At 63.1% G+C, this 56922-nt stretch carries 52 protein-coding genes (2 of these 52 cut by a window edge); 24 read left to right on the top strand and 28 right to left on the bottom strand.

Annotation, left to right across the window (positions count from 1 at the left end; genetic code table 11):
* Positions 1–264, bottom strand: the 5' portion of a protein-coding gene (locus tag CK501_RS04380) for a DUF4124 domain-containing protein (RefSeq protein WP_095616479.1). 408 nt of this gene lie to the left of the window's left edge; the window shows 264 of its 672 coding nt (coding positions 1–264); it begins with the start codon at positions 262–264; its stop codon lies off the left edge, out of view.
* Positions 265–288: 24 nt separating this feature from the next.
* Positions 289–936, bottom strand: coding sequence for an orotate phosphoribosyltransferase (gene pyrE, locus CK501_RS04385; protein ID WP_202405495.1), 648 nt, complete (start codon positions 934–936; stop codon positions 289–291).
* 78 nt (positions 937–1014) lie between these two features.
* On the opposite strand from pyrE, the gene CK501_RS04390 reads away from it, so the two are divergent.
* Positions 1015–1791 carry an exodeoxyribonuclease III gene (locus CK501_RS04390; RefSeq protein WP_095616480.1) on the top strand — a complete coding sequence of 259 codons (777 nt, stop codon included), beginning with the start codon at positions 1015–1017 and terminating at the stop codon, positions 1789–1791.
* Here the strand turns inward: CK501_RS04390 and rph are convergent, their stop codons facing one another.
* Entirely contained in the window at positions 1792–2508 is a 717-nt protein-coding gene (gene rph / locus CK501_RS04395) for a ribonuclease PH (RefSeq protein ID WP_095616481.1), read from the bottom strand.
* 129 nt (positions 2509–2637) lie between these two features.
* On the opposite strand from rph, the gene CK501_RS04400 reads away from it, so the two are divergent.
* Positions 2638–3507, top strand: a complete 870-nt coding sequence (locus CK501_RS04400; RefSeq protein WP_233128837.1) for a YicC/YloC family endoribonuclease — start codon at positions 2638–2640, stop codon at positions 3505–3507.
* Positions 3508–3576: 69 nt separating this feature from the next.
* Here the strand turns inward: CK501_RS04400 and CK501_RS04405 are convergent, their stop codons facing one another.
* The 4 genes from CK501_RS04405 to CK501_RS04420 all read right to left on the bottom strand — a co-directional run bounded on the left by CK501_RS04405 (position 3577) and on the right by CK501_RS04420 (position 7209).
* Complete coding sequence (locus CK501_RS04405) at positions 3577–4830, bottom strand: NAD(P)/FAD-dependent oxidoreductase (RefSeq protein ID WP_095616482.1); 1254 nt, start codon at positions 4828–4830, stop codon at positions 3577–3579.
* A gap of 86 nt (positions 4831–4916) precedes the next feature.
* On the bottom strand, positions 4917–5444 hold the full coding sequence (locus CK501_RS04410; protein ID WP_143421379.1) for an FAD-dependent oxidoreductase: 528 nt from the start codon (positions 5442–5444) through the stop codon (positions 4917–4919).
* A 5-nt stretch (positions 5445–5449) separates the two neighbouring features.
* Positions 5450–6874, bottom strand: coding sequence for a cytochrome P450 (locus tag CK501_RS04415; protein ID WP_095616483.1), 1425 nt, complete (start codon positions 6872–6874; stop codon positions 5450–5452).
* A 14-nt stretch (positions 6875–6888) separates the two neighbouring features.
* The gene (locus CK501_RS04420) at positions 6889–7209 is read right to left on the bottom strand and encodes a 2Fe-2S iron-sulfur cluster-binding protein (RefSeq protein WP_095616484.1); all 321 of its coding nucleotides are present in this window, start codon (positions 7207–7209) and stop codon (positions 6889–6891) included.
* Positions 7210–7339: 130 nt separating this feature from the next.
* On the opposite strand from CK501_RS04420, the gene CK501_RS04425 reads away from it, so the two are divergent.
* The 6 genes from CK501_RS04425 to CK501_RS17200 all read left to right on the top strand — a co-directional run bounded on the left by CK501_RS04425 (position 7340) and on the right by CK501_RS17200 (position 12254).
* Positions 7340–8419 (top strand): AraC family transcriptional regulator, encoded by a 1080-nt coding sequence (locus tag CK501_RS04425; RefSeq protein WP_095616485.1) that lies wholly within the window; start codon positions 7340–7342, stop codon positions 8417–8419.
* A gap of 241 nt (positions 8420–8660) precedes the next feature.
* Positions 8661–9281, top strand: a complete 621-nt coding sequence (locus tag CK501_RS04430; protein ID WP_095616486.1) for a glutathione S-transferase family protein — start codon at positions 8661–8663, stop codon at positions 9279–9281.
* Between the two features lie 47 nt (positions 9282–9328).
* Positions 9329–9997, top strand: coding sequence for a cupin domain-containing protein (locus CK501_RS04435; protein WP_095616487.1), 669 nt, complete (start codon positions 9329–9331; stop codon positions 9995–9997).
* 138 nt (positions 9998–10135) lie between these two features.
* Positions 10136–10702, top strand: a complete 567-nt coding sequence (locus tag CK501_RS04440; RefSeq protein WP_095616488.1) for a TetR/AcrR family transcriptional regulator — start codon at positions 10136–10138, stop codon at positions 10700–10702.
* A gap of 79 nt (positions 10703–10781) precedes the next feature.
* Entirely contained in the window at positions 10782–11867 is a 1086-nt protein-coding gene (locus tag CK501_RS04445) for an aldo/keto reductase (protein ID WP_095616489.1), read from the top strand.
* 129 nt (positions 11868–11996) lie between these two features.
* Entirely contained in the window at positions 11997–12254 is a 258-nt protein-coding gene (locus CK501_RS17200; RefSeq protein ID WP_198949379.1) for a MipA/OmpV family protein, read from the top strand.
* A 191-nt stretch (positions 12255–12445) separates the two neighbouring features.
* On the opposite strand, the gene CK501_RS04455 is transcribed toward CK501_RS17200, so the two are convergent.
* The 3 genes from CK501_RS04455 to CK501_RS04465 are packed head-to-tail and all read right to left on the bottom strand — an operon-like array spanning position 12446 to position 14311.
* Positions 12446–13348, bottom strand: a complete 903-nt coding sequence (locus tag CK501_RS04455; protein WP_095616490.1) for an alpha/beta fold hydrolase — start codon at positions 13346–13348, stop codon at positions 12446–12448.
* Positions 13338–13829 carry a PaaI family thioesterase gene (locus CK501_RS04460; protein WP_095616491.1) on the bottom strand — a complete coding sequence of 164 codons (492 nt, stop codon included), beginning with the start codon at positions 13827–13829 and terminating at the stop codon, positions 13338–13340. Before CK501_RS04460 ends, CK501_RS04455 begins: the two co-directional genes overlap by 11 nt.
* Positions 13826–14311 (bottom strand): PaaI family thioesterase, encoded by a 486-nt coding sequence (locus tag CK501_RS04465; protein WP_095616620.1) that lies wholly within the window; start codon positions 14309–14311, stop codon positions 13826–13828. The genes CK501_RS04460 and CK501_RS04465 overlap by 4 nt, the downstream gene beginning before the upstream one ends.
* A 260-nt stretch (positions 14312–14571) precedes the next feature.
* On the opposite strand from CK501_RS04465, the gene CK501_RS04470 reads away from it, so the two are divergent.
* Entirely contained in the window at positions 14572–15186 is a 615-nt protein-coding gene (locus CK501_RS04470) for a TetR/AcrR family transcriptional regulator (RefSeq protein WP_095616492.1), read from the top strand.
* A 105-nt stretch (positions 15187–15291) separates the two neighbouring features.
* On the opposite strand, the gene CK501_RS04475 is transcribed toward CK501_RS04470, so the two are convergent.
* Entirely contained in the window at positions 15292–15687 is a 396-nt protein-coding gene (locus CK501_RS04475) for an ectoine synthase (protein ID WP_095616493.1), read from the bottom strand.
* A gap of 102 nt (positions 15688–15789) precedes the next feature.
* Positions 15790–15972 carry a hypothetical protein gene (locus CK501_RS16680; protein WP_143421380.1) on the bottom strand — a complete coding sequence of 61 codons (183 nt, stop codon included), beginning with the start codon at positions 15970–15972 and terminating at the stop codon, positions 15790–15792.
* Between the two features lie 354 nt (positions 15973–16326).
* Between CK501_RS16680 and gmk the strand changes: the two genes are divergently transcribed.
* From gmk to CK501_RS04495, 4 genes are all read left to right on the top strand, one after another.
* On the top strand, positions 16327–16962 hold the full coding sequence (gmk, locus tag CK501_RS04480) for a guanylate kinase (protein WP_095616494.1): 636 nt from the start codon (positions 16327–16329) through the stop codon (positions 16960–16962).
* 69 nt (positions 16963–17031) lie between these two features.
* Positions 17032–17319, top strand: a complete 288-nt coding sequence (gene rpoZ, locus CK501_RS17065) for a DNA-directed RNA polymerase subunit omega (protein WP_095616495.1) — start codon at positions 17032–17034, stop codon at positions 17317–17319.
* Between the two features lie 153 nt (positions 17320–17472).
* On the top strand, positions 17473–19599 hold the full coding sequence (locus CK501_RS04490) for a RelA/SpoT family protein (protein WP_095616496.1): 2127 nt from the start codon (positions 17473–17475) through the stop codon (positions 19597–19599).
* A 64-nt stretch (positions 19600–19663) separates the two neighbouring features.
* Positions 19664–20050, top strand: coding sequence for a RidA family protein (locus CK501_RS04495; protein ID WP_095616497.1), 387 nt, complete (start codon positions 19664–19666; stop codon positions 20048–20050).
* A gap of 2 nt (positions 20051–20052) precedes the next feature.
* On the opposite strand, the gene CK501_RS04500 is transcribed toward CK501_RS04495, so the two are convergent.
* The 5 genes from CK501_RS04500 to CK501_RS04520 form a co-directional block, all read right to left on the bottom strand.
* On the bottom strand, positions 20053–20742 hold the full coding sequence (locus CK501_RS04500) for an exonuclease domain-containing protein (RefSeq protein ID WP_095616498.1): 690 nt from the start codon (positions 20740–20742) through the stop codon (positions 20053–20055).
* Positions 20742–22601 (bottom strand): putative nucleotidyltransferase substrate binding domain-containing protein, encoded by a 1860-nt coding sequence (locus tag CK501_RS04505; protein ID WP_095616499.1) that lies wholly within the window; start codon positions 22599–22601, stop codon positions 20742–20744. The genes CK501_RS04500 and CK501_RS04505 overlap by 1 nt, the downstream gene beginning before the upstream one ends.
* Positions 22598–23095 (bottom strand): hypothetical protein, encoded by a 498-nt coding sequence (locus CK501_RS04510; protein ID WP_095616500.1) that lies wholly within the window; start codon positions 23093–23095, stop codon positions 22598–22600. The genes CK501_RS04505 and CK501_RS04510 overlap by 4 nt, the downstream gene beginning before the upstream one ends.
* A 142-nt stretch (positions 23096–23237) precedes the next feature.
* Complete coding sequence (locus CK501_RS04515) at positions 23238–24971, bottom strand: sodium:solute symporter family protein (RefSeq protein WP_095616501.1); 1734 nt, start codon at positions 24969–24971, stop codon at positions 23238–23240.
* A gap of 12 nt (positions 24972–24983) precedes the next feature.
* On the bottom strand, positions 24984–25262 hold the full coding sequence (locus CK501_RS04520) for a DUF4212 domain-containing protein (RefSeq protein ID WP_095616621.1): 279 nt from the start codon (positions 25260–25262) through the stop codon (positions 24984–24986).
* Positions 25263–25527: 265 nt separating this feature from the next.
* Between CK501_RS04520 and acs the strand changes: the two genes are divergently transcribed.
* From acs to CK501_RS04535, 3 genes are all read left to right on the top strand, one after another.
* Positions 25528–27492 (top strand): acetate--CoA ligase, encoded by a 1965-nt coding sequence (gene acs / locus CK501_RS04525; RefSeq protein WP_095616502.1) that lies wholly within the window; start codon positions 25528–25530, stop codon positions 27490–27492.
* A gap of 178 nt (positions 27493–27670) precedes the next feature.
* Positions 27671–28327 (top strand): response regulator, encoded by a 657-nt coding sequence (locus CK501_RS04530; protein WP_095616503.1) that lies wholly within the window; start codon positions 27671–27673, stop codon positions 28325–28327.
* A gap of 239 nt (positions 28328–28566) precedes the next feature.
* Positions 28567–29691 carry an alpha/beta fold hydrolase gene (locus CK501_RS04535; protein WP_158223040.1) on the top strand — a complete coding sequence of 375 codons (1125 nt, stop codon included), beginning with the start codon at positions 28567–28569 and terminating at the stop codon, positions 29689–29691.
* 18 nt (positions 29692–29709) lie between these two features.
* Here the strand turns inward: CK501_RS04535 and CK501_RS04540 are convergent, their stop codons facing one another.
* Both CK501_RS04540 and CK501_RS04545 read right to left on the bottom strand, forming a co-directional pair.
* Positions 29710–33207 (bottom strand): PAS domain-containing hybrid sensor histidine kinase/response regulator, encoded by a 3498-nt coding sequence (locus CK501_RS04540; protein ID WP_095616505.1) that lies wholly within the window; start codon positions 33205–33207, stop codon positions 29710–29712.
* Positions 33208–33239: 32 nt separating this feature from the next.
* Positions 33240–34097, bottom strand: coding sequence for an NAD(P)H-binding protein (locus CK501_RS04545; RefSeq protein WP_158223041.1), 858 nt, complete (start codon positions 34095–34097; stop codon positions 33240–33242).
* Between the two features lie 67 nt (positions 34098–34164).
* On the opposite strand from CK501_RS04545, the gene CK501_RS04550 reads away from it, so the two are divergent.
* The 3 genes from CK501_RS04550 to CK501_RS04560 all read left to right on the top strand — a co-directional run bounded on the left by CK501_RS04550 (position 34165) and on the right by CK501_RS04560 (position 38655).
* A complete protein-coding gene (locus CK501_RS04550) occupies positions 34165–35130 on the top strand; it encodes a hydrogen peroxide-inducible genes activator (RefSeq protein ID WP_095616507.1) in 966 nt (321 codons plus the stop codon).
* A 2-nt stretch (positions 35131–35132) separates the two neighbouring features.
* The gene (gene recG / locus CK501_RS04555) at positions 35133–37211 is read left to right on the top strand and encodes an ATP-dependent DNA helicase RecG (RefSeq protein ID WP_095616508.1); all 2079 of its coding nucleotides are present in this window, start codon (positions 35133–35135) and stop codon (positions 37209–37211) included.
* A gap of 76 nt (positions 37212–37287) precedes the next feature.
* Positions 37288–38655, top strand: coding sequence for an HDOD domain-containing protein (locus CK501_RS04560; protein WP_095616509.1), 1368 nt, complete (start codon positions 37288–37290; stop codon positions 38653–38655).
* Here CK501_RS04560 and CK501_RS04565 read toward each other — a convergent pair.
* The 5 genes from CK501_RS04565 to CK501_RS04585 all read right to left on the bottom strand — a co-directional run bounded on the left by CK501_RS04565 (position 38623) and on the right by CK501_RS04585 (position 46043).
* Positions 38623–40179 carry a sensor domain-containing diguanylate cyclase gene (locus CK501_RS04565; RefSeq protein WP_158223042.1) on the bottom strand — a complete coding sequence of 519 codons (1557 nt, stop codon included), beginning with the start codon at positions 40177–40179 and terminating at the stop codon, positions 38623–38625. The genes CK501_RS04560 and CK501_RS04565 overlap by 33 nt on opposite strands.
* A gap of 58 nt (positions 40180–40237) precedes the next feature.
* On the bottom strand, positions 40238–40762 hold the full coding sequence (locus CK501_RS04570; RefSeq protein ID WP_095616511.1) for a DUF2489 domain-containing protein: 525 nt from the start codon (positions 40760–40762) through the stop codon (positions 40238–40240).
* A 15-nt stretch (positions 40763–40777) separates the two neighbouring features.
* Positions 40778–41221, bottom strand: a complete 444-nt coding sequence (locus CK501_RS04575; protein WP_158223043.1) for a copper chaperone PCu(A)C — start codon at positions 41219–41221, stop codon at positions 40778–40780.
* A gap of 78 nt (positions 41222–41299) precedes the next feature.
* Positions 41300–43078 (bottom strand): EAL domain-containing response regulator, encoded by a 1779-nt coding sequence (locus CK501_RS04580; protein WP_095616513.1) that lies wholly within the window; start codon positions 43076–43078, stop codon positions 41300–41302.
* On the bottom strand, positions 43065–46043 hold the full coding sequence (locus tag CK501_RS04585) for a hybrid sensor histidine kinase/response regulator (protein WP_095616514.1): 2979 nt from the start codon (positions 46041–46043) through the stop codon (positions 43065–43067). The genes CK501_RS04580 and CK501_RS04585 overlap by 14 nt, the downstream gene beginning before the upstream one ends.
* A gap of 178 nt (positions 46044–46221) precedes the next feature.
* Here CK501_RS04585 and CK501_RS04590 point away from each other — a divergent pair, with 178 nt between their 5' ends.
* From CK501_RS04590 to CK501_RS04610, 5 genes are read left to right on the top strand one after another with little or no spacing between them, the layout of a single operon-like run.
* Complete coding sequence (locus CK501_RS04590; protein WP_095616515.1) at positions 46222–46740, top strand: GspH/FimT family pseudopilin; 519 nt, start codon at positions 46222–46224, stop codon at positions 46738–46740.
* Complete coding sequence (gene pilV / locus CK501_RS04595; protein WP_095616516.1) at positions 46737–47195, top strand: type IV pilus modification protein PilV; 459 nt, start codon at positions 46737–46739, stop codon at positions 47193–47195. Before CK501_RS04590 ends, pilV begins: the two co-directional genes overlap by 4 nt.
* A gap of 20 nt (positions 47196–47215) precedes the next feature.
* The gene (locus CK501_RS04600) at positions 47216–48295 is read left to right on the top strand and encodes a PilW family protein (RefSeq protein WP_158223044.1); all 1080 of its coding nucleotides are present in this window, start codon (positions 47216–47218) and stop codon (positions 48293–48295) included.
* Positions 48296–48298: 3 nt separating this feature from the next.
* Positions 48299–48856 (top strand): pilus assembly PilX family protein, encoded by a 558-nt coding sequence (locus CK501_RS04605; protein WP_095616517.1) that lies wholly within the window; start codon positions 48299–48301, stop codon positions 48854–48856.
* Between the two features lie 47 nt (positions 48857–48903).
* Entirely contained in the window at positions 48904–52902 is a 3999-nt protein-coding gene (locus CK501_RS04610; protein WP_095616518.1) for a pilus assembly protein, read from the top strand.
* A 3-nt stretch (positions 52903–52905) separates the two neighbouring features.
* Here CK501_RS04610 and CK501_RS04615 read toward each other — a convergent pair whose 3' ends face one another.
* The 4 genes from CK501_RS04615 to CK501_RS04630 form a co-directional block, all read right to left on the bottom strand.
* The gene (locus CK501_RS04615) at positions 52906–54027 is read right to left on the bottom strand and encodes an HD-GYP domain-containing protein (RefSeq protein WP_095616519.1); all 1122 of its coding nucleotides are present in this window, start codon (positions 54025–54027) and stop codon (positions 52906–52908) included.
* Positions 54028–54100: 73 nt separating this feature from the next.
* Positions 54101–55573 (bottom strand): PhnE/PtxC family ABC transporter permease, encoded by a 1473-nt coding sequence (locus tag CK501_RS04620; protein ID WP_095616520.1) that lies wholly within the window; start codon positions 55571–55573, stop codon positions 54101–54103.
* 1 nt (position 55574) lies between these two features.
* Positions 55575–56225 (bottom strand): phosphonate ABC transporter ATP-binding protein, encoded by a 651-nt coding sequence (locus CK501_RS04625; protein ID WP_095616521.1) that lies wholly within the window; start codon positions 56223–56225, stop codon positions 55575–55577.
* Positions 56225–56922 carry the 3' portion of a putative selenate ABC transporter substrate-binding protein gene (locus CK501_RS04630; protein ID WP_095616522.1) on the bottom strand. 160 nt of this gene lie beyond the right edge of the window, so 698 of the gene's 858 nt are visible here — the last part of the coding sequence; its start codon lies beyond the right edge, outside the window; it ends in the stop codon at positions 56225–56227. Before CK501_RS04630 ends, CK501_RS04625 begins: the two co-directional genes overlap by 1 nt.

The following is a 56922-nucleotide window of genomic DNA, read 5'->3' on the forward strand; positions in this document are numbered from 1 at the left end:
CTGTTCCTCGCGTTCCTTTTCGAGCCGTTCCTGGCGTTCGCGCTCCCGACGGCGTTCGGCCAGCTCTTCCTCGGTCGGCGGTGGCGGGACCTTTTCGATGACGCGGCCACTTTTGTTGAGCACTTCATAACCCTGTTTGAGCGCTTCCCGGGGCAGTGTGTTGCTCATGACCGTCCTGCCCTCCTCGGTCTCATACCGGTACATCTCGCCGAAGACGGGCGCGGTCAGGGTCAGGCACAGTGCAGTCAGTAACCATCGGTGCATCGGGGGGCTCTCCAGTCCGCGTGCTCACGCCACGCCGTAGGTATCCCGGTAGCGCGCCACCTCTTCAGCGTAGTCCGACATGTCGGGCAGTTCCCGCAGGTATTCCAGGATCTGGTCGAGGCTGATGATGCTCACCACCGGTATGTCGAATTCCGCCTCCACCTCCTGGATGGCGGAGCGTTCCGCCTGGCCCTTTTCCTGGCGGTCCAGAGCCACCAGGACGCCGGCCGGTGTTGCGCCTGCGGCCTGGATGCGCTCGATGGATTCACGCACGGCGGTGCCGGCGGTGATCACGTCGTCCACGATCAGTACCCGGCCTTCCAGCGGGGCGCCCACGATGTCGCCGCCCTCGCCGTGGGCCTTGTCTTCCTTGCGGTTGAAGGCCCAGGGCAGGTCCAGGCGATGGTGGGTGGCCAGTGCCGAGGCGGTGGCGGTGGCCAGGGGAATGCCCTTGTAGGCCGGGCCGAAGACCATGTCGCACTCCAGGTCACTGCGTGTCAGCGCCTGGGCATAGGCCTGGCCGAGCCGGGCCAGATCGCTGCCGCGCTGGAAAAGGCCCGTATTGAAGAAATACGGGCTGGTGCGGCCGGATTTCAGTTCGAACTCCCCGAAGCGGAGCACTTTGCGGGCAATGGCGAACTCGATGAACTCTCTCTGATAGGTTTCGATCATAGGGGCCTTCGGGGTCAGCGTATTTTGTCCATTGGCAAGCATGGGTATGATACACACAAATCGATACTGGAATCATTTATGCGGGTCGTTACAGTCAGTGTCAACGGATTGCGCGAGGCAATCAGCAAGGGGTTTTTCGAGTGGCTCGCGGAGCAGGATGCGGACGTGGTGGCGGTTCAGGATCACCGGGTGCGGGTCGCGGAGATCGAGGATGATCCGGCGCTGACTCCCGAGGGCTATCAGGCCTGGTTCGTGGATGCGGAGAATCCGGAAAGCGGCGGTGTGGGGTTCTACACCCGGCATTTCCCCAAGGCCATCATCTACGGCTTCAACTACGGGCCCGGGGATATGGAGGGCCGTTATCTGCAGGCGGACTTCCAGAAACTGAGTGTGGCGTCCGTGCTGGCGCCGGCGGCCGACGAGGCCGGTGGGGAGCAGGCCCGCGACGCCTTCATGGAGGCCTTCCTGACCCATACCGGCAAGACCGCCCGGAAGCGGCGCCAGTACATCATCTGCGCCAATCTGCGCACCGCCCACCGGGACGAGGACGCCGACTCCTTCTTCCACCGCCAGCCTGTTTCCGGATTCCTGCCCCATGAACGGGCCTGGATGGACGAGCTGTTCAACCAGCAGGGCTACCTGGATGCTTTCCGCTCACTGGAGGCGGATGACAGGGCAGCCTCCTGGTGGCCGGAGTGGGCGCGCAACTGGCGTCGGGCCGCCGGCTGGCGGACGGACTACCAGATGCTGACACCGGGCCTGCACGATGCGCTTGAGGATGGCTGGATCGACACGGACGCGGGGTTCTCCGACCACGCGCCCGTGGTGATGGATTACCGCATCTCGCCGGAGTGATTACCCGGCAAGCGCGGCCTTCTGGGCCTCGAACAGCTCGTTGATGCCCTTGCGTGCCAGACCCAGCATGGCATCCAGCTCCTGCTGCTCGAACGACTCGCCTTCCGCCGTACCCTGGATCTCGATGAAGCCGCCCCTGTCGGTCATGATCACGTTCATGTCGGTCTCCGCCGAGGAATCTTCCGGGTAGTCCAGGTCCAGAACCGGGGTGCCGTCATAGACGCCCACTGAAATCGCGCCGACCATCTGCTTGAGTGGGCTGCGGCTCAGGCGGCCGTTGGCCACCAGGGTGTTAAGGGCGTCCACCAGGGCCACGCAACCACCGGTGATCGCCGCGGTGCGGGTGCCACCATCGGCCTGGATCACGTCGCAGTCAATCACGATGCTGTGCTCGCCCAGTGCCTCCAGGTCCACGGCGGCGCGCAGTGAGCGCCCGATCAGGCGCTGGATCTCGACGGTGCGCCCGCCCTGCTTGCCACGGCTGGCCTCGCGGCCCATACGGTCGCCGGTGGAGCGGGGCAGCATGCCGTATTCGGCGGTTACCCAGCCCTGGCCCTGTCCCTTCAGGAAAGGCGGCACCTTGTTTTCAACACTGGCGGTGCAGAGCACGCGGGTGTCGCCGAACTCAGTCAGCACCGCCCCTTCGGCGTGCTTGGTGTAGTGGCGGGTCAGGCGGATATCGCGCAGTTGATCGGGATTTCGGCCGCTGGGGCGCATGCTTGCTCCTCCGGGGTTGATGGATGATCAGGGCGGGGAGTCTAGCATGGCAGGGAAGGGTGCGTGCGGGCGCGTGCCCGTCAGCGATGGTATACTGTTCGGTTCGTGCCGGATCGGAGCGAGGTGGAGATGGCCACACTGAACAGCATGACGGCATTTGTGCGGCGCCAGACGCAGGCTGAATGGGGCACCCTCACCTGCGAGTGCCGTACGGTCAACCACCGCTACCTCGACCCGTCATTGCGCCTGCCCGATGCACTTCGCCCCCGGGAAATGGCCTACCGGGAACGCCTGGGCCAATACCTTGCGCGTGGGCGGGTGGAACTTCAGTTCCGGCTTGAGGGCACCGATCAGGCACGCAGTCAGGATCCGGACCCGGTCGCCCTGCGCCAGCTTCGCCAGGCCATGGTGCGGGTGGAGCAGGAAATTGGCGACACTGCCCCGGTATCGCCGCTGGAGGTGCTCAACTGGCCGGGTGTCCTTGCCGGTGGCGAGCTGCCGGAAGAGGCCATTGTGGCCGCCGCGGACGAGCTTCTGGACGCTACTCTGGACGAAGTGGCCGAGCAGCGCCGGCGCGAGGGCGAGCGTCTGGTGCCGCTGCTTGAGGAACGCCTGGATGCCATCGAAGCCCATGTGGCCGAACTGCGCCGGAATATGCCCGAGTGGCGCGAGCAACAGCGGCAGCGGCTGGTTGAGCGCCTGGCCGAATCCGGCGCTGAACCCGGTGATGAGCGGCTGGCGCAGGAAGTCGCGATCCTGGCCCAGAAAGCGGACGTAACAGAGGAACTGGACCGGCTCGAAGCCCATGTGGCCGAAGTGCGCGCGGCATTGGAATCTGCCGGTCCTGTGGGGCGGCGCCTGGATTTCCTGATGCAGGAACTCAACCGCGAAGCGAACACGCTCAGCAGCAAGTCCACGGCGGCGGAACTGACCCGCCTGGCGGTGGAGATCAAGGTGCTGATCGAACAGATGCGCGAACAAGTACAGAATGTTGAGTAGTGTTTTGTTCTATTCTGCAAATGCTTTATTTTTGTAACTACCTGTCTTGCGCATCTATCTTCTCAGTCGTCAAGACGAAGTCTGTGGACTGCTCACCAAAGACTTCAGTTCAATATCCGGATCCTTCAGTAGTTCCGGACTGATCTTCTTGTGTTGTCGAACAAGTGCCTTACCAACCATGAAAGCGATGGGTAGGTTGATCGCGTCAACAGCAATGACACAACCCTTACGGAGATAGAACACGGCAAATGCCTTGTCCAAGGGGCTGCCGCGAATCACTCGTTGATCATGATTTTGCGACAATCCCACCATCTGCAGACGAACATCGTACTGGTTTGACCAAAACCATGGGACGCTATCGTAGGGTTTCTCTTCACCCATCAGGGTTGCTGCGGCTGTACGGGCCTGATCGACAGCATTGGCGACCGACTCAAGTCGTTGCCTATTCGTGAAGAAAAGATTTCGGTGTTGAGTGCAGTCGCCTATGGCAAGAATGGCGGGATCTTCGGTACGGGTAAACTCGTCAACAATAATGCCGTCATCACAGGGCAGGCCGGCAGCCTCAGCTAGAGCGGTTTCCGGGATAATGCCTATCGACACAAGCACGGTGTCAGCCGGTATGGTACTTCCCTCCCCCAGCGTGACGCCAGCCACATGCCCCTGATCACCCGCTTCAAAACCGGTTACCGCTGTGTTCAGACGTACGTCTACCCCGGCACTGCGGTGTTTGTCGTAAAAGAACGCTGATATTTCCGGGCCCGTAACGCGCTGCATAAGACGCTCGGCGGCTTCCAGCACCGTGACATGAACGCCTTTTTTGATAGCGCTGGCTGCCACCTCAAGGCCGATGTAACCACCACCCACGATGACCAGGCGCTTCCCCGGAACCAGTTCTTCATGCAGGGCATCCGAGTCAGCTATGTCGTGCAGATAATGAATACCCTTCAAGTCGGCTCCGGGGGCGTTCAGGCGTCGAACCTGTGACCCCGTGGCCAGGACCAGTCGATCATATTGCAATGTGCCATGGTCCGACAAAGTGATAGTCTTGTTGTCCCGGTCGATTTCTTTGGCACGCACACCGAGCCGCAACTGATGGCCTGAATTTTCGTACACCGAGCAAGGCTTCAGGTACAGCGACGCCTGATCAACCTCTCCTGCCAGGTAGTCCTTGGACAGGGGCGGCCGCTGATAGGGTGGATGTGGTTCTTCGCCCACCAGAACCACCTCCTGTTGATAGTTCTTTTGCAGCAAGGTTGTTAGAAGTGCACCTGCTGCGTGCCCGCCGCCAACGATAACTGTCGTCTCTTTCTGTTTGTTTGTCATACCTGTCTCTTTCTATTGTTTTTTGGGGTTAGGTTGATCATGAGTTAAGACCCCAACTGCTCCCGGTGATGCCCCGCACACGGTGCTCAGCCGATCGCCTCTCCGGCATCCTCAAGTATCATCGCGGCACCCTTCTCGCCGATCATGGTCGCCGGCTGGTTGGTGTTGCCGCCGACCAGCGTCGGCATGATGGAGGCATCCACCACCCGCAGGTATTGCAGGCCATGGACGCGCAGGCGTGGGTCGACCACCGCCACCGGATCGACACCCATCCTGCAGGTACAAAGGGGGTGATACGCCGATTCACCGCTGCGCCACACCCATGCGGCAAGGTTGTCGTCATTCTGTAACGCTGGCCTGGGCGACACCTCAAGCCCGTGGTGCGGGGCAAAGGCTGGTTGCGCCAGGATTCTGCGCACCAGATGTACCCCGCGTACCAGTCGCCCCACATCCGCAGAATCGGCCATGTAGGTGGAGTCGATCAGCGGCGCCGCGAACGGGTCGGCTTCGAGCAGTAGCACTGAATAACGACCGCTCTCCGACAGGCGATTGGCGACGGCACATCCGGCCGAGCCGGCGCCAACCACCACATAATCAAATTGCTCGGTTGTCATCCTGATCAGCCGGCTTCTTTACCTTTCGGTGTCAGCTTGACCATCACCTCCGAATAACCCCGCACGAAGTTGGACTGCACCCGTTTGGGCTCTTCGACGACTTCGATGTTGTCAAAACGCTTGAGTATTTCTTCCCATAGGACGCGCAGTTGCAGTTCAGCCAGGCGGTTGCCCATGCAACGGTGAATCCCATAGCCAAACGACATGTGGTTTCGTGCGTCCTTGCGGTCAATGATGAATTGATCGGGGTTGTCGAATTTGCGCTCGTCCCGGTTGCCCGAGGCGTACCACATGACAACTCGATCACCCTTCTTGATGGTCTGGCCGCCCAGCTCAACATCTTGCTTGGCGATTCGACGCATATAGGCCAGAGGCGTTTGCCAGCGGATGATCTCCGAGACCATGTTCGGAATCAATTCCGGATTTGCTTTCAGTTTTTTGAATTCTTCAGGGAATTCGTTCATGGCCACCAGGCCACCACTCATCGAGTTGCGAGTGGTATCATTGCCACCAACGATGAGCAGCGTCAGGTTGCCGATAAACTCCATCGGGCGATCGATCAGATCTTTCGTTTCATCGTTACTCTGCAGCAGGCTGATCAAATCGAAACCGGGCTCCTCGCCTGCCGCGCGGCGTGCCTCCTTGTCCCGCCAAAGCTTGGAGAAAGACCACGCCATGTCTGCCGCATCGTCAAACATAGCCTCTTCGTCGGCAAATTCCCCGCCAGTAGCCGATGCCGCACCGGCCATTCGGTCCGACCATTCAACCAGCTTGTGACGTTCCTCATAAGGGAAATCCAGAAGGGTCGCCAGCATGCGGCCGGTCAATTCCTTTGATACAGCAGGCACCCAGTTAAAGGGCTTGTCCTGAGGCAGGCTGTCAAGTACCTCGCCGGTACGCGATCGGATCAGCCCCTCCATTTCCTTCAGGTTCTTCGGTGCCACCACCCCTTGTACCGAGCTGCGCTGCACATCGTGTTTCGGTGGATCCATTGCTATGAACATTTCCACCGACAGCCCTTCTGGAGGATCACCCAGAATGATTTGCGGCTCGGCGGAAAATAGGTCATGGCTTTTATCCACGAACATGATGTCCTCAAAGCGAGTTACCGACCAGAAAGGGCCAAAAGGGCTGTTCTTCTGATAATGGACCGGCGCCTCATCGCGCAACCGTTTGAAATAGGGCCGCCACTGACCCTGCCGGTATAAAAACGGATTGCTGACATCAATGTCTTCAAGGGCCAGCGTGTTAACGTCCGGGATAGGCTTTTCAACGAATTCGGGCATTGGCCGGCGTGGGCCGAAGGCTTTCTTCTTGCCGCCTATTAAAAATTTCAATCCCTGGATTTGCCTGTGCATCGGCACCACCCTGGAGGTGGCGTTAATCAGCCGGGACTGAATGTCGTCAAATGTTCTGGATAATGTTGGCATGTGTCCTCCTGTGTTCACATCTGGAACTCGGGCAAATGCACGGTCATGCCGTCCATTTCATCAGTCAGTACCACCTGACAGCCCAGGCGCGAAGTGCTCGTCCGCTCCGGCGTCATTGACAGCATTTGCTCTTCCTCACCACCAAGCGTACCTGTCTTGCTGAACCATCCTTCCGAGACGATGACGTGGCAGGTGCCACAGGCGCATTCACCCCCGCAGTCCCCGTCAATACCGGGAATGGCGTTGTCAACGGCGATCTGCCTTACCGAGGAACCGGCTTCGAATTCTGCGACATGTACAGTTTGATCATTCTCGATAAAGGTAATCTTGCCCAATATTTTCCCCTTCTAGATCGTTCCCAGTAGTTAGATATTGGCTGTCTGTCGGTACTCCCATCAGGTCATTTCTTGACAGGGTGGGGTCATTTAAAGCCACAATAGCTGGGCTCTAGGAGGAAAACCATCAATGATCGCGGTGCAGAAGAAGACTGTGGGCAAGCAGGGGCCCCGCCCCGGTATACCAACAAATTACTCCCGGCTAATCGCGCGTGAGCTGGATCTAGCAGCGAAACAGCTGCCAAGCCTGCTGCGGGGCACTGGGCTTGGCGTGACGCAATTTTTGAGCGAGGACGACTTGCTTACTGTAGCTCAGCAGACGCGGATCCTGCGTAATGCGATGGAGCTGTCCGGCCAGCCGGAATTCGGGTTAAGGCTGGGCAGACGAATGACTCCGGCAACCCACGGAGCAATGGGGTTCGTGGCTTACAGCAGCCCCGACCTCCTCACTGCTCTACACGCGGTTCAGACATTCCTGCCCATGCGCGCAGGTTTCATCGAGCTGCATTTACAGCAAGGCGACGAGCGTCTGGAATGTATTCTGCATTACCGGGAGCCGTTGGACGATGACATACAGCGGTGCCTGTCGGAGGTGATGGTCATGGCATTTTTCGAATTCGGCGAATTCATGGTTGGCCGCCCTCTGCACGAGGCTGAAGTATGCTTCGCCCACCCGAAGCCCGGCTATCACGCAATGTATTCGGACTTTCTGTCCGGCCAGATTCACTTTGATTGCAACCAGTTAAAACTCAGCTTACCGATGGCCTTGTGTCGGGCACCAAACGCCTCTGCCAATCATGAAAACTATCGTCTGGCCATGCAACAGTGTGAAGCCATGCTTGCGCAACTTCAGGCCGATAAGCCGAGCTACCAGACCCGGTTGAAGAAGATGATGTTGTCCCGGCCGCCGGGAACGCTCAGTGAAGAGGAAGCGGCTGCCTCTCTGTTCATCAGCAAACGTACCCTGGCGCGTAAACTCAACCATGAAGGAAGCAGTTTCCGAAAAATCCGTGATGAGATTCTGTCTCAGCAGGCAGCGCTGCACCTGCGTGACAGCGAACTGTCAATCGAGGCCATTGCCGCGTTGATGAACTATCACGACAGTGCCAACTTCAGACGCGCCTTCAAACGCTGGTTTGGCCAACCGCCAGAGCAATTCAGGCTGAATGTCAGATCAAACGCCGTACGTCCACCTGATGGACAGGCATGAACCGGTGTTGCTTGCGCCTGTGTAGCCAGTGCCTACGTGTCAGGTCCCAGATGATCAGATCTCAAGAAAGAGTTACCCTCTTCTGGTAGTTCGTTAACTTGTGCATCTGCAGGAAGACTGAAGTACAGTGGCTTGCTGCCCCAGTGATGCACAGACAAAGCAGAAATGGCTGATTGCCTCTTGAGTGCCTATCTATTAGTAGGTAGTCTGGTAGAGTGTTTAATCCCAACAGAGGTGAGCAATGAATATTTACGAGACCGAAGGCTTTCCCAACCCGCTGCGCATACGTATTGCCCTTGCCGAAAAAAGTGCCACTGACAAAGTGGTTTTTGTCCCAGTGGATGTCATGGCGGGTGAGCACCGTACCAGCGCCTTCAGGGCGAAGAACCCCGACGCCACCGTACCGGTACTGGAACTTGATGATGGCACCTGCATTGCACAGTGCAACGCCATCACCGAGTATCTGGACGGTGTGTTTGACGGGCCTTCCCTGACGGGCGCCTCGCCCAAAGAGCGCGCGGTTATCGCGATGATGAATATTCGTGCTGAATCCGGCTTGATGGATGCGGTGGGCGCGTATTTCCACCACGCAACCCAGGGACTGGGGCCCGACCTCGAGACATGGCAATGCCCTGAGTGGGGCAATAAGCAGAAAGAGGTCGCTCAGTCGACGATGGCCTATCTCAACGAGGTGCTTGTGGAAAACGAGTTTCTTGCTGGTGACCATTTCACTGTTGCGGATATCACGGCTTATGCCGGGCTGGTGTTTGCAGAGTTCGCCAAGGTTGACATTCCCGATCACCTGGATCATCTCCTGGCCTGGCGTGCCCGGGTCGCGGCCCGTCCGTCAATTACCGGCTGATGCCCGGGCCTTTCGGCTTGGCAGACTGATTAACCGGAGGACAGAGCATGGAAATCAATGCAGATTTCACAAAGCCCGTGGTCATTGACACCGACCAGCTTGAGTGGCGCCCTTCACCCATGAAAGGGGTGGAGCGGAGAATGCTGGATCGTATCGGTGGCGAAGTGGCCCGTGCCACCAGTATTGTGCGGTATGCGCCAGGCAGCCGATTCTCGGCGCACACTCATGACGGTGGCGAGGAATTCATCGTACTTGACGGTGTGTTTCAGGACGAACATGGGGATTATCCGGCGGGAACCTATGTGCGGAATCCGCCAACCACCTCTCACGTGCCTGGCTCTGCCGAGGGGTGTACGATTTTTGTCAAGCTCTGGCAGTTCGATCCGGCGGACCGCACTCAGTTCAGCAAAAACATGGAAGCGGAACTGGGTGCCCCGGTGGAGGGCGTTTCCACTTCGCTCCTGCACGAGGACGAGCGTGAAACGGTCACTTACCGCAAGCTTGAGCCCGGTGCTACCCTGACATCAGACGCGACCGGTGGGATCGAGGTGTTGGTCCTGGACGGCGACGTCACGGTGAACAATAATGCGCTGGGTAGGAATGCCTGGTTGCGTTTGCCTGATGGGGAAGCGTTGTCCGCAACGGCCGGAGCCCAGGAGGCGAAAATCTGGATGAAGACAGGTCACCTTCGGTTTGTCAGAGCCCCCGGGAGGTAGTTGCCCGGAGCCGGAAGAGTCCTGTACCTGTAAAGAGATAATGGGCCTTGATCGGGGGGAATGGAGGTCAAGCTTCTTTCGATCAAGGCGTCATAATCGGCAAGCGCCTGAGTGAACCGCGTTAAACCCTGGATATTTATGACCCGTGACACCAGATCGGCCCTTCTGGACCTCGCAGAGCGCATCGCCCGATCAAGGGGATTTGACGGGTTCAGCTATGCGGATCTGGCTGAGGCCATCGGGATTCGGACGGCCTCGGTCCATTATCATTTCCCCACCAAGGCGAAGCTCTCGGAAGCCTTGATCGAGCGCTATCAGACCAGTCTGCAGAATGGTCTGGCCGAGATCGAGGCAGCCCATGCCAGCGCAGGCGAGCGCCTCAAGGCACTCATTGCCCTATACCGCGGAGCCTTGCATGATGGACAAACCGTGTGTCTGTGTGTTGCCTTTTCGACCTGTCGCGAAAGCCTGTCCGACACCGTCATTGCCAGAGTCGGCGCCGTTCGCGCAATGGTTCTGCAGTGGATTGCAGAAACGTTTGAGCTGGGGCACAGGGATGGATCCGTCTCGGCCATCGGTGATCCGAGTGATGAAGCACCGGCGACCCTGGCGATGCTGGAAGGTGCCCACCTTGCCGCGCGCACCGAAGAAGACCCCGCCGTCTTTGATGCCGCAACGCGACTGCTGCTCGCCCGCTGCCAGTAACGACTGGACAAGAATCGCGAACCGGCAGTATTGACAGTGAATCCTGCAACACCAACCGAAAAGCATGATGAGGTGCAACATGGCCACTGAGAGTTTACCGCAGTTCAATAATGACAAGCGTCCAGGTTGCAAGCCACTGGGCAACTCGGGGCTGTTCGTCTCCGAACTGTGTCTGGGCACCATGACCTTTGGCGGCGATGAAGACATCTGGGGGCTGATCGGCCAGTTGCAGCAGGAACAGGCCGACGAACTGGTAAAGATTGCCCTGGAAGCGGGGATCAACTTTATCGATACCGCCAACATCTATGGTTTCGGGGCCAGTGAGCGCATTGTTGGCCAGTCCCTGAAGAACCTTGGCGTTCGCCGGGAAGATGTCGTGTTGGCCACTAAGGTGCTCGGCCCCATGGGGGATGGCCCCAATGCCCGCGGTGCGTCCCGCGGTCATATCATGAGTGAATGCAAGGCGAGCCTGGCGCGCCTTCAAACGGATTATATCGACCTGTACCAGATTCACGGCTTCGACCCGGCCACACCGATCGAGGAGACCCTAGAGGCACTGAACACCCTGGTGCAAAAGGGCGATGTGCGTTACGTGGGTCTGTCCAACTGGGCTGCCTGGCAGGTGATGAAAGCCATCGGCATCACCCGGGCCCGTAACCTGTGCCCGATCATATCCCTGCAGGCCTACTATACCCTCGTGGGTCGCGACCTGGAGCGGGATATTATTCCGATGCTGGAATCTGAAAATGTCGGTCTGATGGTGTGGAGCCCACTGGCCGGCGGTTATCTGTCCGGTAAATACGAGGGGCCGGACGTGTCCGAGGAAAACCGGCGTGCCAGGTTTGACTTTCCGCCTGTCGACCGTGAGCGGGGCAGCGAAGTCATCAAGGTGATGCGGGAGATTGCCGACGGAAAGCAGATCGACGGCGAGCCGGTTACCGTGGCCCAGATCGCCCTAGCGTGGCTGTTGCATCAAAAACCTGTGGCCAGCATTATCGTTGGCGCCAAGCGGCCGGAGCAGCTGAAAGCCAATATCCAGGCAGCGCAGATCCGGTTGTCTGGCGAAGAACTTAATGCGCTCGACGAGGTGAGCCGTATACCGGAGGAATATCCAGGCTGGATGATGAAAATGATGGCCGGGTATCGGGACTCTACCGGGTCCTGACTCCTACAACGGACTCAATCTTCACATTGTGCTTCGCCGCGGCGAAGCTTTTCAACTGGAGAATCCGTCTATGCTGTCTTCAGCCCCGAGCCAGGCAAACACGGCTGGGATGCCAGTCTGGGAGCCGGTGTGCTCTATGCTCCGAACTACCTCGGCTGTGACGGTTATGAAGCCAGGGTCTGGCCGACGCTTAATGTGAGCTATGGTGACCGGTCCTACTTTAACATTTGCGATGGTCTCGGCTGGAACATGATCCGCCACGGCAACTGTCATCTGTCATCCTTTATTGGTTACACTCCCGGGTGCGACAATGTTCAACCCCTCACTTCCGCTCACGCCTCTATCCGGGAATCAGGGAAACAATATGCATCCGTCTTTTTCATATAACTGATATCGTTGGCTACGAGACCCGGCCGGTCCTTAATCCTGCCCTGTCATGGCCGCCACCAGATCTAGGTCGCACCTGACCAGTGCTGTGCTGCAGGGGCGGCTGAACCCGATTTCCTGAGCAGCAAGATAAAGGGTGTCAGTGCACAGCACATGCAGGTGTCCCGATCGGCAAAATCCCAGTGTGGGGATCAGTTCTCGCGGCATCCAGATAAAGTAAGTTGCAGGATGGCATCGCGAACGGTTTCGCTCTGCTCCATGGGCAGGAAATGGGTCGTACCTGCAACCACCCTCACGTCAGCCGAAGGCAGCAGGGTCTGCAGGCGTTTTTGCGCCGCCGGCGAGAAGGTTGACCCGCGTTCCGCGGCCAGTGCTATAACCGGGCACCGCAACTGACGAATACCGGGCCAGGGGTTGTGTTCAGTATGGGCAAAGGTGGTGCTCTCCCACTCCGGCGCACACGCCAACTGAACTTGGTCACCCTGCGGCACGAAGGCGTGTTGGACATAGGCGTTCAGCCATGCTTCGGGCCATGTCTTGAAGCCACCGCGGCCACGAAAGTTGTCCAGCGCGGCAGCGTGCGAGTCGAATACCCTGCGCCGACGTGCGGCTCCGGCGGCCAGGGACAACCGATGTGACTGGCGTAGCAGCTTGGTCAGCCACAACTTCAGGCCCTGCCGCAGATCCATGATCACCGGTTCCGCCAGAATCAGGCCCAGCACTTTGTCAGGCCGCCGGGCAGCGGCCATGATGCTGGTGGTGGCACCGATGGAATGGCCGGCAAGCCAGACCGGCTCGTCCTGGCTATCCAGCAGAGCTGTCATATCTCGATAGTAGGTATCCCAGCCCCGGAATGTCGAAACATTTGCCGCACCGGCGCTGGCGCCATGCCCTCGCATGTCCCAGGCCAGGACATTGACGTCCGTGGCAAGCTCGTCAAGGAGGGGGTGGTACAGGGGGCCATGGAAACCCGTGGCATGCGCCCAGTGCAGCGTGGGGCGCGCTTTGGATTGCGGCCAGCGCCACAGTGCGATGTCGGCGCCATCCGTCGCCCGGAATTCGTCGCGTTCAGGCGTGTTGTGCTTAATGTTCATGAAGGTCTTCTTGTTGGGCGGCCATTGTCGGGAGCAACAACTGAACCAGACCGCTGGCGATCGGTTTACTCCTCTCGCTCTGCCAGCAGGTCACCTGGATCAGGCTGCTCCGCCTGCCTTGCCGGACAATGTCAGCGCTGGCGAACGTCGATCGGTCCTTCGCGGAGCGGAGGTAATTGATGTGGCTGTCGAGAATGCGCGGGCAACGCGTCTCTGTATCACGGCTTTGCGCAGCCACCCGTGCGGTAAGTTCGATCAGGGCCCCAAGCACACCGCCATGGAGGGCGGGGAGCATGAAGTTGCCGATCAGCGCTTCACGACACGGCAAATGAACCACTACACCCGCATCACCTTGCTGAACCTCAAGCCCGAGGTGCCGTGCGTAGGGAATACGCGCAAGCAGGGCCTGCCAGTCAGCACATTCTTCCGCGCTTTCCGCAGCGCCTGAGATGTGTTGTTCCGAATCGCCAGTCGTGCTCATGCGCGCTCCTTTCCTCGTCCACCTGCATTGAATTGCTGGCCCTGGGTGTTACGCATGAAGGTGGCGTTTGCCGTCGCCAGCAACTCACGATTGCCCTCGTTAAGGATGTCACAATGAATAAACGCGACCTCGTCCGTTAAATGTCGACAGGTAGCCTCCGCTAACAGGGCCTGGTGGCCGCTGGCAGGGCGCAAATAATCCATGCGCATATCCAGCGTGGCAATGGGCATCAACTCCAGGGCCCCCGCGAATACCGCCAAGCCTCCGGCGGAGTCTGCCAGCGAGTAAAGTACGCTGGTACAGATTTCTTTCCTATCCTCCTGGGCGAACATCCATGACTGTGGCGTCAGACGCATGCAGACCTGGCCCTGGTCTACCGAGACAACCTGCATGCCCAGATCCCTGCCGTGGGGAACCTTTTCGGTGAACTGCCACGCCGTCGTCATGGCGTCACTGTGCTGAACTCCGTTCGGCTTGGTCATCAGATCTGCCCTGCCTGGCATACCTTTTGTGCCGGGGCGGAAGGGATGGGAAACCCCTGATTTTCATCGATCATTGCCATGTCATTTTCTTCCGGATAACATTATTTCTGGATTTTGGTTGGTTAACCAACCAAAAGTCAAGGCTATGTTTGTGGACAAATGGCAGGCCACCTGCTTAATGGCGTACGATCAGCGCAATAAGTCTGGTGGTGACGGCTCTGATGAATAATGAATGGGCTTGCTGAGGAGATACTTAAGTGATGGTTAACAGACAGGTTGCTCCTCCAGGCAAACTGGGCGACCAGGGCGACGTTTTGTCTAACGCAGCCAGGCTTTTTCGTGAGAAAGGGTTTGAAAGGACGTCGCTCAAGGAGATTGCCGAGGCCTGCAATATGTTGCCCGGAAGTCTGTATTATCGTTACAGCAGCAAGGAAGCGCTGCTTGTCGAACTTATGCGCCGGGGAGTCGATCTGGTGACCGCAGAGGTCGAGTCGGCTTACGCCAGCTCGGATGACCCGTTTGAACAATTGCGCCTTTGTCTCAACGCGCATCTGCGAGCCCTGTTGGTGGACTCGGACGCGGTTTACGTGCTGTTGTTTGAATGGCGGGCACTGGGCCCGGAGGCTCGCGAGGAAATCATCGAACTGCGTGACCAGTACGAGTACCTGTGGGCCGATATTCTCGAAACAATGATTGCCCAGGGCGTGGTCCGGAAGAATGTTGACGGCCGCTTGCTTCGCCTGATCGGCCTTGGGGCGCTCAACTGGGTTGCGACCTGGTTCGACCCGAACGGGACCCATTCACTCGACGCCATTGGTGATTTGATCTGGCAGATCGCTATGGACGGTGTGATCAATAAGGGTGTCCAGGCGTAATCGGGATTCGCCGGCATGGGTGTACCAGCCAAAGCAACAGTGCTACCGCCAGCAGTCGCGCTGGCGGTGTGTCAGCGGTCAGATCAGTCGCTATACCAGGGTGGATCAGTTATCGCTGCTGTCTGGCAGGTAGGCGCCGTCCTCGTCATGGACTTCCTGGCCGGTTACCGGCGGGTTGAAGGCGCAGATCAGGCGCATGTCCTCGGTACCACCGTACAGAGTGTGCTTGTCGTGGTTGTCCAGGGCGTAGAGGGTGCCGTCGGTGATCTCGTGAACTTCATCCGTGGCGAGGTTCTTGATGCGCCCATTACCGGCAACGCAGTAAACGGCTTCCAGGTGGTGCTTATACCAGAAAGTGTGCTCGGAGCCTGCCTTGATGATGGTTTCGTGGAAGGAAAATCCCATTCCGTCCTTCTTGAGCAGCAGACGGCGGCTGGTCCACTGCTTGTCGCTGACTTCTCGCTCGGTACCAATGATGTTCTGAACTTTAACGATTTTCATGGGCGTATCTCATGATTGGTTGGCCGCAATCGGGTAGGGGGCATTATAGCATAAACATTAGGCATCCATATATTTCAAGCGGCCCTTCCCTCCCGCCATTAGTCATACCCCTTCAGGGCGCTCTGGGTAGCCGCCTCCAGCTCCGGCTGCTCCCCTTGGCCTGGAAAGGTCGTGGTCGTGATGCCAGCTCAGGGCTGCTTCCTGGTGGGCAATGCGGTGGTATCGATAGAGCGCCTCGACGCCCCTGCGCAGCTCTCCCGTTCCCGCCAGCACTCCCCTTCCCATCAACTCATGTCTTCCGGGAATCAGGGAGATCTTTGTAGATCTAAATCTAAAGCTGTATCCTAGGCACGAATCACCGCAGTCAGGCTGACCCACACCATTTTTCATCATTTTTGTCGACAAACAACTCGCTGGGCGAGCTCCGGGAGAGATTCCCGATTTTCCTGTTATTCCGGTTTATAATCATAGGTAGTAACTACTCGGACTGCTCAGAGATAGAGTTTCTATCCATGGGTAGTAAAATGGACAGTGTAGTATTGAGTGACGCTGGCCGAAAAAATATATCAAGCATCTATTTCTAAACGCTTTTTAATTTTTTGTGCTTCGAGCAGATCCAGAACCTGGAGTAATCCGATCATGAGCGAGCAGCCTTACCTGGGCACGCTATTCGTGGTGTCGGCGCCTTCCGGGGCGGGCAAGACCAGCCTGGTGTCGCAGGCGCTTGAGCGCGATCCCGCGCTGACCGTCTCCGTGTCGCACACCACCCGTGCGGCGCGCCCCGGGGAGCAGGATGGCGTCAACTACCACTTTGTGACCGAACAGGAGTTCCTGTCGCTCATGGAGGCGGGCACCTTCCTGGAGCACGCCCAGGTGTTCGACAACTACTACGGCACCTCCGGCGACTGGGTGGATGAGCAGCTTGCCGCCGGCCTGGACGTGATCCTGGAGATCGACTGGCAGGGCGCGCAGCAGATCCGGCGGCTGCGCCCGCACGCTGTCTCCGTGTTCATTGTGCCGCCCTCGCCGGAAGCGCTGCGCGAGCGGCTCCAGGGGCGCGGCCAGGACAGTGACGAGGTGATCGAGCGCCGGCTGCGCGAGGCCGCTGAGGAGTGCCGGCATGTGGCCGAATACGATTACCTGGTGGTCAATGACGACTTTGAACGGGCCCTGGATGAACTGCTGGTGGTCTTCCGCGCCCAGCGCCAGTGCCTGAGCCGTCAGAGCCAGCGTCATGAGACCCTGCTGAGGGCCCTCTCCCTGGCCGATCAGTGATGGCCAGAAACCGATCACTGGGTTACACTGTGCGATCCGCAGTGACCCAAACACGAACAGAGGTACTCCATGGCACGCGTCACCGTTGAGGACTGTCTCGACCACGTCGACAACCGCTTCCAGCTTGTCATGCTCTCCACCAGGCGGGCCCGCCAGCTGGCCACCTATGGCAGTGAGCCCAAGGTTCCGCCGGAGAACGACAAGCCCACGGTTCTGGCACTGCGCGAGATTGCCGCAGGCAAGATCAGCTTCGAGAGCGTCGAAGCCGATGAGCGGGCAATGCAGGCGGAATCCGCGGAGTCGCCCTCACGCAGCACCGAGGCCGCATCCGGCGAGGAAGGCGAAGCCGCAGGCTGAAACCAGCCGGCCGTGATCCTGTAAAAACCGGGCCCGACCCGGTTTTTTTATGCCTGTACACGCTATAATCTGGGAAGAGGGAATTCGGAAACTGGCAGCAGGGCAGGGAGGAAGCCGGCTTAACACCACCTTGCGGAGCATCCTGAACAGCCGATGTCGACGATCGAGTCTCTGGCGGAACGCCTCGGAAACTACCTGGATGACCAGAAGGTCAACCAGGTACGGAGGGCCTATTTCTATGCGGAACAGGCCCATGAGGGGCAGTATCGCCGCAGTGGTGAGCGCTACATCAGCCACCCGCTGGCGGTGGCCAACATCCTCGCCCAGCTCAACCTCGATCACCAGAGCCTGATGGCGGCCATGCTGCATGACGTGATCGAGGATACGGGCATTCCCAAGGATGCCCTGATCGAGCAGTTCGGGGCACCAGTGGCCGAACTGGTGGATGGCGTCAGCAAGCTCACCCAGATCGAATTCCGCTCCCGCGCCGAGGCCCAGGCCGAGAATTTCCAGAAGATGACCCTGGCCATGGCACGCGATATCCGCGTGATCCTGGTCAAGCTGGCGGACCGGCTGCACAACATGCGCACCCTGGGGCCGCTCAACCCCGAGAAACGTCGCCGCATCGCCACCGAGACCCTCGACATCTACGCCCCCATCGCCCACCGCCTCGGCATGCACAGCCTGTGCGTGGAGCTGGAGGATCTGGGCTTTGCCGCCATGTACCCGATGCGCTCGCAGTACATCGCCAAGGCGGTGCGCAAGCTGCGGGGCGACCATCACGAGATCATCAACGAGATCCGCGCCGGACTCGAGGACAAGCTGCGTGAGCGCGAACTGCCCGGGCGTATCCTGGGGCGCGAGAAACACCTGAACTCCATCTACAACAAGATGAAGTTCAAGCACAAATCCTTTGGCGAGATCATGGACGTCTACGCCTTCCGGATCATCACCGACTCTGTGGACGACTGCTACCGCATCCTGGGCGCGGTACACAGCCTCTACAAGCCACTGCCGGGGCGCTTCAAGGACTACATCGCGATGCCCAAGGCCAACGGCTACCAGTCCCTGCACACCACCCTGTTCGGCAAACACGTGAATATCGAGATCCAGATCCGCACCGAGGAGATGGAAAGCGTGGCCAACCACGGCATCGCGGCGCACTGGATGTACAAGCACGATTCCGAGGTGGGCGAGGTCAACCAGAGACGGGTCGACCGCTGGCTGGAAGGGCTGATGGAGATGCGTGAGCGGGCGGACGACTCGCTGGAGTTCATCGAGCACGTGAAGGTGGATCTGTTCCCGGACGAGATCTACGTGTTCACGCCCAAGGGCCGGATCATGGAGCTGCCGCGCGGGGCCACGCCCGTGGATTTCGCCTATGCCATCCATACGGACATCGGCAACGCCTGCGTCGCCTGTCGTGTGGACCGTCAGCTGGCGTCACTCAGTCAGCCGCTGCAGAGCGGCCAGACGGTGGAGGTGATCACCGCGCCCGGCGCCCGGCCGAGCCCGGTCTGGCTCAACTACGTGGTGACCGGCAAGGCGCGTTCGAGCATCCGCCACGCTCTCAAGACCCAGCAGCGGCGCGAGTCCGTGGAGCTTGGCAGGCAGCTGCTCAGCCGCTCCCTGAACAGCCTCGGGTCACGCCTGGATGAGCTCGGTGACGCACGCGTCCAGCGGGTTCTGGAGCACAACCAGGTGGATAGCTTCGACCGGTTGCTGGCGGACATCGGGCTGGGCAACCGCATGGCCTACATCGTCGCCCGGCAGCTGGCACCGGATACCGGACAGGACAGCGACGCCGCGCCGGCGCTGGAGGATACCCGCGCCGGGCAGACCATGACCATTGCCGGCAGCGAGGGCTCGGTCATCCAGTTCGCGGACTGCTGCCAGCCCATTCCGGGGGACCCCATCGTGGGCCGCATGAGTTCCGGCAGCGGCATGGTGATCCACTCCGAGCGCTGCGAGAGCGTGCGCCATCTGGACGCGGACTCACCCCAGCTGGTCTATCTGAGCTGGGCCAAGGACATCACCGATGACTTCTCGGTTGAGCTGCGTGTGGAGACGGCGCGTAAGCGGGGGCTGATTGCCGAGCTGGCCAATACCGTGGCCCTGGCGGAAGCCAACCTCGAGGGGATCAACGTGGACGAGTACGACGCCCGCCACAGTGTCGTCGTCATGACCCTGCATGTGCGCGGACGTACCCAGCTGGCACGGATCATGCGGCGCATCCGCAACCTGCGCACGGTCAAATCCGTTACCCGGGTACGCCGTTGACAGCGCCGCGCCAGCGGGCGAGCATCGTGTTTTTCCGCTACAGACGACAGGAACGCCGCAACCCATGACGAACAAGTCCATTATCCAGACGGATACCGCCCCCGAAGCCATTGGCCCCTATTCCCAGGCTGTGAAGGCGGGGGATACGGTCTATCTCTCCGGCCAGATCCCGCTGGATCCGCGGACCATGGACCTGGTGCCCGGCGGCTTTGAGGAACAGGTCAAGCGGGTCTTCGAGAACCTGAAGGCCGTCTGTGAGGCTTCCGGGGGCAACATCCAGGACCTGGTCAAGCTCAATATCTACCTCACCGACATGGGCAACTTCGCCATCGTCAACGAGATCATGACCACCGTCTTCACCGAGCCCTATCCCGCGCGCGCCGCCATTGGCGTGGCGGCACTGCCCAAGGGCGCGCAGGTGGAGATGGATGCCATCATGGTGCTGAAGTAGGGTCAGACCCGGCTGAGGCAGTCCTTGACCCTGGGGCCGTCACCGCCGAAGTGGCGGGCCCAGGCCATGAAGAGTTCCCCGCACGCCAGGGCATCCTCCAACGCATTGTGCGCATTGGTTTCCGGCAGGCCGTAACGCTCGCGGCACCGGTTCAGGCGCAGGACATTCCCCGGCATTGTCTGCTCGCGCTGGAACAGGCGTTTTTTCTCCAGCACCAGTGTGTCCGCCGTGGGCTGGAACCAGTCCATGCCGAACTGTTCCCGGTAGGCGGCGCGCAGAAACCCTGTGTCCAGAGGTGCATGGTGCATGACCGGGAGGCGGTCGGTCATCGCCCTTGCCAGCATGCGTAATGCGGAGGGCAGATCCACGCCTTCGCTGCGGTCCGTGTCCCGGATGTGATGGATGGTGGCGCTGTCGCCCACCAGGTTGCGGCTGTCGATCAGCAGGTGCCGGGCCGTGTCCAGCCGGATCCGGCCGCGGTCCACCGCCACCCAGCCGAAGCTGATGATGTAGCCGGTCTTCGGGTCGAGGCCGGTGGTTTCCAGGTCGATGGCCAGCCAGTCCACCTCATCCCAGAGGGCGTTGGTGTCCGGCCAGGGGCTTGCCAGGAGGCGCTGCAGCGTCGGGTCCGGGAAGGGGTGGCGGGCATAGCGGCGCCGTGCCCGCTCCCGGCGGGCGCGGGTCAGCCACATCAGCGCATCCCCTGGCGGTAGGCCAGGCGCACCGACTTCTGGGCGCTGTCCACCAGCTGGAAGGCGTCACGCAGCTGTTCGCGGGCCAGTTTGGGCAGGTTGCGTGGGTTGCAGTAGTTGCTCAGCTCCTCGCCCTCACGGATCTGGTCCGCCTGTACCTGGAGCCGCACCTGCATCAGAAAGCGCAGGGCGTCCTGCAGGTTGCGTGCGTCATACCGGGTCATGTGCTTGCCGCGGGCCAGCTCGTCCAACCGTTCCAGCGTGTTGATGCGGTCAACCCCGGATGCCAGGGCGTGCAGCCGCACAATTTCGATGATCGGCAGCAGACCTCGCTTTTTCAGGTTGAGGGTATCCTTGTGATCACCGTTGCGCTCCACCACGAAGCGCCGGAAGATGCCGATGGGCGGGCTTCCTTCCAGGACGTTCTCTGCCAGCGCGGCCTGGAAGATGGAGTTGGCCCTGACCCGTTCCAGCATGTGGGACTGGACCCGGCTGGTGAGCGAGGCGTCCCCGTGAACGGTGCGGAGATCAAAGGCGATGCTGATCTCCATCACATGGTGGGGGCTGAAACTGGTGACCCAGTTATCCACGGCCCCGTACCAGCCTGTGAGTCGGCGTCGCCAGAAGGGATTGGTGGCCATGACGTTGCCGTTGCAGTAGACGTAACCGCATTCGTCGAGGCCATCACTGACTTTCGTGGCCAACTGCTCGAACCAGGCCATGTCTTCGTCGGTGGCCTCGTCCGCAATCACCAGACCGTTATCCTGGTCGGCGTTGAGCAGCTGTTCCGCCCGCGCCTGGGAGCCGAAGCACAGCCAGGCGAAGGGCACCGGGGCCGGGCCCAGTTCGTCCAGCGCCATCTCGATCAGCCGGTTGGTTACGGTATCGCTGATGGCGGTGAGGATGTGGCTGACCTGATCCGCCGGTACCCCGGCATCCGTCCAGCGCAGCAGGAACTGGGGGATGTCGCGCAGCACGGTCTGCATGGTGGCCACCGATTCCTGGCGTGACAGGCGCTGGACGATGTAGACCGGGTCGTCCTGGCGGGCTGTGATCAGGTCCGAGGTGGTGAGGATGCCTACAGGCCTGCCGTCTTCCAGAACCGGCAGGTGGTGCATGCGATGGCGGGTCATGAGCAGGGTGGCGTCAAACAGCGTCGCCTTGCGCTCCAGACTCACCGGATTCGCCGTCATGATTTCCGAAACCGGCGTGTCCGGCGAGCGGCGCGCTGCCAGTACCCGGCTGCGCAGGTCCCTGTCAGTGACAATGCCGCTCAGCCTGCCGTCATTGAGCACCAGTGCCGAGGAGACCCGGCGGCTGGACATCATCTCCGCCAGCTCGCAGACGGGCGTCTCTTCGCTGGTGGTGACCAGATCGGTGGCCATCAGGCTGGTTACCGGCGTGAGCATGCCATCCGGTGAGACCATGCTGCGGGTGGCACGGAACAGGCGCCGGCTGCGCTGGCCGTGGAAGAAACGGTCGAAGTCCCGGAAGCGTCCACGCAGGTCCTGGTAGGCCTTCTGCGGCAGGAAGTAGATCAGGCTGTCCTCGATCAGGACCGCCCGCACACCGGGTTCCTGCTGGAGAAGCCCGCTCAGGGCAAAGCTCTCGCCCTCGGCCAGACGGTCGAGCAGCTCGCCGTCCTGGCTGCGGATCTCAACGGCGCCACTTCGCAGAATACGCAGTCCCTGATCCCGGGTGTTCTCGTTGAACACATGCCCGTTGCGGAAATAGCCGATCTCCATCTCATGGACAATGCGCTCAACCTCTCCTTCGGGCAGGGCGTTGAAGGGCAGTGTCTGGCGGATGAAATCCGCGATGGAGGCCAGCTCTGGCGGCAGGGACTGGGTTTCGGTCATTTCCGGAAGTCCTCCCCGAAACTGGTTTCGTAATCGATGAAGACGGTCTTGGCCTCGCCGTAGTAGCTGGTGCCGTCCGCCCGGGCCAGGACGCGCATGCGGGCCTTGGTGCTCGCTTCTCCCGGAATCACGCCTTCCCAGCGGGTGCGTCTGTCGTTGGCCGGCTCCAGAGCGGTCTGTTCCGTCTTCTCCGCGCCGGGGTTGACCCAGCCCATGGTCATGGCGTCCAGCGGGTGGGCGGACTCCAGCCGCACCGCCAGCTGGTTCTCGCCGCCGGCCCGGTCCACCTGGATATCCAGCTCAAAGTTGCCGTTGGTCATGGTGCAGGTGCCGCTCTCATAGCGGCAGTTGGAGTCACCGATCAGCTCGTAACCGAGCCCCTCCTTTGCCGGCTCCTTGCGTTCGCCCAGGGCGGTGTCCGCGGCGTACCAGGCCAGGATGGCCAGTGCCGGAGCAACCAGAAGCGCGACAATGAAATGGAAATTGCGGAACATGCAGGGCCTCTGATTCGGGAAAGGGAATTGCCGGGAGAGCACTCTGTTACAGAAGGGCGCTCTCGCGGCAGCTCCATCTAGGGTAGCTGAAAACGGACAGTGCTGCCGAAGCAGCACTGTCCGGGGGTTGAACCCTCAGGGCTCAGTGCCCGCCTGAGGCGAGCGAGGAGCCCACCGGTACCCGCACGTCGTCCACGATGTGCTGGATGTTCGCCGGAGGTTCGGGAGTCATCTTGCACACCGCCATGGCGACGATGAAGTTGACGATGGCACCAACCGCACCGAAGGCGTTCGGCGAGATGCCGAAGAACCAGTTCGGATCCAGGTCGCCCAGGAAGGACGTGCTGGCGACGAACATGATGCCCTTGTGCTGGAACACGTAGAGCAGGTTCACGGTCAGGCCCGCCAGCATGCCGGCGATGGCGCCTTCCTTGTTCATCTTCTTGTAGAAGATGCCGAACATCAGCGCCGGGAACAGACTGGCGGCTGCAAGCCCGAAGGCCAGTGCCACTGTCCCCGCGGCGAAGCCGGGTGGATTGAAGCCCAGGTAGCCGGCTACGGCAATGGACGCTGCCATTGAGATCCGTCCCGCCATCAGCTCGCTCTTCTCGGAAATGTCCGGCTTGAACACCCCTTTCAGCAGGTCGTGGGAGACCGCCGAGGAGATGGCCAGCAACAGACCCGCTGCTGTGGACAGGGCGGAGGCGATACCGCCAGCGGCCACGATCGCGATTACCCAGTCGGGCAGCATGGCGATCTCGGGGTTGGCCAGAACGATGATGTCACGGTTGAGCTCAGTGACCTCGTTCTCCTCCTCGTTGGAGCTGTAAGTGATGGTGCCGTCGTTATCCTTGTCGGTGAACTCGATGAGACCGGTCTGCTCCCAGTTCTTCACCCACTGCGGCCGTTCTTCATAGACCATCTCGGTGGCCTCGGTGGTGCCGAAGGTCTCCATCAGGTTCAGACGGGCCATGGCACCAACGGTCGGAGCGGTGGTGTAGAGAATGGCGATGAATACCAGGGCCCAGCCTGCGGAGGAGCGCGCCGCCTTGACCGTCGGAACGGTGAAAAAGCGGATGATGACGTGCGGCAGGCCGGCGGTGCCGATCATCAGCGACAGGGTGTAGAAGAACATGTTGACGCGGTTATGCTCATTCACCGCCACGTACTCGGCAAAGCCCAGCTCATTCAGGACCTGGTCCAGACGATCCAGCACAAAGGTGCCCTGCTCGGTCAGGGTAGAACCAAGGCCGATCTGCGGCAGAGCCCAGCCGGTCATCTGCAGGGAGATGAAGACCGCCGGAACGGTATACGCCGTGATCATCACGCAGTACTGGGCAATCTGGGTGTAGGTAATCCCCTTCATGCCGCCCATGACCGCGTAGAAGAACACGATCAGCATGCCGATCGACAGGCCCATCTCATAGCTCACTTCCAGGAAGCGGGAGAAGGCAACACCGGTGCCGGTCATCTGGCCGATGACATAGGTCAGCGAGGCCAGGATCAGGCAGATGACGCCGATCACGCGCGCCGTATTGGAGTAGTAGCGATCCCCCAGGAACTCGGGCACCGTGAACTTGCCAAACTTGCGCAGATACGGCGCCAGCAGCATGGCAAGCAGAACGAAACCACCGGTCCAGCCCATGAGGAAGACCGAACCACCATAGCCGAGAAAGGCGATGAGGCCGGCCATGGAGATGAAGCTCGCCGCGGACATCCAGTCGGCTGCCGTGGCCATGCCGTTGGCAACCGGATGAACGCCCTTGGATGCGACGTAGAATTCGCGGGTGGAGCCCGCTTTACAGTAGATGGCAATGCCGAGATAGAGCGCGAAGGAGGCGCCCACGACAATGTAGATCAGTGTCTGCTGGTCCATGGTAAGCCCCTTTTACTTCGCGTCTTCGGTTTCCTGGACGCCGTATTTGCGGTCCAGCCGATCCATCAGTTTCGCGTACACGAAGATCAGCACCACGAACGTGAGGATCGAGCCCTGTTGCGCGAACCAGAAACCGAGCGGGTAACCGCCGATGTGGATGGCGTTCAGTGCCTCCGCGAAGATGATGCCGCAGCCGAAGGACACGAAGGCCCAGACGGCGAGCAACCACCCGATGATGCGCAGGTTGTCGCGCCAGTACTGCTTCTTGAGTGTTTCATTCTGGAATGCCATCAGCATTTCCCCCCATTATTGTTGTCAACGCGTTCACGGTGGGATCACCGCTACGGCACAGCTTTGACCCGCTGATCGCCAGTCTCCATACGACTTTGGTCTAAGCTGTCGTGCCGGTTTGTTAACTCCTTGTCACGCAAGGGTTCACGGCCCTTAGACCATGGTCTAATACCCAGTGCTTCCGCCCTTGTCGACACTGGGAGGTACAAAGCCTTTCCCACTAAGGCACCGAAATGACAAGCAGAACAGGATTGAGGAGGCAGTGATGAGTGACGAAGCGGTTTACCCGGTCACGGACCACTTCCGGAACAAGGCGCTGATCGACAAAGAGACCTATGAGTCCATGTATCAGCGTTCCATCCAGGATCCGGAGTCCTTCTGGGCGGAACAGGCCAAGCGCCTGGACTGGATGAAACCCTTCTCGCGCGTCAAGGATGTCTCCTTCGCCAGCGATGACGTGCATATCCGCTGGTTCGATGATGGTACGCTGAACGCCGCCGCCAACTGCATCGACCGTCACCTGGAAGAGCGCAGCGGCCAGCCCGCCATCATCTGGGAGCCTGACGAGGAGAGCGAGGACAACCGCGTCATCACCTACGCCGAGCTGCACGAGGAAGTCTCCCGCCTCGCCAACGGGCTGAAATCGCTGGGCGTTAAAAAGGGCGACATTGTCACTCTGTATATGCCGATGGTGCCGGAAGCGGCTTATGCCATGCTGGCCTGCGCGCGCATCGGGGCCATCCACAGCGTGGTCTTCGGTGGCTTCTCGCCGGAGGCACTGGCCGGCCGCATTGACGACGGGGGCTCAAAGGTCGTCATCACCGCCGACGAAGCGCGCCGTGGTGGCAAGCGGGTACCGCTGAAGGCGAACGTCGATGAAGCGGTGTCACTGTGCAAGGAATCCAGCGTCGACAACGTCGTGGTGCTCAAGGCGACCGGCGGCAACGTCGATTTCAATGGCAATCGCGACATCTGGTACCGCGACCTGGTGGGCAAGCAGTCCGACCAGTGCGAACCGGAAGAGATGGGCGCCGAGGACACCCTCTTCGTGCTCTACACCTCCGGCTCCACCGGCAAGCCCAAGGGCGTGGTCCACACCACTGGCGGCTACCTGCTGCACACCTCCATTACCCACGAGTACGTGTTCGACTACCGCCCGGGTGAGGTCTACTGGTGCAGTGCGGACGTGGGCTGGATCACCGGTCACTCCTACGTGGTCTACGGCCCGCTCGCCAACGGCGGCACCACCATGATGTTCGAAGGCGTGCCGACCTACCCGGATGTGGGCCGCCTTGGCCGTATCATCGACAAGTACAAGATCGCCACCTTCTACACCGCGCCGACGGCGATCCGTTCACTGATGGCCGAGGGTGATGCCCCCGTGGCCAACGCCGATCTCAGCTCCCTGAAGCTGCTGGGCACCGTGGGCGAGCCCATCAACCCCGAGGCCTGGCGCTGGTTCCACCAGAAGTTCGGCAAGGGGCAGTGCCCGATCGTCGACACCTGGTGGCAGACCGAGACCGGCGGCATCCTGATCTCGCCGCTGCCCGGCGCCATCGACCTCAAGCCCGGCTCGGCCACCAAGCCGTTCTTCGGCGTACAGCCGGCGCTGATGGACCCCGAGGGCAACGAGATGGAAGGCGCCACCTCCGGCGGCCTGGTTCTGAAGGACAGCTGGCCCGGCCAGATGCGCACCATCCTGGGCAACCACCAGCGCTTCGTGGAGACCTACTTCTCCACCTATGAGGGCTGTTACTTCACCGGTGACGGTGCCAAGCGCGACGAAGACGGCTACTACTGGATCACCGGTCGCGTGGACGACGTCCTCAACGTCTCCGGCCACCGCATGGGCACCGCCGAGGTGGAAAGCGCACTGGTCTCCCACGACGCCGTCGCCGAAGCCGCCGTGGTGGGCTGCCCGCACGAGATCAAGGGCCAGGGCATCTACGTCTACGTGACCCTGACCCACGGTCAGTCACCGAGCGACGAGCTCGCCAAGGAACTCAAGCAGCACGTGCGCAAGGAGATCGGCCCGATCGCCACGCCGGACGTCATCCAGTGGGCCGACGGCCTGCCCAAGACCCGTTCCGGCAAGATCATGCGCCGCATCCTGCGCAAGATCGCCGCGGACGAGTTCGACTCCCTTGGCGACACCTCCACGCTGGCGGACCCGAACGTGGTCGATGACCTCATCGAAGGTCACCGCGTCGCAGCCGGTTCCAACCAGTAAGCCGCCCTGTAGGAGCGAGCCCTGCTCGCGATTGATTGCGATCGCGAGCGAGGCTCGCTCCTACATGGTTCACGGTTTATTGCGCAGGCGCTGAACGAGGACTATCTTCAATGGGGCACCGACCTTGAGTCGCTGCCCCATTTCCGTATGAAACCGGTAAACGCGTGATGCCCCAATCATGACTACCCTGATCGTCGCCGACGACCACCCGCTGTTCCGCTCCGCCCTGAAGGATGTGATCCGTCAGGAAGAGCCTGATGCCACCCTCGAAGAGGCATCGGACTTCGGGGACCTGCAGTCGGTGATAACGCGGATCGGGGAGCCCTCACTGGTGCTCCTCGACCTCCACATGCCGGGCGCCCACGGTTTCAGCGCACTGCTTTTCCTCACCGCCCACTACCCGGACATCCCGGTGCTGATGATCTCCGCCAACGAGCGCGACGACATCATCCGCCGTGCTGCCGACCACGGCGCCGCTGGCTTCATCTCCAAGAGTGCCAGCATGGAAGCCATCGGCCAGGCCATCCGGAACGTGGCACGCGGTGACTTCTGCTTCCCGGACGGTGTTGACCTTGCCGTACCCGGCGTCAGCGAGGAGGAATCCGGCGTTGCGGATGCGCTTTCCGAGCTCACCCCGCAACAGTTCCGCGTTGCCACCATGATCAGCCAGGGGCTGCTCAACAAACAGATCGCCTACGAACTCAACGTCACGGAAGCCACGGTCAAGGCCCACGTCACCGAGATATTCCGCAAACTCGGCGTCCACTCCCGCACCCAGGCCGCCCTCAAGCTGGGCCAGCTGGACCTCGCGGACGTCTCCCAGGAAGAATCCTGACCGATCTGACTGACGGGCAGGTCAATGTGTCTCTTTTAATCTTTGGTATGCTTTTCTGAGTCCAGCAATGAGTCTGTTTTCAGGGGGCGGGTGATGCTCGTAGGGAAACTCGGTCGCCATGGATGGCGACCGGTAGCCTACACGGATGTACTTGTGGCGGTTCCCGGAGAGCATCACCCGCCCCCTGGGCAGCGAGCTCTCAGTCTTATCGCTACCCGGAGCCGGGAATGTCAGAAACCATGAATCAACCCCTGACCAGCTTCACCAGAATCACCCGCAATGCCCGCCAGCGCTTCCTCAACCCGGAAACCCTGGTGCAGGCCGAACAGACCCCCTACGAGATCATCCACAGCGACGACCTCGTGAACGTCCGCTACTACCCACCGCTGCGTGAAAACCACATCCCCGTCGGCGACGACGACGCCCCGGTCGCCGTCCAGCGCGACCCACACAAAGTCCCGCTGGTCCTGGTCGCCCCGCTCGCGGTCAACATGTCCATCTACGACCTGTTCCCCAATCGAAGCCTCGTGCGCTACCTGCGCGCCAGCGGCTTCGAACTGTACCTGATCGACTGGGGCACCCCCGGCTGGGACCACAACCACTTCGACATCGCCACCTACTTCGCCGACTACCTGCCGGAACTGCTCGACGAAGTCCTGAAACACAGTGGCGCCAGCGAAGTCTCCCTCTACGGCTGGAGCTTCGGCGCCCTGTTCAGCTACTGCGCCGCCGCGCTGGACGACGACAAACGCATCCGCAACCTGGTGCTGGTGGGCAGCCCCTGTGACTACCATGCCAACGGCAGCATCGGTAAGCAGTACCAGCTGATCTCAAAGTCACTGAGTTTTCTCGAGAACACCCTCGGATTCCGGGTCCACCAGACCAGGCGCCGCTTCTGGCGCTCCCCGGGCTGGGCCAATGCCACCGCCTTCAAGCTCACATCGCCGATCAGCAGCCTGCGCAACTACCTGGACCTGGTACGCAACCTGCACTCGGAAGAGTACGTGACCCGCAACGCCACCCAGGGTGCCTTCCTCAACGACATGGTGGCCTACCCCGGCGGCGTCATCCAGGACACCGTGCAGTACCTGTGGGTGGACAACTGCACCGCGCACGGCAATCTCCCCATGCACGACGCCGAGCGCACGCTGAAGGACGTGACCGCCGACATCATGCTCGTCTACGGCGACAACGACCCGCTGGTCACCCCCGAATGCAGTCGTGCCCTCGTGGATCAGGTCTCAAGCCGCGAGATCGAGCAGGCCCTGGTGCCGGGCGGGCACATGGGGATCCTGGCCGGCAGTGCGGCCCCGACGCACATCTGGCCAAAGGTGGTTGACTGGCTGGCGAAGCGCTCCGACTGACCCGCAACGCCCGCAGGCTCAGTGTCCGGGCCGGCGGCGCAGCAGGCGGCGCAGCGTCAGGCGCAGCGAGGCCGCATCCACCGGTTTGGCCAGGAAGCGGTAGCCCGCCTCCCGCACGGCGTTGCGGATGGGATCGCTGTCGTCGGCACTGATGATCAGGACCGGCACCTTCTCCTCCCAGTTGAGCGTCAGCGCCTGCGCCACCGCCAGGCCGGTCTCCTGGTCCAGGTGATAGTCCGCGATCACCAGGTCCGGCGCCTCGGCCGGGCGTTTCTGCATGGCTTCGCCAAGGGACTTGGCCGTTGTGACCCGGCAGCCGAACTGGGTCAGAAGGGCCTGTAACCCGGCGAGCAGGTGGGGCTCGTTATCAATGCAGATCACCTGCAGACCCGACAGCTGTGGGTCCTCGGTCTGGGGCTGATCCCGGCGGGTCTGCTCCGGGGTGCCGCGCGGGGCGGTCAGCGCGAACATCGAGCCCTGCCCCTGGATGGAGCGGCAGTCGATGGGATGCTCCAGCAGGCGGGCGATGCGCATGGCGATCGGCAGTCCCAGACCCAGCCCCTGGACCTCGCGTGTGGCGTCGGTGTGGAGCCGTTCGAACTCATCAAAGATGCGCTGCTGGTCCGATTCGGCAATGCCCGGCCCCGTATCCCAGACCTGGATACTGACCGACTGCGCGCTCTGGCGACAGCCCAGGACCACACGCCCTTCGCGGGTGTAGTTGATGGCATTGCTCAGGAAGTTCTGGATGACACGCCGGAGCAGATGGGGGTCGGTACGGATCCAGAGCGAGCAGGGTACATAGTCGAGCCGTATGCCCTTGCGCTCGGCGGTCATGCGGAACTCGTTGATGAGCTCCTCCAGGATGGCGCCCAGCTCCACATTGCGCACTTCCGGTTCCAGGCGCCCGGAATCCAGCCGGGAGATCTCGCGCAGGTGGCTGATCAGGGTCTCCGCGGAGGCCAGCGCCGAATCAATGTGGCGCAGCTCCGGGGCCGCCTCATTACCCTGCTGGCGCAGCAGGGTGGAGGACAGCAGGCGCGCCGCGTTGATCGGCTGCAGCAGGTCGTGGCTGGCACCGGCCAGGAAGCGGCTCTTGCTGGCATGCACCTGGTGCAGTTCCCGCTCGATCCGCGCCCTGAGCTCATTCTCGTTCTGCAGGGACTCGTTGGCGGCGGACAGTTCCCGGGTCCGTTCGGCCACCCGTTCCTCCAGGGTGTCCCGGGCATCCTCGAGTTCCGTCATCACGCGGTGGTATTCGGAGACATCGTTGTACGCGGTTACATAGCCGCCGGAGGGGATGGGCTTGCCCCGGATCTCGATGACGCTGCCATCCGGCATATGGCGCTCCAGCCGGTAGGGGCGGCCTGAACGCAGCATCTCCAGGCGCCGCTCCACGGCCGCATTGATGTTGTTGTCGCGCACGTCCGAGAGCAGGCCGCGGGCGGCGTTGTACTCATAGATCCGGGCGATGGGGCAGCCCACGTAGAGAAGCCGTGGCGGATAGTTGAACAGGTTCTCGTACTGGCTGTTCCAGGCCACCAGCTCCAGGTTGCGGTCCACCACGCTGATCCCCTGGGGGACGTTCTCCAGTGTGGTCTGCAGAAGGTGGCGCGAGAACTGGAGCTGTTCCGAGGTGCCGCCCATCAGGTCCACGATGTCCTCCATCTGCAGGGGCGTCTGGCGCTCAAGCAGCCGGATGGCGCGGTGGGCGGAGGCCGCCCCGATGACGGACCCCAGCTTGGACTCCGTCACCCGCACGGTGTAGCGCGTGGCCTTGTCGAAGGGCAGCAGGCGCTGCTCCTGGCTCTGCTCCAGCTCCGCCCAGAGCCGGTCGGACTCCTCCTGGCCAAGGACGGGGCGGATCAGGCCGTGCAGCTGGTGCAGGGTGATCTCGGTGGCGGCCAGGTCCTCGTCACTGAGACCGTGGCCAGGCATGGGGTCGATGAAGGCCAGGGCCTGGCGTTCATCCAGGGCCGTGGCCCTGGAAACCCGGGAGACCAGGGTCATGACCAGGATGTTGAGGCCCAGACTCCAGATCACGCCATGGGTCAGGGGATCGAGGAAGTTCCCGAGACCCAGGAGGTTCTGCGGTTGCAGCCACCCCAGCCCCAGGGGCCCCTGGGTCAGCCAGCCATTGTCCGACTGGATGAGGACCGGCAGCAGCAGGGTATAGAGCCAGGTCAGCGTACCCGTGAGCAGGCCGAGCAGGACACCGTTGCGGTGGGCGCCGCGCCAGTAGAGCCCCGCCACCAGCGCCGGCATGAGCTGGGCGCAGGAGGTGAAGGCCAGCAGGCCCATATAGGACAGCCCCTCGGTGAAACGCGCCGCCTGCTCCAGTATCCACCCCAGCAGCAGGATGCCCAGGATCGAGGCCTGGCGCACCTGGCGCAGCACCGCGCCCAGGTCACTGCGCGGCCGGTCCAGGCGCTCCCGTATGCGCAGGTAAACCGGCATGAAGAGCTCGTTGGAGATCATCAGCGACAGGGCGATGGTGGCCACCAGCACCATGGCGGTGGCGGCGGACATGGCGCCGACAAAGGCCACGGCGGTCAGCCAGGAGTGGCCGGTGATCGCCGGCAGGGCCAGCACATAGCTGTCGCCGGGAATGGCCATGCCGGCCAGGTGATGGCGGGCCGCCTCCACCAGGGGCAGCACCATAATGGCGAACAGGGCCAGATAGAGCGGGAACATCCAGCGGGCGCAGCGGGCCGAGGCCTCGTCATGGTATTCCACCACCAGGACATGGAACTGGCGTGGCAGGCAGACGATGGCGAGGGCGCTCACCAGGAGCTGGGTGTAGAAACCGGCATCACCGAAGGTGGAGAAGGAGAACGGCGACGCCTCGCCCAGAGGCTGCATATCGGTCTCACCGGCCAGCAGCCAGATCGCGAAGCCGCCCAGCAGGATAAAGGCCAGCAGCTTGACCGCGGACTCCGCCGCCACCACGGCCAGAAGGCCCCGGTGGCGGTTGGCGCCATCAATGATGCGGGTCCCGAAAGTGATCGCGAACCAGGCCAGGAAAAGGGCGGCGAAGAAACTGACGTTGTTGCCCAGGGCGAAGGGCATCTGCCAGTCGGAGATGTTCGCCGAGCTCCAGGCCAGGGCGATACCACGCAGCTGCAGGGCAATGTAGGGCAGGGTGCCGATCAGTGCGACCAGGGTCACCAGCGCCGCCAGCTTCTGGTCCTTGCCGAAGCGTGACCCGATGAAATCCGCGATGGAGGTCACCCGGTTGCGGCTGCCGGCCAGCAGAAGCCGCCGGATGAAGGGCCAGGCGAAGACGAACATCAGGATGGGGCCGAGATAGATCGGCAGGAAGGTCCAGCCACTGTCCGCCGCGTTGCCCACGGCACCGAGGAAGGTCCAGGAACTGCAGTAGACGCCCAGCGACATCCCGTAGAGCAGGCCCCGCATGCGCTTCGGCCAGCCACCGGAGCGCTCGGCCAGCCAGGCCAGGGCCACAAGGATCAGTGCGTACAGTCCGCCGAAAAGAATCAGCTCGTTACTTGCCATGGTCTCCCTGGGTCAGAACGGACAGACCGACACTATGGCACAGGATGCGCCACCATGCTGGCGTAACCCTCCCTGAACGTGGGGAACAGGAAGCGGTACCCCGCCTCCTGCAACCGGCTGCTGTCCACCCGCTTGGATCCGACACGGCTGTCGCGCCGGGCATCGGGCTGGACAGGGTCACAGCGCATGGTCTCCCGCACCCAGGCAACCACGTCGCCCAGCCGGGCCGGTTCGCAGTCACTGGCCAGGTAGCAGTCCGCGAGGTCGTCGCCCTCCAGCGTCCGGTTGACCAGGTGGCAGAGCGCGCCCACCGCGTCGTCCTCGTGGATGCGGTTGGTATAGCCGCTGTCCGGTTCGGGAGCGATGCTGCCATCGCGCATGCGCGAGAGCATGCCGTCCCGGTCGTTGCCGTAGATGCCGGCAAAGCGCACCACCGTGCCGGGGATCGCGCTCTCTCCGAGGCGCCGTTCAGCAGCGAGCAGGGCGGTGCCGTTGTAGCGCGGCGGCTCCGTGGGGCTGGTTTCATCCACCCACTCCCCGTTGTGCTGGCCGTAGACCGCGGTGGAGGAGATGAAGAACACCCGCCGTGGTGGCTCTGCCGCGGTTTCCAGAACGGCCATTAGATTGCTGGTGCCCTGAACGAAGGTCCGGTGGTAGCCCGTCTCATCGTACTGGTCCGGTGTCAGGCAGATGATGGCGATGTCGACCTGCGGCACCCGTTCGCCCAGGCTGTCCGGGTCCAGAAGATCCCCTTGGATGGGCGTCAGGGGCAGGGGTACACGGCTGGCCTGACGCCTCAGGCCGAACACCTGGTGATGCTCGGCAAGGGCGGCGCCGATGCGCTGGCCGAGCCGGCCGCAGCCGGCCATGAGGATACGTGCATCGCGCATTGCGCTGTCTCCGCTCATTTCTTATGCTGCAATAGAAAAATTTAATCATCACCGGCCGGGAGTGGCCATGACCCTTACCGAACTCCGCTACATTGTCACCCTCGCGCGGGAAAAGCACTTCGGCCACGCGGCGGAACGCTGCCACGTCAGCCAGCCTACACTCAGCGTGGCTGTTAGAAAACTCGAGGATGAGCTGGGTATTGCGCTTTTCGAGCGCAGCAAGAACAGCATCCAGGTCACCGAGATCGGCCAGCGCATTGTGGAGCAGGCCCAGCGCGTTCTGGATCAGGCCGGTGTGATCCATGATCTGGCCGAGGACGGCAAGAACCAGCTCAGTTCGCCGCTCAAGGTCGGTGCCATCTACACCATCGGCCCCTACCTGTTCCCCCAGCTTATGCCGAGCCTGCGGGAAGAAGCCCCGGAGATGTCCCTTTTCATTGAGGAAGGCTATACCGGGGACCTGCGCCGTAAGCTCCGCCATTCGGAGCTGGATGCCATCATTGTGGCGCTGCCGTTCGAGGAACCGGAGGTGGTCACCCTGCCCCTCTATGATGAACCATTCGTTGTGCTGATGCCTGCGGATCACCCGCTGGCGGAATACGAGCACATCAACAGCGGGCAGCTTGCGGACCAGCCCCTGCTGCTGCTTGGCCCCGGTCACTGCTTCCGGGATCAGGTGCTGGAGTCCGTCCCGGAGCTGATCGACACCATCAACCAGCGCCGCGAGACCGCCGGCGGTGTGGTGACCGAGGGCAGCTCCCTGGAGACCATCCGCCACATGGTGGCCTCCGGTCTGGGGATCACGGTGCTGCCGCTGTCGGCGGCCACCGCCATGAACTATCAGCCGGAACTGCTGGCCGTGCGGCCCTTCGTGGATCCGGTGCCGTCGCGGACCGTGGCGCTGGCCTGGCGGGTGACCTTCCCGCGGCCCAAGGCGATCGATGCACTGGCCCACGCCGTGGCCCAGTGCCGTGACAGCAGCACCACCCAGGCGGCCTGTGGGCTGAGCCTGCGCGCACCCACCCGGGGCTGATCATGGCGGATCCGGCCACAGTGGATGTGACCGTGCTCAAGGGGGTTGGCGGTAAACTGGCCGCCACCCTTGAGCGTCTGGGGATCACCAGCCTTCAGGACCTGCTGTTCCACCTGCCCCTGCGCTACGAGGACCGCACCCGGGTTCTGCCCATGGGCCAGCTCCGGGTGGGGGATTCCGGGGTGGTGGAAGGCGAGGTGGTGAGCGCGGACGTGGTCCAGGGGCGGCGCCGCAGCCTCCAGGTGACCCTCCGTGACCGCAGCGGTTTCGTGGCCCTGCGTTTTTTCCATTTCAGTGCCGCCCAGCAGCGCCAGTTCGCCCCGGGCACCCGCGTGCGCTGCTTCGGTGAGATCCGGCCCGGGCGGGCCGGGCTCGAGATCTACCACCCGGAATACCAGACCAACCCGGGGCCGTTGCCCACCGGCGACGAGGCCACGCTCACCCCCGTCTACCCGCTCACCGAGGGCATCCAGCAGCCACGGCTGCGGCGCCTGTGCGAGCAGGCGGTGGCCATGCTGGAACGCCACCCGGTGCGCGAATGGTTGCCGGAATCCGTGCTCGGCGAGTACCAGCTGCCGGAGATCAACCAGGCCCTGCGGATGCTGCACCAGCCGCCGGCGAGTGCGGACCTGGCCGCCCTGATGGAGCAGCGCCACCCGGCCCGTGACCGCCTGGTGATGGAGGAGCTGCTGGCCCATCACCTGAGCCTCCTCAAGCTCCGCGCCCAGGTTCAGTCCTGGAAAGCTCTGGCGCTCAACACCGGTGATGGCCGCCTGGTCTCCGGGTTCCTCGAGGCCTTGCCATTCGAGCTCACCGGCGCGCAGCGGCGCGTGACCGAAGAGGTCAGCCACGACCTGGCCCAGCCGGTGCCCATGCTGCGCCTGGTCCAGGGCGATGTGGGCTCGGGCAAGACGGTGGTGGCCGCCGTGGCCGCGCTGCAGGCCATCGAAGCCGGCGCCCAGGTGGCGTTGATGGCGCCCACCGAAATCCTGGCTGAACAGCATTACCTGAGCTTCCGTGAGTGGCTGGCGCCGTTGGGGATCGAGCCGGGCTGGCTCTCGGGTAAGAGCCGCTCGAAACAGAAACAGACTGTCCTGGCGCAGCTGGCCAGTGGCGAGTGCCCGCTGGTGATCGGCACCCACGCGCTCTTCCAGGAAGAGGTGGTGTTCAACCGGCTGGCGCTGGCGATCATCGACGAACAGCACCGCTTCGGCGTTCACCAGCGCCTGGCCCTGAGGGAGAAGGGCGCCAATGCGGAGACGGTACCCCACCAGCTGATCATGACCGCCACCCCCATTCCCCGCACCCTGGCCATGAGCGCCTACGCGGATCTGGACACGTCCGTGATTGATGAACTGCCGCCGGGTCGCCAGCCCATCGAGACCATCGCCCTGCCGGACTCGCGCCGGGGCGATGTGGTGGAGCGGGTACGCACGGCCTGCGCCGAGGGCCGCCAGGCGTACTGGGTCTGCACCCTGATCGAGGAATCCGAGGCCCTGCAGTGCCAGGCTGCCGAAGACACCGCGCAGCAGCTCCAGGCGGAGCTGTCGGAGCTGACCGTGGGGCTGGTGCACGGGCGCATGAAGGCGGCGGAGAAAGCGGAGGTGATGGAGGCCTTCAAGGAAGGGCGGATCGACCTTCTGGTGGCCACCACCGTGATCGAGGTGGGCGTGGATGTGCCCGAGGCCACGCTCATCATCATCGAGAACCCGGAGCGTCTGGGCCTGGCCCAGCTCCACCAGCTGCGTGGCCGCGTCGGGCGGGGGGAGCGGGCAAGCTACTGCGTCCTGCTCTATCACCCGCCGTTGTCGGACACCGCCAAGTCCCGCCTGCAGGCCCTGCGCGAGACCCAGGACGGCTTTGCCATCGCCCAGCGCGACCTGGAAATCCGCGGTCCGGGTGAGGTGCTGGGCACTCGCCAGACCGGACTGATGGGGTTCCGTCTCGCGGACTGGGAGCAGGATGCTGGCTGGCTCGAGGAAGTGCACCGGATCGGACCCCGATTGCTGTCGGAACCGGAACGGGTGGATGCACTGATTGATCGATGGCTGGGGGAGCGTATCCGGTACGGGGATGTCTGAGGTATCCTTCCGGAACGGATATAGAAAGCAGTAATCCCGGCCCCTGAAAAACGCTTGATATGGACAGGACGTACCGATGACCACACCGCGACACCTTGAGACTTTCTTCCGCACCGACGAGGGCGGGCTTACGCCGGAAAGCCTCAACAGCAGGGACCCCGCTGCCGAACCACGCATCCGGACAGCGGTGCTGGCCGATGCCCTGGGCCGGGTCCAGGCCTTCTTCCGCGAGGACAGCCTGCTCGACATCGACCACCTGAACCAGGCCCTGGCGCGGGAGCTGCGGGGGCTGCCCCTGCGCGAGATGGGGCGGCTGCGCCAGAAGTACCAGGTTCGCCAGATTCCGCCCCTGCCGGCAATGACCCATTTCGAGACGGCCGTGGACAACCGGATCGCCGAACTCGAGCAGGCACGCTTCTACAGCGGTCAGGGGGAAGAGGATCTGGCGCTGGCCCTGGATGACTACAGGCGACTGCTCGATGGCGCACGCTGGCTGGCCATCTCCCGCCCGCTCACGGACATCGCGGTCAACCACCTGTCACCGGAGCAGGACGAGGCCCAGCTGCGCGAGGCGCTGCACAGTTTCACCGGCCTGCGCATCAAGCAGCGCCTGGACGACACCCTTGAGATCCCGCCGCTGCCGGAGACGGCCCAGCGCATCCTGCACCTGCGCATGAAGCCCAACGCGGAGATCGGGGACCTGGCGGATATTGTGGAGAATGACCCGAGCCTCGCGGCCCAGGTGGTGAGTTGGGCCTCGTCGTCGTTCTATGCGTCGCATACGCCGGTGAATTCCATCTACGATGCCATCCAGAGAGTGCTCGGCTTTGATCTGGTGATGAACCTGGCCATGGGCCTGTCCCTGGGGCGTACATTGAAACAGCCCACGGATCAGCCCGAGGGGTTCATCGGCTACTGGACCCAGGCCATCTGGATGGCGCAGGCGGTGAGCGTGATCATCAGCTGCATGCCCAGGCGTGAACGGCCCACTTTCGGCCTGAGCTACCTGGCGGGGCTGCTGCACAACTTCGGCTACCTGGTCCTGGCCCATGTCTTCCCGCCGCATTTCTCACTGATCTGCCGTTATACCGAAGTGAACACCCATGCGCCCCATGAGCTGGTGGAGCATCATCTGATTGGCATTACGCGGGAGCAGATCGGCGGTGTGCTGATGGATCTGTGGAACATGCCGGAAGAGGTGGTCACCGCGATCCGCCACCAGAAGAACCCGGATTACGAGGGCGAGCATTCAGCCTATGCCAACGCGCTCTACCTGGCGCGGGCGCTGCTGGTGGAACGCGGGGTGCGCCTGGGGCCGGAGCTCCCGGTTCCGGACGCACTGTATGAACGCCTCAATGTGGCGCCCGGACGGGTGGCCGAGGAAATGGACATCCTCGTGGAGAACAGTGATTCAGTCGCCAGCATGGCGGGTATGCTGAGCTGAGCGGCGCGCCTGTTTGTCCGCATACATGGCTTCGTCCGCACGTGCCAGCACCACGTCCGCATCCGCGACTTCGCCGGCATGCCAGGTCACGACGCCGACACTCGGGCCACTGTATTCCAGGGTGGTGTTTTCCAGCTCGTAGACGCCCCGGGTGCCTTCGCGCAGCCGCTCACTGATCACGCTGCGTTCGTGCGCGGGGTCGCCGCCCGCGCCCGGCTTGCCAACGAACACGAATTCGTCACCCCCATAGCGCGCCACCATGTCGCCCATGCGGGAAAGGTTGCGCAGCTGGGCAGCGAATCGGTGAAGGAATTCATCACCGGTTTCGTGGCCATGGGTGTCATTGATCCGTTTGAAGCCGTCCAGGTCGATGAAGGCAACGTGGACAGCGCCATCGACGCGCCGGGCCTGGGCCAGCAGCCTTTCAAGCTCCTCGATCAGGTAGCGCCGGTTGGGCAGGCCGGTCAGGGCGTCGTGAAGGGCGCTGTGCTTGAGCTCCAGGTTGGCCGCTTCCAGGCGGCTGTGATCCAGCAGCCGGTTGGCCAGCAGTGACAGCGCATTGGCAACGCTGTCCAGCAGCTGGCGCTCATCCGGGGAGCGATTGAGGTCATGGGCGGAGAGGATCAGGATGGCCGCCTCGGCCCTTTCCGCCGATGTGATCACCAGAAGGGTGGCATCGCCGTCCTCGGGCAGCGCCTCGCGGCGGCGCTGTTCACGGACCCAGCGCGTGTCATCCGGGGGGAAGATGAGATGCTCATGGTCACTGTGCAGCATCCCCTCCAGGTGCTCGGGGTTGGCCTCCATCAGGGCATCCGCCATCCAGGTCGCTTCCGGATCCTTCTCGCCCAGGGTCCGGGCGTGGCCGTCATCCCTCAGGTACAGCGGAATCACCCTTTCCCACAGGTGCGAGTGGTCGAGTCTGGCCGCTGTTGCGGCCACGGCGTCATGGAGCCGGGTGGCGGACAGGCACAGCCGGCTCACTTCCGAGATCAGCCCCATGCGCTGCATCTGTTGCTCGGCTTCAAGTGCCTGGCGGCGGACGCTGAGGGCGTGCTCCTCGCGGGTGATCTGGTGGGCGATAAGGTCCGCACAGAGCCTCAGCGTGGCAAGGCTGGTGTCCGCGACCTCCACGCGCCGGGAGCTGGCGCCGCAGAGGGTGCCCAGGAGCCCGTCATCCAGCCGGCGCACGGGCACGGTTACATAGGTCTGGATGCCCAGGCGCCGGGCTGCCAGGGAGTCGCCCCAGGTATTGGGTACATCCTGGGTGAGCAGGCGGTTTTCGGTCAGGGCTCGCCGGCACAGGGTGTCCTGCCAGGGGACGCGAAGGCCCTCACTGAGCATGAGTGACCCGGTATTCCGGGCGTAGATGATCTCCTGGGAATCATCCTCGGGCCGGTACATGGTCAGGTAGACCGAGTCCAGCCCCGTGGCCTGCTGGATCAGATCCAGCATGGGCCGGACGAGCCCCTCGAGTGAGACTGCCGAGGCAACAGAGTGCGCCAGCTGGGAAAGGGTGGTTTCCATCAGTGTCCCATCCCGGGAAATGTGCTTTCTGCAAGCATAGGCCAGCAGTGGCGGAAAGTCATGGATGCAGCGTTGAACGGCCCGGATCAACGGTGCGTGGCTCACCGGCGGAAGCGCTGACACTGCCGTCGAAGCGGTAGTAGCGGATCGCCAGCGCGGCCTCATGGATGGCCTCGGCGTGCTCCGCCTCAAGTGCGAACCGCTCCTGGTCCAGGCGCTGGATGAGCTTGGGGTCGGCCTGTTTGCGGGCCTCGTGGGTGGGCATGTGTTCCGTCTTCTCGTAGATGGTCTGGAAGATGCTGTAGGGGCTGTGGTTCAGCAGATCCGGCTCCACATGGTCCAGCAGGCCCTTGATGCGGATGCAGCCCTCAGAGGGCTCAACCTGCTCCTGTTCGAGCGTCATGGCGAGAATGCGGATGCTCTCGATCATGCTCTCGCGGCGCTCGGCCTGCAGTGCCCGCGTGCGCTCAACCGCGCGCTGGTGCTGGCGCAGCCGCCGCCCCTTGCGGAAGATGTACAGGCTCAGGCCGGCTATGGCGATGAGGCCGGCAAGAATGAGAATCCATTGCAGATTCTGGGGCATGATGACTCCTGGTGATCAGTGGCTGTGCTGGTCGGCTGTGCCGTCCGGGGCCCGGATGTCCAGCTGGGCCTTGCGGGTTTCGCCGTTGCGGAATTCGAGTGTCAGCGAGCGTTCTTCGCCTTGGGTCAGCGGTCCGTCCATTCCCATGATCATGAGGTGGAGGCCCATGGGCGCGAGTTCAATCGTCGCGCCCGGCTCGAGCGTCAGTCCCTCGGGTAGGGCCTGCATCCGCATCTGGCCGTCCACCTCCCGGGATTCGTGGATCTCGACGCTTTGCGCCCAGTCGGCTGTGGCGCCGGTCAGGGTGCGGGTCTGTTCGCCGTCATTGTGCAGGGTCATGTAGCCGGCGCCCCGGTCGATCCCGGGCGGGGTGGCGCGGGCCCAGGCATTGTCGATGCGGATCTCCGCCGAGGCGCTGCCGGCACCCGCCGCCAGCACCAGTGCCAGAAACGCAAGCATGCTGCGCCTGTAGGAAGAGTGACTGTAAGGATCGCGAGCGGAGCTCGCTCCTGCGGGGTTCCGAAATGGTGTCATTGTTCAGGCTCCAAAGTGCCAGTCCGGCGGCTGCCGGCAGATCTGTTCAAACTGTGCGGCCTCCATGGGGCGGGCGAACCAGAAGCCCTGGGCCAGCTCGCAGCCCAGCCCCAGCAGGGTCCGCGCCTGATCGGGCGCCTCAATGCCTTCCGCCACCACGGCGCATCCGAAATTATGGGCCATGGCGATGACGGTGCGCACCAGGTTCTGGTCCTGCTGGTGTTCGCCCATGGCGTTGATGAAGGTACGGTCGATCTTGAGCGTGCTCACCGGCAGGTCCTTGAGATAGGCCAGGGAGGAGTAGCCGGTGCCGAAATCATCAATGGCAACGCTCACTCCGGCATCGGCCAGCTGTTTCAGCTGCCGGCGGGCCTGTTCAACATCCTCCATCAGTCCGGATTCCGTAACCTCGACTTCCAGGCAGTGGCTGGGCAGGCCGTACTTCGTCAGCAGTGCCAGGATCTCTTCCGCCAGGTCCGGGCGCGTGAGCTGGCGTGCCGCTACGTTAACTGCCATACGGCAGTCCCCTTCCGTGAGGCCGGCCCGGTACCACTGGGCGGTCTGGAGGATGGTCTCCTCCAGCACCCAGCGCCCCAGGGTCAGTATCTCACCGCTGCCCTCGGCCAGGGGGATGAAATCGCCGGGTGAGACCTGGCCCAGGCGCGGATTGTACCAGCGCAGCAGGGTTTCGGCACCGGCCAGGGCGCCGGTGGCGAGGTTGACCTTGGGCTGGAACATCAGTGACAGCTCATGGTTGCTGACCGCATTGCGCAGCTCGTGCTCAACCTCGCCGCGCCGGCGCAGGCTCTGCTCCAGGCTGGCATCAAACTGGCGGATGGCGGCGCCGTCGCGCCGTGGCAGTGCCAGGGCCGCATAGCGCACGAGCTGCTCGGCGTCGTGGCCGTCCCGGCCGCTGCGGCTCATGCCGATCCGCAGGCCTGTATTGAGGCGCAGGTCACCGATCTGGAAGGTGCGGGTCAGCTCCTCAGCTACTGCGACCAGGTCCTGTTCAAGCTGCCGCCCTGTTTCGTGTTCCCGGCGGAAGCAGACAAACTCGGCGTTGCCCCAGCATCCCACTTCCGCGTCTTCCAGCTTGCGGTTGAGCAGGCGCCCGACCAGCCGCAGCAGCTGCTCCATGGCGGGGTAACCGTGCAGGTGGGCGATCTCCTCCAGGTCGCTCAGCGCGATGAAGGCCACTGCCAGTGTGTCACCCTGTTCCAGGTGCTCCGCCATACCGGTAAGGATGGCGCGCCGGTTGGGCATGCCGGTGATCGGCTCCTGGAGCGCCAGTCGTTCCAGCTCGCGGGTCCGTTCCGCCACCATCTGTTCCAGCGTGCGCGCCTCGGAGACCCGCTCGAGATACTGGGAATGGCTGCTCAGGCTGTTGTGGATGCGCTGCAGCGCCTCGCGCTGGTCAAAGGGCTTGGTCAGGAAATCCCGGGCGCCGGCCCCCAGGGCCCGGTCCCGGGTTTCCTCGTCGGTCTGGGCGGTCAGCACGATGACCGGTGGGCACTGGTCCGCCCAGCGTTCCCCCAGGCGCTGCAGCAGCGTATGGCCGTCCGGCTCGGGCATGCGGATGTCGAGCAGGATCAGCTGCGGCAGTGCCCGCTCACACCGGGGCTCAACCTGCTTCGGGTCCGAGAGGCCGATGAGGTTGCTGTAACCGGCATCCTCCAGCATCTCGCAGAGCAGTTCCACGTTCGCCGGGTTGTCGTCCACGACCATGATGGTCGCATCGGCGTGTGGGGTCTGGGTCTCCCCGATGGGCTCATTCCGGGTCATTGCGGATCCACTCGTCCAGGTGTTCAAACAGATAGTTCATGTCCACCGGCTTGGTCAGGTAATCCACGAAGCCGGATTCCATGCCACGGCGGATGTCTTCCCGCATGGCATTGGCCGAAACCGCCACCACGGGGATGGGGCGGGTGACGGGATCATCCCGCAGTTCGCCCAGGGCGCTTTCCCCGTCCATGCCCGGCAGGTTGAGGTCCATGAGGACCAGGTCCGGCAGCTGGGAACGGACCATGTCCAGGCCCAGTTCCGCGCTGTGCACACAGACCAGCTCCAGCTCAGTGTACTCCTCGAAGGCTTCCTGCATCAGGCGCTGGTTGGCCGGGTTGTCCTCAACATATAGGATGCGTCGCCGGCCACTCTGGTTCTCGGGCCGTGCCACTGTTGAGGCTTTCTCCGGGGCCGTCGCGTCTGTGGCCGGTGTTTCCGCAAGCGCCAGGTGCACCCGGAAGTCGGACCCCACGCCGGGTTCGCTGACACAGTCGATCCAGCCGCCCATGGCCTCAACCAGCCGGCGGGTGAGCGCGAGCCCGATGCCGGTGCCCTCGATGCTGTGATCCGCGCCGAGCCGGTCAAAGGGGTCAAACAGCTGCTCGAGTTTGCCGGCGTCAATGCCCATGCCGGTGTCCTCACAGTGCAGTACAGCCCAGTCCCCCTCAAGGGTCCAGAACAGCCGAAGCTGACCTTCCGGGCGGTTGTACTTGATGGCGTTGGAGATGAGGTTGAGGAGCACCTGCTTGAGGCGGGTGAAATCCGCATGCACCCGCGGCCACTGGCTGGGCTGCCCGTGCAGGTGGGCTTCGATGCCGTGGGTCTCCGCCATACCGGCGACGGTGTCCAGCGCTTCGCGGGCCGTTTCGCCGCTGCACAGTGCTTCCATGGAAAGCTGGATGCGGCCGGATTCCACGCGCGCCAGGTCCAGGATCTCGTTGATCAGTTCCAGCAGGTGCTGGCCGCTGCGCTGGATCTGGCCCACCTGGCGCTGCTGGCGTTCGTCCAGGTGGGAACGCTGGCTGTTCTCCAGAAGCTGGGCGAAGCCGAGGATGGAGTTCAGCGGTGTGCGCAGTTCATGGCTCATGGCTGAGAGGAAGTGGCTCTTGGCCCTGCTGGCCTTCTCGGCCTGGTCCCGGGCCTGCGCCAGTTCCCGGGTGAAACGGTCACGCTCCTCGAAGTGGCGGCTCAGGTTGATCAGCAGGGCACAGGTGGCGGTGAACGGCTCCAGCCATTCCAGCACGGCCTCGTCGTAGTCGTACGCCCCGTTGGCGATCGCGAACATGCCGATGAGTTCGCCGTTATGGCGGATGGGCACGCCCATGTAACTGTACAGCGGCGGGTGGCCTTCGGGCAGCCCGGCGCCCCGGTCGTCCTGCATGGGGGCGCTGGAAATGATGGTCTCGCCATGGGCGAAGACCCGGCCCAGGAGGCTGTCCGGGGTGCTGAGGGTCATGTCGCCGGCGCGCAGCTGCTCCATGAGTTCCCGGGATTCCGGGCTCCAGGACAGGTCCGTGATAGCGTGGATCTTGAGCGCGGACGTTTCCTGCTCGTTGGTGATCACCTCACCGATCAGGCCGTAGTCGCTGCCGGTCAGCTCCCTGAGCGCATCCAGCAGAAAGGTCCAGAGCCGGTCGCCGGACATCAGGGCCTCGTAGTCGGTCAGCCCCCGGTGCAATACCTGTAGCAGCTGGCTCTGGCGGTCCCGCTCGCGTTCCCGTTCGCGCAGTGCCTCGTTCATCTGCAGGTATTCGGTCACATCGTGCGCCACGCTCACAATGCCGTGGATGGCATCGTTGGCGTCGAAAAGCGGCGATTTGCTGATGCGGAAGCGGCGGCCGTCGGTGTTGTTGAAGGTCAGCGTTTCCGGGCGCCCTGTGGCGAGGAGCCGTTCATTGGCCGCCTCGGCCTCCTCAAGAACGTCACTGGGATAGAGATCGCGGGCGGTCAGGCCTTCAACCTGCTCCTGACCGAGCTCATGCGCCAGGATCTGGCTGGCCTCGTTGGCCAGCAGATAGACGCCTTCCCGGTTCTTCACGTAGATGGGGTCCTGGCTCGCATCGATGATGGAGCGCAGAAAAGCCCGCTCCCGGCGGGATTCCGCTTCGGCTTCACGGATGTCGCTGAGATCCGTGAGCACGACCATGAACTCGCTGCTGCTGTCGTCCGCCAGCGAGACCCGGCTGAGCGTCGCCTGGACCGGCACGCCCGTTCCATCCCGGGTCAGGGCCCCGGTCTCTCGGGTGATCTGCGGCTGGTCCGGGCGGTCAAGGTGGAACTCCGGCAGGATACGCTGCAGGTGAAGGTTCTGGAGCTCGTCCACGCTGTGGCCGAGCAGTGACAGGGCAAAGGGATTGGCGTCCTGGATCAGGCCTTCACTGTCAACGCGGATGATGCCCACGGAGGCGCCCGCGATCAGGGCCCCGTAGCGGGCATTGGAGACCAGTGCCTGGTAGTGCTCCTCCTCCTGTTCCCGCCGTGCCAGCTGGAAGCGCAGCAGCTCTTCCGCCTGCTGGGCCAGGCACGTGAGTGTCCACTGGTCGGATTCGGAAAGGCTGCGCGGTGCATCGTCCAGGATGCACAGACTGCCCACGACAGTGTTGCCCTCGGGGCGCAGGGGGATACCGGCGTAGAACCGGATGCCCGGCTCGCCACAGACTACCGGCTTATCCCGGAAGCGGGGATCCTGGGTGGCATCCTCGCAGATCAGGGGCGCGTCATCGGCGATCAGCTCGGTGCAGAAGCTTTCGGCGCGGGGGATGTCCTGGATGGGATCCGGGCCCGAACGGGATTTGACCCACTGGCGTTCGGCCCCGACCAGGGTGATCAGGGCAAGGCGGGTGCCGAACAGGTGCCGCGTCAGCTCCGTCAGCCGGTCATAGGCCGATTCCGGCCCTGTGCCCATCAGGCCGAGCCGGTCAACGGCGGCCAGCCGACTGTTCTCATCGGGATACGGCGTAGCCATGGCTCCCCACCTCTGACGCGGATGCTGTGTTCATCATTATGGCTGTCTGTCTGCTTGCTCTGAACATTTGTTCAATCTTTTACATTCGTGGCCGTTTTGGCCAATTGTTCCCCCATCACACCCTGATAACGTCAGATCCAGGCAAAGTGCCACGTGATCTGTTGTTGAAGGAGGCCGGGTGCAGCGGGGTCTGACGTTGATCGAACTCATTGTGACCATGGCTCTCATGGCGCTGATCCTGGGGATGGCCATTCCGGTCAGCCGCAGTATCATGGCGTCCAGCGAGCTGACGGCCACCACAAACGCCATGGTGGGGGTTCTGAACGAAGCCCGTGTGCAGGGCATACGTCGCAACCGCACCGTCTGGATCTCTCCCGGGGTGGGGGAAAACGGCACCACGGCCTGGCAGAGCGGCATCCATGCCACTGTCGGCGCTCCGGAGGAGTTCCTGGAGCAGACGGTGTTCCTCAGGGCGGTCAGCACCATCGACGACCGCCTGGTGGTCAGTGTCGACGGCGCCGAGGCCACCCAGGACGCCTTTGGTTTCAGCCCGGAAGGGTATCTGCTCAATGCGGACCGTGTGGACTTTGTGCTGTGCAACAGCATCACGCCGTCGGACAGCCGGCGAGTGCGGATCAACCTGGGTGGCCAGATCGAGACCACGACCATCGAGCGCGAGGAGTGTGACGGGGCATGAGACACCAGCGAGGCCTGACCCTTCTGGAAGTGCTGATCTCGGTTCTGCTGCTCTCGCTTGGGATCCTGGGGGTGGCCGGGCTCCAGCTGCACGCGCTGCGCTCGTCCACGGAGGCGGACCTGCGCACCCAGGCCCGGCTGCACGTGCGCGACATGATCGAGCGGATCCGCATGACCCCGGAGGATCGCGAGGCGTTTGAGGTTACCGAAAACAGCTGCGCCGCGGACAGCCTCCCGGGGGGCAGCGGTTTCGTGGCGGCTGAGATCAACAACTGGTGCCGCACCGTCGCGAACGGTCTGCCCGGCGGGCGCGGCATGATCAGTGTGGATGGCACCGATATCCGGGTGCAGGTGAGCTGGCTGGAGCGCGCGGCCCCGGATTCCCAGGATTTCAGTCAGGACGAGCGCGAGCGTACTGAGTACGGACTGGATGCAACCGTGCGGGAGAACGGCTGATGCCCGGGGAGACTGGCAGCTTGAAAGCACAGGACGGCATGACCCTGGTGGAGGTCATGATCGCCATGGTCCTGGGGCTGCTGGTGCTGATGGCGATCGTCCAGATCTTCGTCGGCCAGCGCCAGACGTTTGCGCTGGCCGAGGCCACCAACCAGGTCCAGGAAACCGGTCGGATCGCCATGGAGTTTCTGTCCCGGGCGGGGCGCAATACCGATTACTGGGGGTGTCTCCAGGATGCCTCCGGACTGGAGAGCAACCTCAATGCGGGCAACGGCCAGTCCGTGGCTTTTGATTTCAGCCACGGGCTGGGCGTCTACAGCGGCCCCATGGACGATATGGATGACCTCAATCCCGTGGCGGATTCGCATGTGCTGGTTTTCCGTGGCGCGGAAGGCGGCGATTCCGCCCGGGTGGATGCGACGGCCAGCAACAGTGGCGGCCTGAGGAGTGATTCCGGGCGCGACCTGACGCGTTACTTCAAGCCCGGGGACCTGATGGTGGTCGCGGACTGCGGGGGTGGCGAGATCTTCCAGGCGACATCCGTGCAGCAGCACCAGGTCCGCCACCAGCCGAGCGCCAATGTGACCCCCGGTAACCGCAACAACCAGCTGCAGACCGACCCGGGCGCCGGCGCCCGGATGATGGGCGTCAGCACCCAGCGCTTCTTCGTGGCCGAGCACGGTGAGGGCCGTTATTCACTGATGATCCAGGAGATCAGAGGGACTACTACCGGTGGAGGTCCGGGCGGTGGCGGTGGCACAACGGCTGAGCTCGGCCCGCCGCGCGAGGTGGTCTCCGGGGTGCGCGCCATGCGCGTACGGCTGGGCCTGGATACGGACGGTGATAACGCGGTTGATGCCTGGGAAGCGCCCCCTGCGCAGGGTGGCGATGAATCCGCTCTCGATGAGGCCATCGGGCTGCGCATCAGCCTTCTGGTGCGCTCTCCGGGCGGTGAAGTGACCGAAGAACCGCAGTCCTACTGCTTCCCGGCATGGCGGGACTGCACGGACAGCGGCGAAGGCCTGGTCAGTGCGCAGGACCGCCATCTCTATCGCGTGTACTCAACGTCGATGACCATCCGCAACCGGCTGACGGAGTGAGGTATGCAGGCGAGCAGCGGAATGCAGCGGCAACAGGGCGCCACATTGATCATGACCCTGCTGGTGCTGCTGGTGGTGTCGCTGCTGGCGATCAGCAGCGCCGAAAGGGCCACCCTGCAGGATCGTATGGTGGGCAGCCAGCGGGATGCGGATATCGCCTTCGAGATGGCCGAGGACGCACTCAGTGAGGCGGAAACCCTGCTCGAAACCGGTCAGGTGACGCCCGCGGATTTCAGCACCCAGGGTCCCTTCTACAGCCAGGGTGAGGCCCCGGACCCCTTCGAGCATGCCACCTGGGAACCCGGTGGCGGCAGCCGCGAGGCCACGGCAACCCACAACCGCTGGGTGCAGGAATACAGCGACGCCACCATTCCCCGGTTCATCATCGAACGCATCGGGCGGATCGGTGACGGCGGCGAGGGCGGCGTTATGGTCGGTGGCCGACAGCAGCTGGCCGCCGGCGGGCAGATGGAAGGCTATCGGATCATCGTGCGCTCACGGGGCGCGACGGGACACAGTGACCGGATCCTTGAAGGCTATTTCGCGGCGGATCTGAGGTGATCCGGTCGCGTCGAACCCGGAAGAACAATGGGCAGGAGCAGGTAATCATGGCGGTAACCGCAGTACGCGACAGAATCCTGACGTATCTGCTCGGAGTCAGTCTGCTGGTTCCGTTGGTGGCAGTGGGGGCGGAAAACAGTGGCTTTGCCCAGTCACCGCTGTTCCTGAATGAACCAGCGGCGGACAGCATGGCGTTTGTGCTGGATGATTCCGCCAGTGCGGATTTTGAGCTGCAGGTTCCCGGCACCCGGCAGGGGGCCCTGGAGAGGGATGGCTTCAGCCGCTGGCTGGGGGAGCTTCTGGACGGCAGCGATGTGAATCTGTTCGAGTCGATCGCCCAGCCGCTGCTCCGCGACATCCGCTATGGTTACCTGTTCGAGCCGGGCCTGGCCGACACCTACGACGGCCGCCGCATCAATCCGGAAATCCACGTCGTGCCTCCACTGGCGAAGTTCGGCTTCCTGCGCTCCGCAGCCTGGAACCCCCAGTTCTACAACCCCGGGGTGGATTACGAGCCCTGGCCCTACCCTGTTCCGGACGGAATGCACACAATGCCCCCGGCCAGCACCAGCGACCCGAAGCTGGACCCGCTGTATGGGCAACGGATGAGCGAGATGCGCTCAGACAGCGGTTTCGCCAACTGGCTCAGGGATGGCGCTGATTTCCTCAGTGATGTGGAGTGCTTCCTGACCTCCTGGTTCACCGACTGTGAGGCGGACCGGCCCATGCTCGATGTGCAGTATCGGCCCTTCACGGTATCCGGTGAGCTGCGTGATGCGGTCAAGGGGGTTCTGGACTCGGCGGGTTCCTCGATCAAGGAGAGCACGCTGGGCCTCAGTCCCGGCTCGACATTCCTTGACCGGAGTGCCTGTGAGATTGATGAATTCCGCAATGACTTCGGCACCGTTGTGGGCGAAGAGACCCTGTTCAACCAGAACAGCGTCTGTATGCCGCATGTGCAGGCGAGTTACTACGTGCCCCAGAAGACCGGCTCCTACCGCTGGGAGGGCGACCTTTTCGGTGTTCTCGGAGAAGGGCAGTGCGGCAGCCGGCAGAGTGATGACTTTGTTGAGTTCATTGAGAACTTTGATCAGGAGGCACTGCGGTTCGAGGACGCGCAGGGCAACCAGTTCCCCGGGGCCCTGGCGCCTGACGGCACCTGCCTGCGGCGGGTGAATCTGAGCGATCCGGATGCCGTCCGGGACTTTGTGCAGGAACGCTACGGCCGCACCTACGAGGAAGAGCTCCAGAACTTCGCCAACTGGTTCACCTACCACCGGCGCCGCCACCAGTCCCTGAGAGCGGCACTGGGGGAGACGGCGGTGCGGGTGGACAACCTGCGTGGGATGCCGGTGCTCACCAACAGCGCCTCCGGGGATCTGCCCCTGTACGACCTGCAGGACCGTTCCGGGGACGGCGGGCTGGACCAGTTCCTGGCGCAGATCTACACGGGTTATAACGGCGCTACGGATGAGCGGACAGCGCCCCTGCGCAGCACCCTCAATCACGTCGGGGAGCAGTTTGAGCGCAGCGACGACAATGCCCCTGTGACCGCCTCCTGCCAGCAGAACATCGCGGGCCTGTATTCGGACGGCTACAGCACCGATGGCACGGTCAGTGCCGTGGGCAATGCCGATGGCGGCGCCGGTGAGCCCTTTTCCGACGGGGCCAGGGGAACCCTGGCCGACGTTGCCTGGAACTATTACGACGAGCTTGAGGTCCCCGGCCTGGAAGACGGCAATGTACCGGTTCCCGATGCCTGCAGTGAGCGTAACCCCGCGGGCTGGCTGGACTGCAACCGCGACCTCCACCTCAACACCTTCGGGGTGACCACCGGCCACCAGGGCGCCAATGTCTGGGGCTGGCCGATGCCCGGCACGGACGATGGCTATGAGCGGCGCAGGAATGCGCACCAACAGCCGCCCCAGTGGTGGCCGGTCTCCACGGATCGCCCGGGTGACAACCCCGGCAGCGCCGCCCAGCGGGATGATCTCTATCACGCTGCGGTCAATGGTTTCGGGGAGCTGTTCAGTGCGGATGATGCCGTGAACGCCGCCTCTTCGCTCAACAATGCCCTCAACCGCCCGAGCACTCTCAACGCCTGGGAGTCCGCCGCAACGCCCGAGGTGGTTGAGATCTCGCAGCGCGAAGGACTGGTCTACAGCGCCTCCTTCAACCCCCGTGACTGGGAAGGGCGACTGACCGCCCGGCGCGCGGATCTCACCGCGACCGACAGTGATGACCCGCAGGACCAGGTCCTGGGGGAAGTCCTGTGGGATGCGGGCACGGTCCTGGATGAACGCGATCTCCAGAGCAACCCACGCACCATCCTCACGGCCGGTGCCGACGGGGAGCCCGTGGCGTTTGAGCCGGGCAATCTTGATCAGCTGCCCGATGAGGCGCGGGATGACCTGAAAGCCGGCGAAGCCACCGCCGAGGATCGCATTGCGTACCTGGCGGGCCGGCGCAGCCTTGAGGGTGAACGGTTCCGCGAGCGCGGCGGTCGTCTGGGCGATATTGTCCACTCGAATCCGGTCCATGTGGGCCGGCCTGCCATGGGGTGGCCGGACGAGGCGCCCTACGGCACAGCGGATGACCGCTACTCGGATTACCTGGCTGACCAGCGGGACCGGGAGCGGACCATCTACGCGGGTGCCAATGACGGCATGCTGCACGCCTTTGATGGCACGCCGGACGAGTCCGGCGGCGGTGAGCGTTTCGCCTATATTCCGTCCTTCGCCTTTGATGGGGCCGAAAGCCGCGGTTTCAGCTATTTCACGTCACCGGAATACCAGCACCGCTACAGTGTGGATCTGGCACCGGCGGTCTCCGATGCCCACATCCAGACGGATCCGGATGCCGGCAGTGAATGGCACTCGGTGCTGGTGGGCGGCATGCGCACCGGTGGCCGGGGTCTGTTCGCACTGGATGTCACGGATCCCGATGTGGCCAGTTCCGACTCGCCTGAGGACCTGCTCCTGTGGGAGTTCCAGCATCAGGACCTGGGGACCCTGAACAAGCCCGTGAACATCGTGCTCATGCCCTGGGATGACGGCCACGAGTGGGTGGCGGTATTCGGCAATGGCTATAACGCGCCCAGTGGCCGGTCCGGCGTCTTCATGCTGCGCCTGGAAGGGGGGCTGGACGGCGAATGGAGCGAGGGCACGGATTACCGCTTCATCGAGACCGGCGGCGATGGACTGCCGGGCGTGACCTCGGATGTGACACCGGTTGATACCGACCGTGACCGGGTACCGGACCGGCTCTATGCCAGCGACCGCGAGGGCCGCATCTGGGTGCTGGTGGAGAACAGTGGCAGCTGGGTTGCCAAAGACGAGCCCCTGTTCCGCGCCCCGGGAGGCCAGCCGATCACTACCGGCGTAACGGTGACCGGCAACCGCTTTGTGCCGGATGAGGACAGCAATGCCCCGAACCTGCTGGTGTTCTTCGGCACCGGCCAGTACCTGAGTACCGGCGATCTGGGCGACACCACCACCCAGTCCTTCTACGGGGTCTGGGACCATGGTGGCACGGGAATCAGCAGGGATCAGCTGCAGGCCCAGGATCTGACCGAATCCGTCGCCGGGCAGACCCGGACCCGCAGCCTCAGCGGCGATGACGTGGGCTGGGGCCGCAACCCCACCGACGACCACGGCTGGTACTTTGACTTTGATACCCGCATCGGTGAACGGGTGGTGGAGCGGCCCAGGCTGCGCAATGGTCAGCTGCGGTTCAACACCACCATACCGGAGACGGATCCCTGCTCGGCCGGTGGCAGCAGCTTCCGCATGTTCGTGGACCTGGACGGCTCCAACCCGGACGAGCCGAACGTGGATGAGGACAATGACGGCGAGCTCGAGGAAGAGCCCAACGCGGGCACCGAGCATGATGACGGCCTGCTCAGCGGTGGCAGTGACCTGCTGGACGTGCAGGTGGATAACGCCACGGACCAGGAAAAGGATGAGGAGACCCGGGTCACCCGGACCAGCGAACCCGCCATTCGGCGTGGCCGGCTGGGCTGGCAGGAGCTGGTCCGCCCGCGCTGAGCCTCAGCCGTAGCCCCAGAGCAGGGCCAGGTTCAGTGACGGCAGCATGTCCGGTACCAGGGTGCTTTGGACGCGGTACTCCTCCACGCTGGTATCGCGCCGCAGTGGCCCCAGATAACGCTTGCCCTGGGCGTTGAACACCGCCTGGGCAATGGGTGAGCGCGGGCTGCGGCGCCTGTGGGTGACCAGCCCTGTCTCACCATTGGCCAGCTGCACCAGCACGCCCGGCGGGTAGGGGGTGAGCTGGTGGAACACCGCCTCATAGACAATCTGGTGGGGGTCCTCCGCCATGGATTCCAGGATCTCATCCATGGCGTGGTCCGCCCGGTAGCGGTTGCGGTAGGCGCGCTTGGTGATCATGGCGGTATAGCGCTCCGCCAGGGACAGCACCTTGGCCTCCACCAGAAGCTCGCTGCCGCTCAGGCCCTGCGGGTAACCCGTTCCATCAAAACGCTCATGGTGCTGCTCCACGATCCGTATCAGCACCTCCTGGTTGATGCCGGCCTTGCGCAGGGCGCTGGCACTGAGCTCCGGGTGTTTCTCGATCACCCGGCGCTGCTCGTCGGTCAGTTTCCGGTTGGAGTTGTTGAGCTTGTCCAGGTACGGCAGCAGGGTGATGTTCGCGCTCAGCGCGGCCTGAAGCAGCAGCAGGGTCCGGGTGTCGTCCAGTTCGAAGTGGTAGGCCGCCAGCCAGCAGATGATGGCGTAGAACAGGGTCTGCTCATAGGCCGTGGGCTCCACCGCATAGACGTGCACCAGGCCGATGCAGGCGTCCGCGTCCTGCTGGCACAGGCTCTGGATGCGCCGGGCCAGGTGTTCCAGGCGCTCACTGGCGCGGGCGTCCGCGTTCATGATCCGCTCCAGGGTCTGCTCCAGTTCGTAGAGCAGGATCGAATACTCGGCGAAGGGGCTGAAGCGTGGCGTGGTATCGTTCTTCTGGCGCTTCTCCGCCTGGCGCTGGGGCGGCTCGTACATGCCCCGTTCATAGAGCCGCTCAAGCTGCCATTCGTTCTGGATGACATACCCCTGGGCCACCAGCAGGTTGCCGGTCTCGTCATAGACCGGCCAGGGCAGTGGCTTACCCACGGTTAGCAGCCCCGGAGCGAGCCGTACCAGATCGGACATCGAATACCTCGTCGGAATACGTCAGGTGTGACAATAAAGCACAGAGGCAATAAAGCACAGACCGGCGCTGGAATCACGCCTCACAGGTTGGCCGGGTTCTCAGTCTCAGCCAAGCCCGGATCCGGCGTGACAGGGCATCCACCCCGATGTTGAGCAGGGCCGTGATCAGGATCAGCACCATGGCCCGGTCAAAACGGATCTCCTGGATCGCCCCTTCCACGTAGAAGCCCAGTGTGGTGATGCCGAGAATGCCCAGGATGGCCGTCTCGCGCATGATGATCTCCCAGCGGTAGAACAGGAACGCCAGGAAGGGCGGGTAGACCCGGGGCACCAGCTCCCAGGCATAGCGGTTGAAGCCGGTGGGCGCCCCCTTGCGCAGGGGCACCTCATCGCTCATGCGCCCGACCAGGTGGCCGATGATGCCACCGTTGTGCAGGGCCAGCGCCACCACTGCCGGCAGCATGGACGGGCCCCAGAGCTGGAGCAGGATGTAGGCCAGCATGTACTCGGGCGTGGAACGGGCAATGACCAGCAGCACATGGCCGCTGGTGCGCCGCACCGGGCCGCCGAAGTGGGTGGCGATCAGCGGGAAGGCCAGCAGCGCCAGAACTCCGGTGGCCACCAGCGCCATCTGGGTCAGCAGCAGCGTGTTCCAGATGCCGGGCAGGGCCTGGTTGGCCAGTATGTCCATCAGCCAGGGCTGGAACCCCTCCCAGCCCTCGCCGTTGCGCAGCGGGTGGGGCACGATGTCCTCGGTGAAGAAACGCGTCACGTTCCCCCACATGATGGGCATTCCCTCGCCCAGGAAGAAGGGCGCTGCCACCAGGTAGACCGGCACCAGGCGTGGCCGGAGCCAGAGCCGCATGGTGGCGATCAGCACGTAGAACACCAGCAGCAGCGCACCCACCTGGGAGTAGAACCCCTGGGCAAAGGCGGCCTCGAGGTGGAATCCCAGTGTGGGCAGCCCGATGAACCCGAGGATCGCCGAGGAGCGCAGCCCGCACTCCAGCCGGTAGGCCGTGTAGGTCCGCAGGTGCGGCCAGGCCTCGGGCACCTGGGTGAACAGGTAGCGCGCCATACGGCCGCTGCCTTTCGGGATGGCGCGCGCCGGCAGCGGGTCGGCCTCGTCGATGATCTCCGAGTACACCTTGGCGAAGATGCCCGCGAAGGGGATGGCAATGGCCAGAACGCCCGAAAGCGGGTGAATCCCGAGGCACTGAAGAAAGATCAGCGCCCAGAAGATCTCATGGATGGAGCGGATAAAGGCACAGAAGACCCGGATCAGGCGTGAACTGAACAGGGTCGTGAGGAAGAAGCCCGCAACGGCGCCGAGTGCGACGCCCGTGAAGGCGTAGGCAATGGTCCGCGTGAAGGCGGTCAGCAGCGCGTCCGTCGCCGTCAGATCCGGTGTCAGCAGCCCCTTGAGCAGTCGCTGGAGCTCCTGCCAAGGGTTCAGGGTGGTGACCGCCAGGTCCGCGAAGGGCAGGCAGGCCAGGGCGATGCCGATGAAGGTGAGCGTGACGACGCCGGTTCGGGATCGAAGCATGTCAGTACAGTGGCTGCAGATCGGCGGTGGTCAGGCGGCTGCTGGGCTCATCCAGCGCGATGTGGCCGTCCTGGATACCGATCACACGGTCCGAATACGCCAGTGCCAGGTCCACATCGTGCAACGCGATGACCGAGGTGGGGTAGTCCTGTGTCAGCGCGTCCATGACGCGGCGGGCCAGGGGGCCATCCAGCGCGGATACCGGCTCGTCCGCCAGCAGCATGTCACCCTGCTGGTAGAGTGCCCGCGCTACGGCGGTACGCTGGCGCTGGCCTCCGGAGAGTTCGCCGGCCGGTTCGCGCAGCTTGTCCGCCAGTCCCAGCGTCTCCAGGATCGCGTGCACCTCCTGCCGGGGTTTTCTCAGTGGCAGCAACAGGTTCAGCAGGCTGTAGAAGATGGAATGGCGGTCCAGCTGCCCCATGTAGACGTTGTGGAACACCGAGAGGGTATCCACCAGACCCAGCTCCTGTGGCAGGAAGGCCGTTTTCGGCCCCGCCTCGTCATACAGCAGGCTCAGCAGCGTCGACTTCCCGGCGCCACTGCGCCCTACCAGCGCTACCCGCTGGCCGGGCGCCAGACTGAGCGTGAGCGGGCCCAGGACCCGCTCGCCGCCATAACTCGCCGAGAGATTGCTGACGTCCAGTCCTGCCATCAGTCAAGCAGGCCCGTTTCCTCGCCAACTCGCTTGATCGTCTCGTAATCGTCGTTGCTGGCGGGGATGAACGAGGAGCGCGGGAAGCTTTCCAGAAGCTCAGGGTTCTCCATGTTCAGCAGTGCCTGCTGGACACGCTCCTTGAAGCCGTCACCGAAACGTTCGTTGACGTCACCGCGGATGGTCCACTGGTAGTCCGGGTAAGTGGGCGAGGTCCAGATGATCTGCACCTGGTCCGTGTCGATCTCGTTGTTCTCGACCATCTTGTCCCAGACGGTGTAGTTCAGCACGCCGACCTGGTAGGCGCCGGATTCCACCAGCTTGGCGGTGCGGGTGTGGTTGCCACTGAAGCCGACGCGGCTGAATACCTCGCCGGGGGCAGAGCCGAAGCGCTCACGGATGTAGTGCTCGGGCATGAGTCGCCCGGATGTGGAGCCCCTTGAACCGAATGTCAGGGTCTTGCCCTTCAGGGCCTCGGGGAGTTTACCCTCAGTCGGCTCGATGCCGGTGCTTTCGTGGGCGATGAAATAGCTGCGGAATTCCTGGTCCTCAGCACCCTGGGCAATGGCTTCTGACCCGGGTACGGCCTGACGGGCACGAACCCCGGACAGCCCCCCGAACCAGGCCAGCTGCACCTGGTTGTTGCGGAAGGTCGTTACCGAGGCCGCATAGGATTTCACCGGGATGAACTGGACCG

Origin of the sequence: Halovibrio salipaludis, assembly GCF_002286965.1 — a bacterium.
In the GTDB taxonomy this organism is placed as follows: Bacteria; Pseudomonadota; Gammaproteobacteria; order Pseudomonadales; family Oleiphilaceae; genus Halospina; species Halospina salipaludis.

Bases quoted from the DNA above. Each gene is read 5' to 3' on its own strand.
- CK501_RS04415 (WP_095616483.1), bottom strand. From the start codon at position 6,874: ATGCCAACATTATCCAGAACATTTGACGACATTCAGTCCCGGCTGATT.
- acs (WP_095616502.1), top strand. From the start codon at position 25,528: ATGAGTGACGAAGCGGTTTACCCGGTCACGGACCACTTCCGGAACAAG.
- pyrE (WP_202405495.1), bottom strand. From the start codon at position 936: ATGATCGAAACCTATCAGAGAGAGTTCATCGAGTTCGCCATTGCCCGC.
- CK501_RS04545 (WP_158223041.1), bottom strand. From the start codon at position 34,097: ATGCGCGATGCACGTATCCTCATGGCCGGCTGCGGCCGGCTCGGCCAG.
- CK501_RS04550 (WP_095616507.1), top strand. From the start codon at position 34,165: ATGACCCTTACCGAACTCCGCTACATTGTCACCCTCGCGCGGGAAAAG.
- CK501_RS04560 (WP_095616509.1), top strand. From the start codon at position 37,288: ATGACCACACCGCGACACCTTGAGACTTTCTTCCGCACCGACGAGGGC.
- CK501_RS04500 (WP_095616498.1), bottom strand. From the start codon at position 20,742: ATGTGGCTGACCCGCGCCCGCCGGGAGCGGGCACGGCGCCGCTATGCC.
- CK501_RS04615 (WP_095616519.1), bottom strand. From the start codon at position 54,027: ATGTCCGATCTGGTACGGCTCGCTCCGGGGCTGCTAACCGTGGGTAAG.
- recG (WP_095616508.1), top strand. From the start codon at position 35,133: ATGGCGGATCCGGCCACAGTGGATGTGACCGTGCTCAAGGGGGTTGGC.
- CK501_RS04530 (WP_095616503.1), top strand. From the start codon at position 27,671: ATGACTACCCTGATCGTCGCCGACGACCACCCGCTGTTCCGCTCCGCC.
- CK501_RS04620 (WP_095616520.1), bottom strand. From the start codon at position 55,573: ATGCTTCGATCCCGAACCGGCGTCGTCACGCTCACCTTCATCGGCATC.
- CK501_RS04515 (WP_095616501.1), bottom strand. From the start codon at position 24,971: ATGGACCAGCAGACACTGATCTACATTGTCGTGGGCGCCTCCTTCGCG.
- rpoZ (WP_095616495.1), top strand. From the start codon at position 17,032: ATGGCACGCGTCACCGTTGAGGACTGTCTCGACCACGTCGACAACCGC.
- CK501_RS04510 (WP_095616500.1), bottom strand. From the start codon at position 23,095: ATGTTCCGCAATTTCCATTTCATTGTCGCGCTTCTGGTTGCTCCGGCA.
- CK501_RS04465 (WP_095616620.1), bottom strand. From the start codon at position 14,311: ATGACCAAGCCGAACGGAGTTCAGCACAGTGACGCCATGACGACGGCG.
- CK501_RS04390 (WP_095616480.1), top strand. From the start codon at position 1,015: ATGCGGGTCGTTACAGTCAGTGTCAACGGATTGCGCGAGGCAATCAGC.
- CK501_RS04535 (WP_158223040.1), top strand. From the start codon at position 28,567: ATGAATCAACCCCTGACCAGCTTCACCAGAATCACCCGCAATGCCCGC.
- CK501_RS04475 (WP_095616493.1), bottom strand. From the start codon at position 15,687: ATGAAAATCGTTAAAGTTCAGAACATCATTGGTACCGAGCGAGAAGTC.
- CK501_RS04520 (WP_095616621.1), bottom strand. From the start codon at position 25,262: ATGGCATTCCAGAATGAAACACTCAAGAAGCAGTACTGGCGCGACAAC.
- CK501_RS04625 (WP_095616521.1), bottom strand. From the start codon at position 56,225: ATGGCAGGACTGGACGTCAGCAATCTCTCGGCGAGTTATGGCGGCGAG.
- CK501_RS04440 (WP_095616488.1), top strand. From the start codon at position 10,136: ATGACCCGTGACACCAGATCGGCCCTTCTGGACCTCGCAGAGCGCATC.
- CK501_RS04405 (WP_095616482.1), bottom strand. From the start codon at position 4,830: ATGACAAACAAACAGAAAGAGACGACAGTTATCGTTGGCGGCGGGCAC.
- CK501_RS04435 (WP_095616487.1), top strand. From the start codon at position 9,329: ATGGAAATCAATGCAGATTTCACAAAGCCCGTGGTCATTGACACCGAC.
- CK501_RS04455 (WP_095616490.1), bottom strand. From the start codon at position 13,348: ATGAACATTAAGCACAACACGCCTGAACGCGACGAATTCCGGGCGACG.
- CK501_RS04410 (WP_143421379.1), bottom strand. From the start codon at position 5,444: ATGACAACCGAGCAATTTGATTATGTGGTGGTTGGCGCCGGCTCGGCC.
- CK501_RS04430 (WP_095616486.1), top strand. From the start codon at position 8,661: ATGAATATTTACGAGACCGAAGGCTTTCCCAACCCGCTGCGCATACGT.
- CK501_RS04575 (WP_158223043.1), bottom strand. From the start codon at position 41,221: ATGCTTGCGTTTCTGGCACTGGTGCTGGCGGCGGGTGCCGGCAGCGCC.
- CK501_RS04570 (WP_095616511.1), bottom strand. From the start codon at position 40,762: ATGCCCCAGAATCTGCAATGGATTCTCATTCTTGCCGGCCTCATCGCC.
- rph (WP_095616481.1), bottom strand. From the start codon at position 2,508: ATGCGCCCCAGCGGCCGAAATCCCGATCAACTGCGCGATATCCGCCTG.
- CK501_RS04445 (WP_095616489.1), top strand. From the start codon at position 10,782: ATGGCCACTGAGAGTTTACCGCAGTTCAATAATGACAAGCGTCCAGGT.
- CK501_RS04495 (WP_095616497.1), top strand. From the start codon at position 19,664: ATGACGAACAAGTCCATTATCCAGACGGATACCGCCCCCGAAGCCATT.
- CK501_RS04505 (WP_095616499.1), bottom strand. From the start codon at position 22,601: ATGACCGAAACCCAGTCCCTGCCGCCAGAGCTGGCCTCCATCGCGGAT.
- CK501_RS16680 (WP_143421380.1), bottom strand. From the start codon at position 15,972: ATGGGAAGGGGAGTGCTGGCGGGAACGGGAGAGCTGCGCAGGGGCGTC.
- CK501_RS04565 (WP_158223042.1), bottom strand. From the start codon at position 40,179: ATGGAAACCACCCTTTCCCAGCTGGCGCACTCTGTTGCCTCGGCAGTC.
- CK501_RS04610 (WP_095616518.1), top strand. From the start codon at position 48,904: ATGGCGGTAACCGCAGTACGCGACAGAATCCTGACGTATCTGCTCGGA.
- CK501_RS04400 (WP_233128837.1), top strand. From the start codon at position 2,638: ATGGCCACACTGAACAGCATGACGGCATTTGTGCGGCGCCAGACGCAG.
- CK501_RS04605 (WP_095616517.1), top strand. From the start codon at position 48,299: ATGCAGGCGAGCAGCGGAATGCAGCGGCAACAGGGCGCCACATTGATC.
- CK501_RS04490 (WP_095616496.1), top strand. From the start codon at position 17,473: ATGTCGACGATCGAGTCTCTGGCGGAACGCCTCGGAAACTACCTGGAT.
- CK501_RS04470 (WP_095616492.1), top strand. From the start codon at position 14,572: ATGGTTAACAGACAGGTTGCTCCTCCAGGCAAACTGGGCGACCAGGGC.
- CK501_RS04540 (WP_095616505.1), bottom strand. From the start codon at position 33,207: ATGGCAAGTAACGAGCTGATTCTTTTCGGCGGACTGTACGCACTGATC.
- gmk (WP_095616494.1), top strand. From the start codon at position 16,327: ATGAGCGAGCAGCCTTACCTGGGCACGCTATTCGTGGTGTCGGCGCCT.
- CK501_RS04460 (WP_095616491.1), bottom strand. From the start codon at position 13,829: ATGAGCACGACTGGCGATTCGGAACAACACATCTCAGGCGCTGCGGAA.
- CK501_RS04580 (WP_095616513.1), bottom strand. From the start codon at position 43,078: ATGACCCGGAATGAGCCCATCGGGGAGACCCAGACCCCACACGCCGAT.
- CK501_RS04425 (WP_095616485.1), top strand. From the start codon at position 7,340: ATGATCGCGGTGCAGAAGAAGACTGTGGGCAAGCAGGGGCCCCGCCCC.
- CK501_RS04585 (WP_095616514.1), bottom strand. From the start codon at position 46,043: ATGGCTACGCCGTATCCCGATGAGAACAGTCGGCTGGCCGCCGTTGAC.
- pilV (WP_095616516.1), top strand. From the start codon at position 46,737: ATGAGACACCAGCGAGGCCTGACCCTTCTGGAAGTGCTGATCTCGGTT.